The sequence below is a fragment of the Rhodococcus baikonurensis genome (assembly GCF_040489275.1).
GTDB lineage: Bacteria > Actinomycetota > Actinomycetes > Mycobacteriales > Mycobacteriaceae > Rhodococcus_F > Rhodococcus_F baikonurensis.
In genome coordinates, this window is record NZ_JBEUOQ010000006.1 from 322,747 (window position 1) to 380,417 (window position 57,671).

Below are 57,671 nucleotides of genomic sequence, written 5' to 3' on the forward strand. Positions count from 1 at the left end.
TGGACAACGGATTGCTGCGCACGCAGCGGCTGCAACTGCTTGTCGTGGGCGGCGAAGCGGCACCGCCCGCACTGTGGGACGCGATCATCGAATCCGGTGTTCCGGCTCGAAACCTGTACGGTCCCACCGAAACGACGGTCGATGCGATCGCGACCACGGTCGAAGGCGCCAGGCCGCGTATCGGGTACCCCCTTGCGGGTACCCGTGCGTACCTGCTCGACAGCGCGCTCGAGCCGGTCGCCGACGGTGAACGAGGTGAGCTCTATCTGGCCGGACCGCAATTGGCCAGGGGATACCTCGGCCGCGCCGGTGCAACCTCCGAGCGTTTCGTCGCCGATCCTTTCGGGGCTCCGGGAGATCTGATGTACCGCGCTGGGGACGTCGCGCGCTGGGTACCGGGGCGGGGCTACGACTTCATCGGTCGTAGCGACAAGCAGGTGAAGATCCGCGGACATCGTGTCGAGTTGAGCGAGGTCGAAGCTGTTCTCGGATCGGTGCCCGGAATCGGCGCGGCTGCCGCGCTGATCCGTACGGACGGAGGACGGCCCAGCCTGGTCGGCTACGTTGTCGCCGCTGTCGGCGCGACGCTTCCGCCGCAGGAAGAGCTACGCCGAGACCTCGCCGGTCGTGTACCGGACCATCTGGTTCCGGCCGCAATCGTCGTTCTCGACGAGCTACCCGTCACGGTGAACGGAAAGCTCGATCGTGCGGCACTACCCGCCCCGGCTACCGAGTCGGAAGGTCGCGCTGCGTCCACACCGCACGAAGAAATTCTCTGTGACGTGGTGGCCGAGGTGCTCGGCCGCGAACGCGTCGGCGTGGACGAGGACTTCTTCGGCCTCGGTGGTGACAGCATCACGGCAATCAGCGTCAGCAGTCGCCTGCGGGTGCGCGGACTGGTCGTGGCTCCCAAAGAGCTTCTTGCACAGCGAGATCTGGGAACCATCGCCGCTGCGGCGCGCAAGATTGCCGATGACGCCGACGTCGCAGCTACGGTCGCGGACGTGGCGACCGGCACGGTGATCGCTCCGCCGATCGTTCGGGCACTGATCGACAAGAATCCGACAGACGAGGCAATCGCGGGCTACGCGCAGTGGACTGCGGTGCGCATCGACGACGACCTCTCGCTGGATGACCTGCAGTCCGGCGTACAGACGGTCCTCGATCACCACGACGCTCTCCGTCTGCTCCTGCGGCGTGACAACGACAGCGGCACTGCTGAATTGATCGTCCGCGACGCGGGCGCGGTGCGTAGCGAAGGGCTCGTTCGCGAGGTGTCCGACAGCCCCGAACCGCTCCGGGTCAGAGAGCTCGCAGAGGCGGCGGCAGCGAGTCTCGATCCACGCGCCGGTGAACTCTTGCACGTTGTGCTGGTGAGGACTGAGGCCGGTCGGCCCGATCAATTGATCGTGGTGGCTCACCATTTGATCGTCGACGGTGTGTCCTGGCGAATTCTGCTTCCCGATCTCCACGAAGCCACCGATGCTGCACGCGAGCGCAGGTCCGCCCGGTTGGCTGCCGGCGGCACTTCGTGGCGTCGATACGCGGGGTTGCTCGCAGAATTCGGGACCTCGGGCAGCAGGGCATCAGAGCTGGAGCACTGGAAGTCCGCATCGGTGCAGGCGGACGACGAGCCGATCGGCAGCCGTCGCCTCGACCCGGACATCGACGTGACCGCAACAGCTTCCCGCACGACAACTGTTGCGCCCCCGGCCGTCACCGACGCGCTGTTGACCACGCTTCCGGCGGCGTATCGAGCCAAGGCCGACGAAGTGCTTCTTGCTGGTTTGATGCTTGCAGTGCGCTCGTGGCAGCACAGTCACGGCCTGACCGGGTTGCCCGCGCAGACCGTCACCGTCGAAGGCCACGGGCGCGACGCGCTCACCAGCGACACCGACTTCGCCGGAACCATCGGGTGGTTCACCAGCGAATTCCCGGTTCGGGTTCCCACCGAAGCACTGCTGACCGCCGACGATCTTTCCGACGCGCTCGGCGGCGGAGCAGCTGCCGGGCATCTGCTTCGGGCGGTGAAGGAGGCAAAACGCGCCGTGCCTGGAGGTGGCGTCGGCTACGGAGTTCTGCGGCACCTGGATCCCGAAACCGCACCTGATCTTTCCGCGTGCGCTACTCCCGAACTGCTGCTCAACTACCTCGGCCGCTTCCCGTCTCTGCCCGGAACCGGATGGCGATTGCCGGAACAGGATGCATTCGCGGTTATCGAACCGGCGACCAAGGCCATGTCGGAAGTGCTGGCGCTCAACGCATTCGTCCGCGAGGATGGCGAGACGACGCTGGCAGTCGAATGGACTGCGGCGGGTTCAGTGCTTGACGACGCGACGATCGTCGAGCTGCAAGAGCATTGGGAACGTGCGCTCGCTGCCCTGACCGCACATGCCGCACTCTTCGAGGGTGGTTTGACGCCTTCCGATTGCTCGGCGACGATCTTCGGCCAGGGCGCGGTGGTCGATCAGGCAGGGATCGACGAACTCGAAGCCGTCCACGGACCGCTTGCCGACGTACTTCCGTTGTCGCCGCTTCAAGAAGGTCTCCTGTTCCACGCGGTCCGCGACGGCGCGGCAGACGTCTACACGCTTACTGCACGCTTCGACCTTTCCGGCCCCTTGGACGAAGGAAAGCTGGCCGACGCGTTCGAGACGGTGATCGACAGGCACCCGAACTTGCGCGCCGCTTTCCACTACGAGCAGTTCGAACGTCCCGTTCAAGTCATTCCGCGCGGTGCAGGAGTCGAGTGGCGTTCGGTCGACCTGACCTCCGTTCCAGCTGCCACCGCATTCCGCTCTGCAGATCAGCTCGAGGACGAGGCCGCCGAGCATGTCTTCGACGTCAGTTCACCGCCACTGCTGCGCGCTCTACTGATCCGGCTGCCCGGTGGGGTGCACAGACTCGTTCTCAACGCGCATCATCTGCTCACCGACGGGTGGTCGACGCCGATCGTCCTGCGCGAGTTGATGAACGTCTACCACGACGGCGATGCGCACCTCCCGTCGCCGACTCCGTATCGCGACTACTTGGCGTGGATCGCCGGCCGGGATCAGGACTCTGCCCGTGCAGTGTGGAGCGAGCGTTTACGTGGGCTCGCCGCACCGACTCTCGTTGCCGACGTAGGAGCGCCGCGAAGTGTGCCCGTCGCGCTCGAAGTTCCACTCGCGGCCTCGGACGCCGCCGCGTTGATCGAACTCGGCCGTGCGCGAGCGCTGACGATCAACACGCTGGTCCAGGGCGCGTGGGCGGCAACGCTCGCCGAGACGACGGGACAATGGGACGTCGTGTTCGGGGCCACCGTGTCAGGTCGACCTGCCGAACTCGCCGGAGTGGAGGGGATGGTCGGGTTGTTCAGCAACACGATTCCGGCCCGCCTCGACATCGCCGCGAACGAGCCTTTGCTGGAACAGTTCGTGGGGCTGCAGAACGCGCAATTCGACATCGTGGACGTCGAGCACACCAGTTTGGCCGAGATCGAACGCATCGCCGGGATCGGTCAACTGTTCGACACGCTCCTGGTATTCGAGAACTTCCCGAACTCCGGTGCGGGACAGCCTGCGTCGCACACACTTCGTGTCGAGGGATTCACCAACCGCGGAGTCACGCACTATCCGATGACGTTGATGGCACCGCCGAGCACCGGTCTGGATCTGGTCCTCTACCACGATCCGGCGGTTGTCTCCGAAGCCGCCGCGCAGCGAATGGTCGCTCGGCTCGCCGAGATCCTGCGTGGTTTGTTGACCGAACCGGCAGCTCCCGCATCCGCGGTGCTGACGGTTGTCCGACAGACACGCCGCGTTGCCGATGCAACGGCCGCCACGAAGAGGGCCGACGAGCAACGTCAGGCGATCGACGCCGATCCCGCGGTCGTCGATGCGGTGTGTGCCTGTGTTGCAACGGTATTGGAGCTTTCCGACGTCGATCCAGGAGACAATTTCTTCACTCTCGGTGGTCACTCGCTCACTGCGATGAGGTTGGTGGGCAGTCTGCGGAAGCTGGGCATCCGCGTCGTCGTCTCGGATGTGTTCGACACCCCGACCCCCCTCGGTCTTGCCGCGGCCGCCCGCGTCGATCAGAAGAAGTTCTCGCCGGATTCGGTCGCTGTCGTTGATCGACCTACAGTGAACGCGGCGACGTTCCGCTCCCCGGCAGCGGCTGGAAATCCTGATCACGAGCGGTACTGGGTTCGCACGCTTGCGGGCCTGCCCCTCGAAACGGACCTTCCCTACGATCGCTCGCGCGGCGAAGAGTACCGCCCGCACACCTACGTTCGTCAGTTACGCGATGCTCGGTTCGGTGACGGATCAAGATTCGACGCGGTGCTGTTGGCCGCCGTGGCGGCGACGCTGAACGGCTTCGGCGGTGGTCGGGACCTTGCGGTCGGGCTGTCCTCGGACGAGACGGACACCCTGATTCGGATCGACCTGTCCGGCCGGCCGCACATTGCCGATGTCGTTCGACGAGTCGAAGACGCAGTGTCCGAGGCACGCGCGCATTCCGATGTCAGCCTCGACCGAATCGCCGATCTACTCGGACGTCCTACCAGCAGCCTCTTCGCTGCCCGCGTCGGTCACTCGCCCGGTAAGAGCGTCGACCTCGAGTTCGTCCAAACTGCAACAGAACTTCGATTGACGGTTGATGCCGGGCTGTTCGACGCCGCCACCGCAGACGCACTGCTCGACGGTGTGATCGCGGTTCTGAGCCACGAAAACAGCACCGTCGTCGCGGATCTCCGGCTGCCGGAGAGCAAGTCGGACCGTGACCCGGACCGACGCGCGACGTCGCCTGCCGGAATTTCGCAGTTGTTCGCCCGACAGGTCAGCCGTCACCCCGACGACGTCGCGGTAGTCTCCGGTGAGGTCGGAATTACCTACGGGGAACTGTCGGCGCGGGTCGACGAGTTGGCTCGCGAACTGCTCGCGGCCGGCGCAGGGCCTGAGAAGGTAGTCGCCGTCGCGCTCGATCGAGATGCGGATCTGGTGGCCGGACTGCTCGCGGTACTGCGCATCGGCGCGGCGTACCTGCCACTCGACGTCGACTACCCGACCGAGCGGCTCGAGTTCATGATCGAGGACGCGTCGCCGGTGTGTGTCCTGACCAGTATCGACAGCGCAGGTCAACTTCCGTCGACGGTCGCCACGAGCGTCTTCGTGGACGGTGAGTTCACCAACTCGGGCGTCGTGCTTCCTCCGGCGCCTGCGGCGGGTGATCACCTCGCCTACATGATCCACACCTCCGGTTCGACGGGTCGCCCCAAGGGCGTCATGGTCTCGACGGGCAACCTCGCGGCCTTCGCGGACACGGTAGTCGAGGATCGCTGGATCAGGCCGGGCGATCGCATCGTGGCGGTGACAACGGTGTCGTTCGACATCGCGGCACTCGAGTTGCTGTGCCCGCTCGCAGCGGGTGCCACGGTCGTCATCGCGGACCGCCGGACGGTTCGCGACCCGGATGCGTTGTTGGCGTTGATCATCGCGAGTGATGCGACTGTGATGCAGGCGACGCCGGCACTGTGGCGAGTGGTCACCGAACATGAGGATGCGCCCCGCCTCGCCGCGGTGCGCGCCTTGGTGGGAGGGGAAGCACTCCCACAGGATCTTGCCGACGATCTGGTGGCCAACGCTGCTTCGGTCCGGAATGTCTACGGACCCACCGAGGCCACGGTGTGGGCGACATCTTCGGTCATCACGACCGGTGACCCAGTCACGATCGGTCGACCCTGGACCGATGTGCACGTACGAATCCTCGACGACGACCTGCGTGAGGTTCCGGAAGGCGTTGCGGGCGAGCTGTACCTGGGCGGTGCGCAGGTGGTTCGCGGATACCTGAACCGCCCCGATCTGACCGTCGCTCGGTTCGTCGCCGATCCTTCTCTGCCGGGGGCACGCCTCTACCGCACCGGAGATCTGGTCCGACGCAGGCGAGGGGTTTTGCACTTCCTGCGCCGTGCGGACGATCAGGTGAAGGTCCGCGGTTTCCGCATCGAGCTCGGCGAGGTCGAAGGCGCACTCGGATCGGTAGCCGGTGTGTTCCGCGCGGCAGCCACCGTCCGCGTAGATGCGGCGGGTACCGGAAGTCTGCACGGATACGTGGTTCCCGAAGGTGCAACCGCGCTCGATTCGGTACTGGTGCGCAAGGAGATTGCGCGGCTCCTACCCGAACACATGGTGCCGCAGACCATCACGGTTCTCGAGGCACTACCGCTCACCCTCAACGGGAAGGTAGACCGCAAGGCATTGCCCGACACCGCGCCGGATCGTGTGCCGAGCCCTCTCGTAGCCGTCGATACGGATCGACGGGCACGGCTCGAGTCGCTGAGCCCGGGCTGGCAGGATGTGCTACCGCTCGGTCCCTTGCAGGAAGGCATGTACTTCCAGTCGGTTCTGGACGGTGCCGGCGGTACGGATGTTTATCACATGCAGCCGCGATTCGAGTTCTCCGCCGATGCCGCCGTCGACGTTCGCTCACTCCGCGCAGCGGGGGATGCGCTCTTGCGGCGCTATCCGAACTTGCGGGCCGGATTCACACACGCCGGGTTCGATGCTCCGGTGCAGTTCGTGCCCAGGGAAGCCGAAATGCCTTTCCGTGAGATCGATCTGAGCGCTGTCGCACCCGAGGACTTGGATATCGAGGTCCGCGCAGTCGACGAGGCCGAATTCGGCAGGCTGTTCGACTTGAGTGCGCCGCCACTCATTCGAATGGTGTTGGTCTGGTTGCCAGGTGGGGGAGCGCACCTCGTCTTCACTCAGCACCACCTGCTGACCGACGGTTGGTCGCAGACCTTGATGTACGCGGAGTTGTTGGCGCTCTACGAGTTTGCTCGCACTCACGGCACGGACCCGGTTGGACTCGACGGCGCGCTCGACAAGCCTGCGGACTTCCGTGATCACCTGCGATGGATCGCCGAATCGGATCGCACGGACGCCCTCTCGTCGTGGAAGGACTACCTCGCGGATCTCGAGCAGCCCACACTCGTGGGTGGTACGGGATCAGGTGGGCGGGCTCCGTTGCCGGTGTTCACCCGCGTTCAGCTCGAGCAGAGCGTCACCGAGGCAGTTCGCGAGCTGGCCAGACGTAGCGGCGTGACCCTGTCCACCGTCGTCTCTGCGGCGTGGGGCCTGGCCTTGCGTGCTGTGACGGGCCGAGACGACGTCGTCTTCGGATCCACGGTCTCGGGACGTTCGCCCGAGGTCGAGGGCGCCGACCGAATGGTGGGCCTGGCGCTCAACACCATTCCGGTGCGTGTCCGCGTACGGCCAGGTGAGGAGATCCCGGCGCTGCTCGGTCGCCTGTTCCGCGAGCAGGGTTCGCTGCTCGAGCATCACTTTCTGGGGCTCGGTGACGTACAGCGAAGCGCAGGGTTCGCCACGCTCTTCGACACGCTCTACGTTTTCCGCAACACCCCGCGCGACGAACAGGCACGTCGAGACACGTTCGGGCGCAGCGGAATCGTCGGGTTCGATGCGGTGGACGGCACTCACTATGCGCTCACGCTCGATGTGGACCCGGGTGTCGGGGATGCGGCGATGGCGCTCACACTCGAAAACCGCCCCGACCTGATTCCGCACGACGTGGCTGAGGACGTCCTGTCACGCACCATCACGATTCTCGAAGTGATGGCGACATCCGACACGGCTACGGTGGCGGACACGACGATTCCGCTTTCGAGCACTCCCGCGGAATTCGCTTCACAGCACGTCGTGATGCCGCGGCCGGACCAGGCGGGCGGCAGCGTGGACGCCTTGCTCCGCGAAAGGGCGGTGGCCACACCCGACGACACTGCACTGGTCTTCGGTGACGTCACGCTGAGCGCGGCCGAGATGAACTCTCGGGTGGACAGACTGGCGCGGCTACTCGCCTCGGTGCTGGGGCAGTCGGCGCCAGGCGGGGGTCCGACCCGTGTTGTGGCGCTCGCACTTCCGCGTACCGCCGATCACGTCGTAGCGATCTTCGCCGTCATGAGGACCGGAGCGGCATATCTTCCCTTGGATCTGGCTCACCCGCCGGCACGCCTGCGCGAACTGATCCTCGACAGCGATGCTGCGCTGGTGGTCACCACGACTCAGACGCGTGACCTCGTTGTTCCCGATGGACAGGCGTGTCTGGTCCTCGACGACCCGGACGTAACCGGGGTACTCGACGGGCAGGCTCCGGCACCAGTCGTCGACGAGGCCGCGGTATGCGGGCCGACTTCACCGGATCAGCCTGCCTACGTCATCTACACCTCGGGCAGTACCGGAAAACCCAAGGGCGTCGTCGTTGGTCATCGCGGGTTGACGACGATGTATCACAATCACAAGGCCGAGATCTTCACTCCGACGGAGAACAGCGCTGGTGGTCGACGTTTGCGCATCGCGCACACAGTCTCGTTCTCGTTCGACATGTCGTGGGAAGAACTGTTCTGGTTGCTCGCCGGGCATGAAGTTCACGTGATCGACGAGCAGGCGCGACTGGACCCCGTGTCTCTGGTGAAGCACTACCGCGAAGTCGGGATCGACGTCGTGAACGTAACCCCCTCGTATGCACGGGAACTGATGGCCGCCGGTCTCCTCGACGGTGAGCGGACGCCTGTGTTGGTGATGCTCGGCGGAGAAGCTGTGCCTGCCGAACTGTGGTCGCGACTGCGCGATCAGGACGGTGTCGACGGGTACGACCTTTACGGACCGACCGAGTTCACGATCAATGCGATGGGATCCCCGGTTCAGGGGAGCGAGACACCGTGCTTGGGTCGTCCGATTCTGAACGCGTCTGCGCGGGTACTCGATTCGGGGCTGCGGGAGGTTCCGATCGGAGCGGCGGGCGAGTTGTACATGTCCGGTGACGGAACGGCGATGGGTTACCTCCACCGGACCGCCCTGACCTCCGCTGTGTTCGTTGCAGACCCCTACTCCGTCGGCAGGCGCATGTACCGCACGGGTGATGTCGTACTGCGTCGCCGCGACGGTGAACTCGAATACCTGGGCCGCGCGGACCATCAGGTCAAGATCCGAGGCATTCGAATCGAATTGGGTGAAGTGGAATCCGCGTTGGCGTCGTTGCCGGGAGTGTTGCGAGCGGCAGCGTCAGTCCGAAGCGAAGGCGGCGCGCCGCCGCGACTGGTCGGTTACGTCATCGAAGAACCCGGCGCCGATGCAACCGATCTGCGAGCCGAATTGAGGGAGCGCGTACCGGCACACCTGGTTCCATCGGACATCGTCGTCGTGGATTCCATACCGCTGACGCCCAACGGAAAACTGGACCGGGGTGCGTTGCCGGCGCCCCCTGCCCGAGCGGCGGCCAGAGCACCGCGAACCGAGATGGAAAGGCGCCTGTGCCAGGTCTTTGCGCGGGTACTCGGCGTTGATGCGGTGGATCCCGAAGAGAGTTTCTTCGATCTCGGCGGCGACTCGCTTCGAGCGATGCGGCTCGTGGGGGAGATGGAGCACGACCTGTCGTTGAGCGTCGGTGTAGGAACGCTGATGACCCGTCCGACAGTTGCCGAGCTCGCAGCACACCTTGACGAGCCGGCGTCCGACATCGATCTGAGTCGCGATCACCTGCTGATGCTTCGGGCCGAAGGCAGCGGTGAACCACTGTTCTGCGTGCATCCGGCGGGTGGATTCGCTTGGCCCTTCGCACCTTTGACCGGCGTCCTCGAGGCCGACCGTCCACTGTTCGGCCTCCAATTGCCCACAGTTGCCGGGAAACCACTCGAACCGACGAACGTGGACCAATTGGCAGCGATGTACGTCGACACGATTCGCGGCGTGCAACCGAGCGGGCCGTACCACCTGCTCGGCTACTCGTTCGGTGGCAACGTCGTTGCCGCGATGGCGGCTCAGCTGGTCGATATCGGCGAGACGGTGGAGTTCGTCGGTCTGATCGATACTCATCCACTGGGAGATCGTGACGATCGCGGTCGCGACGATGCAGACGACCGAGATCTGGCCGCCGCCCTGCCACCCGAGATCCTCACTCAGGCACCGGGACTGGTCGAGGCTGTTCTGGCGGGTTTTGATGCCACTCGTTTGCTCGTGGCCCGCTCGACGGACACAACCTACGACGGACCGGTTACTCTGATCACCGCCGACGCCGAGGCGTCCGGACAGCTGCTGGCTGATCGCTGGCGCGGAGTCCGCGGGGACCGGGACATGGCAGTACACCATCTGCCGTACGACCACGCCGGATTGGTGACCCCAGCCGGGTGGGCGGCGATTGCCCCGCTGCTCGACAGCCATCTGTCGAAACGCACGGCCACATAGTTCGAAAACCACACAGTTGAAACACAATGGGAGCTCAATGATGAAGTCCACACCGCCCCTCGCGATACGGAGTTGGCGACGTTTCGTCGCCATCGCAGGGTTGCTGATCGTCGCACTCGTGGCGATGATCGGTTGCAGCAGCGATTCGAACGACGAACCGACCAAGGCTGCAGAGCCCACGACGCGCGTGATCGAGACCGAAAAGGGCTCGGTCACCGTGCCCGCGTCGGCGGAGCGCATCGTGGTTCTGAGTGGCGGTCTCGCCGGATACCTGTACGCCCTGGACGCACCGGTGGTTGCCACCGATACCCGCGTCCTCGGTGTCACGAACCTCGACGGTGGATTCCCGCCGGCATGGTCGGACGCCGCAAAGGCGCAGGGCACCAAGGAATTGCCGGCCGGCGAGCAGCTCAATATCGAGGCCGTCGCGGCGGCTGAACCCGACCTGATCATCGGCGGTGGCCAGGGCATCACCTCGGTTCAGGCCGAGGAACTCTACGACCAGCTGACCGCTATCGCACCCACCGTGTTGGTCCCCAAGACGGTTGCCAACTGGGACAAGCAGCTCGAAATCGTCGCCGACGCCGCGGGCCGTTCCGACCAGGTTCCGGCACTGTTGAGCGCATACGAGGACAAGGTCAAAGAGGTCAAGGGCAAGATCAAGGTTCCCGAGGGCAACGTCGTCTACTTCCTCTCGGTCTCGAGCAACAAGCCGTACCTCGTTCCGCCGACGGCCGCGCTGCCCGCGATGCTCGCCGAGCTCGGTTTCAAGGCCGACGACGTCATGGCCAAGGCCGGCAACCCGCAGCTCTTCGGCTCGGGTGACTCGTTCGAGGTCAGCCCGGAGCTGCTCTCGCAGGTCGCCGATGCGCCTGTCGCCTTTGTCCTTCCGGTGTCCGGTCGCCCGATGGCCGAGCTTGCCACCGATCCGCTCTACTCGCAGTTGCCGTCGTTCAAGGCCGGCACGACGTTCGAGCTCCCCGCCAGCAGCTACCGTCCTGACTACGACGGCGCAATGGCTACGCTCGACCTGATCGGCCAGACCTTCGCATGACTCGATTCGGTGGGCTGGTGATCGATGTTTCACCGCTGCAGACCAGCCGTCCATTCCGGTATGCCTTCTCGGCGCGATTGATCTCGCTGCTCGGGATCGGACTGCTCGTCGTAGCCGTTCCCGCGCAGACATACCAGCTCACCGGGTCGACCTTGCAGGTTGCCGGAGTGTCCACGGCGATGGCCATCGCCATGTTCTTCGGCAGCCTGTTCGGCGGCGTGCTCGCTGATCGCTACGACCGGCGACGCACCATCCAGTTGGCCCGCAGTGCTGCGGGCCTCGGCTTCGTCATTCTCGGCTGCAATGCGCTCTTGCCACACCCGTCGATGTGGGTCATCTACGTCGCGGCAGCTGTCGACGGCTTGGCCGGCGGTGTCAGCAGCTCGGCCCTGATGGCTTTGATGCCGACACTGTTGCCGCGCAACAAGATGGCAGCGGCCGGCGCATTGGTAGCTCTGACCACCGACATCGGGACGATGATCTCGCCGGCAATCGCCGGCGTGATCATCGCCTCTGGTGGCATCCCCGCGACATACTTTGTCGCTGCGGTGGCCACCGCAGCAACGGTCACGTTGTTCCAAGCCATCGGACCTTCGCCTGCACCGGGAACGAATCACGAAAGCCCGATGCGCGCGCTGGTGACCGGCGTGAAATTCGCCGGCACGCACACAGTCATTCGCGGCATTTTGATCAGCGGACTGTTGGTCATGTTCGTCAGCGGCCCGATGGTGTTGCTGCCGGCATTCGTCGACCAGGTTCTCGGCGGTGGACCCACCATGCTCGGTCTGCTCTACGGCGCACCGGCCGTCGGCGCCGTGATCGGTTCGCTCACCAGCGGTTGGACAGGACGAGTCCACCGCAACGGCGCCGCGATGTTGATCTCTGTTGCGCTGATGCCTCTCGGCCTGGTGGTACTGGGTGCGTCGGGAGCAGCACTCGTCGCTTTCCTCGGTCTCGCCGGATTCGGCCTCGGACGCGCCCTCAACGACATTCTGAGATTTGCCGTCCTGCAACAGAACACGCCGGACGAACTGCGCGGCCGCATCTCCAGTCTGTGGATGGTGCAGGCTGTCACGGGTACGGCGATCGGGTCGATGGCAGCCGGGTTCCTCGGGCAGTGGCTCGAGCCTGGTGCTGCGCTGCTGGCCTTGGGTCTCGCCGGTCTGACATTGGGCCTGGTGCTCCTGGCAACGTTGGGTTCGGTGCGTCGGGTAACTTCGGAGACAGCCGAAGTCGATCACTCCGACATCACCGTGCCGGTGGGGAATGCTCCGCCGGAAAAGGAAGGTAGTTCATGAACCGAGGAGACCACCTCGCGACCATCGCCGAAGTTCTGGCGGGAACCACCGGCGCAAAAGTGCCGTACCCCATCGGCATTCGCGAACTCGAAGTCGTTCGCAGCGAAATGGTCGGATCCGGACTGCTGCGTCTGACTTTGGGAGGACCTGAGTTGGCGGGCTTCGAATCGCACGCTCCCGACGAGCATGTCCGCCTCGTCTACCCGGATGCCGACGGGTCTCTGAGACTGCCCGAACTAGACGGATTCAGCCTGAAGTGGCCTCGTCCTCTGCCGATTTCGCGTGAGTACACCGTCCGTCGATACGACGCCGAGGCGGGGGAGTTGGACCTCGACTTCGCACTCCACGACGGTGGGTACGCCTCTGATTGGGCTCAGGCGGCCACCATCGGCACTCGGGTGCACGTGGCAGGTCCGCCCGGTGGCGTCGTGGTTCCGTGGACGTACGACCGCTATCTGCTTGCCGGTGACATCACCGCCCTTCCTGCCATTGCTCGTTGGCTCGAGATGATGCCCGCTGCTGCTGCCGGGTGGGTGTTCGTCGAGATCACCGATCCTTCACAGGAAATCGAACTCACCGTTCCGGAAGGCGTCGAGGTGCGATGGCTGTACCGTGGCGACGTGCCGGCCGGTCACTCCGATCTACTCGAGCAGGCCGTCCGAACGGTGACGGTGCCCGAGGGCGAGCGCGTCTACGCCTGGATCTCCGGTGAGGCCACCAGCCTCAAGCCGATTCGCAGATTCGTGCGCGACGAACTCGGATTGAGTTCGGGCGACCACCTGATCACCGGCTACTGGAAGCGCGGAGTCGCGGACTTCGACGAGGACGACGACGACCACTGAACATCGGCTGCCCCAGTCCCAGCCCTCGGCATCGTCACCGCGACAACGAGTCCGACAATCGCAACGATTGCCGCTACCCCGAAGGCCGTGGCGAATGCCGAGTGTCGGGGAAGGCCGCCGGATGAAGTCGCGCTCGCGATGATCCCGGCGGCAATTTGGGTTCCGACGGCAGAACCCAGCGATCTGGCGATGGTGACTATCGCCGTCGTGACACCTACGCGGTCTGCCGGTGCGCTGTCGGCGGAGATGACGAACACTGCCGTCGACGCGGCCGCAACGCCGGTACCCGCCAGGATCAGCACCACAACGATCTGCCACATCGTGGTTGCAAAGACTCCGACGGCGCCACTCAGGCCGAGGAGGGCAACTCCCGCTACCGCAATGGCTTTCGTGCCGACCCGTTGTGCGAGCTTTCCGGAGATCACCGACGCGATCACCGCTGCGCCGTAGCCGATGCACAGCAGGATTCCGATGGCACTTGTCGATGCACCGCGGCCGAATCCGCTCTCCGCGGGCGCGGCGAGTTGCTGCGGAAGTAGATAGACAACAGCGCCGTAGGTGAACCCGAAAACCACGCCGACGACCACTGCGCTCCACATCGAACGATGCCGCATCATCGTCAGGTCCACCATCGGTTCGTTGGTTCGGCCCTGATACCTGGCCCAGATCGTGAACACCGTAGCGGCAGCGAGAACCAGCAGCATCGACGTCGGTGCGCCCCAACCGTTGCTCGACGCGCTCGCAAGCCACGCGGTCAGCGTCAACAATCCCAGGGCCAATCCACCCGCTCCGGGCCAATCGAGCCGGCCGCCGACCTTCGACATGCGATCTCGTGGTGTGCTCACGGCAAAAGCAATTGCGCCGAGTACGACGAACGCGGTCGGAACTGCATACATCGCGGTGCGGGAGACGTTTTCGGCGACGGGCCCGGCCAGCACGACTCCCAGAGCGCCGCCCGCCACGACGACGGCACCGAGCAATCCGGTGGCCGTCTTCAGTTGTTCCGAGGACAAAGTGCGTCGTAGGACCACGAAGCTCACGGGCAACAACCCGAGCCCGAATCCCTGGAGAAACTGACCGAGGACGAACAGCGGGAAGATCGTTGCGAGAGCGGACACGCTGCCGCCGAGCACGACGATGGTCGTGATCGCGAGCAATGTGGGACGGGCGCCGTACACGTCGGCTATTCGCCCGGCCATCGGCGTGACGAGAACGGTGCTCAATGTCAGAGCGACGGAGGCGAGCGCTCCGACGTCGGCCGTCACTCCGAAGTCTCGCTGTATCAGGGGGAGTGCGGGGACGATGATGCTTTCGAGAGCGGCGACTGCAGCGATCAGAAGTGTCAGGCTGGCAATTGTTGCAACCGGTCGCTGCTGATGTCCGGAGATGCTCTCAGTGGTCATCGTGCTCTCTTTCGATCGGGGAGTGAGGAGCTTCTCGACGCGACGATGCGTCACCCCGCCAGGAGTCCGGAAGGGTTGTGGCACTGCGTATATCGGTTGGCGCAGTAGCGAGTCTTGATATTTCGTTACGCGTACCGTTATTGTGGAGGAATGTAATCGGATTCGTCAGACAAAGCAAGAGTTGGAGGGGCGGAAATAGTGCCAAGTATCGCCAGACAGCAACGGGCAGACTTTCGCTGCAGCCGTCGGTCAATGTCAGGTGATGTGACGGTTGGGCCTATTTCTCGTCGAACATGACGCTGATCACCAAAAGGATTCTGCGAGCAGGGAGTTCATCTGCCGGACACATTCAAGGTCCCCGTTTGAATGCCGGGTTTGTTAGCTTTCTGCCTGTGACGCGACGTCACGGAAAGTTCACGAATCACGGAGGATCATCATGGGTTCTATTTCAACGATCATCGGAATCTTCGAGCTCTACAAGCTTCTCGAGCCGCTGCTGAGCTCGCTGAGCTGATTCAAGTGTTATTCCGCTGTCGAGCCGGGGCGCCGAGGGACTCGGCTCGGCAGCGGATCTCGAGGATCCGGCGCGATCAGGACCCGTGGAACGGATGTCGGCACCGGCAGAATTCCATCGCTCCGGTGTAGTGGTCCATCACCAGGATTTCTGCGCACCGAGCGGGTTGGGGTGCGAACCTGAGGCAGCGCTCGATCCAGCCGCGCTCGAGCGAAGGGGCCGGGTGCGCGCAGTTCCCGCATCGGCCGGGACGTTCGGCGACACGTACGGAACCGTGGTGCTCCGGGGGCATGCCAAACATCTTGGTGGTGCGATGATTCCAGGGCAACGGTTCGGCTCGAGCGGAAGCTATGTCACGAAAGCGCCGGCGGCGATATGCGAGGACCGAACGCGTTGAGGCTGCGCTACCTGGCTACCTGGCTCCCTGATAAGCCGATTGCCCAGACTGAGTTTTTTGGTGCAAGCTGCGGCTACTGCGCTGACGCCCAGAAATTCTCGGACTATCTGGGCAACGATCATGTGGTGGTAACTGCGAACAGAATCCGATCCGGCTCGCGTTGCATACGGGTGATCGCGACGCGGCCCCCGATCCAAGCACCCAGTGCACCAATCGCAACAGCGACAGGGATGGCGAAATAGTTCACCGGGTTCGGTAGCAGCGCCCCGAGTAGAACGCCGGGCGCCGTTGTCGCGGCGAAGATGACGATGGCGAGGATGATCAGTCCGAAGGACGAGCCGTTGAAGGACCCGCGGGTGTTGAAGGAGAACGTCTTCTTCATCTCCGGAACCGGGTAGGGCGCTTTGGCGGATATCGCCACTACCAATCCTGCACCGACTCCCATCATCGAAATGCCGACGGCGATCGGCACGGCCAGTCGGTCGGTCCCGAGGTCCCCGAAGATCCGTACAGCAGCTGTTGCGACGACCACGAAGGGTGTCATCACGATTGCCCACGCGATTTGTCGGCCCCGGACGTCAGCGGCAGCGGCTTCGGGGATCATCACCAGATGCCAGATCGATGCGCCGTCGAATCCGTACAGATTCGATCCGGCTGCCATTGCCAGGTAGATCAGGAACCAGGCACCCCATGCGGCGGAGAAGGGGATCGATGACGAGATCAGCGGTCCGAAGCCGGAGACCAAGGTCATGATGGCAACGGAGAGCAGTTGTGTTCGTCGGCGCATGTCGCCGTGCCAGAGCGAAAGCTCGCGAGAGATGACGGTGCCCAGTCGGGATGCGCGCCAACCGGTTCGAATGTCGCGGCCCTGGTTCTTCAATTGCACGGAAGTGGCGCCCGCTGATTCTGCGACCTTCCCGTTGAAGTAGCGAACGACCAGGCGTTGCCATGACCACAGCAGTGCGAGATCGACCAGCACCAGGGCGAGGACTGCTCCCGCGGCGAGGAGCCAGGCGCCTCCTGCTGCTGCGTCGACACTGGTGATTCCCCACGCGAACGGGATCGAATGCGCGACCGTGAGCGGCCACGTGACGTCGCCGTCCACGACCGTGCCGAGGCGACTCTGCAGCGGAAATTGCAGCAGATACAGCCCGCCGAAGAACGTGCTGAATGCCAACAGTCCCAGTTCGCGGCTGCGACGACTCCGCAGGAGCTGCGACATCGCCAGCATCGCGACCCGTGAGGTGCCGACAATCAGCAGGACCGTTGTGGGCCACGCAACGATCGCCAGAGGCAACGCGGCAGCATGGTGGGTTGCTGCATAGATCGGTATCGCTGCGGCAGCCAACGCGGTGATCGGGACGGTCATACCGACCAGCGACGTCGAGAACAGTGCTCTGGCGAGTCGGACGGGTTCCAGGGGGAGTAGTTGGAAATGTCTGGGGTGAAGATTGTCATCTGACAGACCAGACATGATCGGCATCAAGATCCACATCACGCCGATAGCCGACAGTGCGAGACTGGTTGTGCCGCTGACGAGTTCGGAAGAGCTCGCGCTCGTCCCCGAGGCTTGCAGGCACAGCAGAGCTGCCCCCAGAACGCCGAAGAGTGCTGCCACGACTTTGATGACGGCTCTGCCGCCGGTGAATTGACGTTTGTAGAGGGTCACGCGCATGCGGAGAACAGTGCGCCACAGTGAGGTTGGGGCGCTGCGCGTCGTCGGCAAGCTCGTAATGCTCATGCGCGCATCCATGACAGTCCGTCGGGATTGGGACTGCGGCTGCCGACAAGGCGAACGAATGCCTCGTCGATTGTGTTGCCTGCGCGCACCTCGTCGACCGTTCCTGAAGCCACGACGCGACCGTCTGCGATGACTCCGATGTGAGTACACAGTTGTTCGACAAGGGCCATCACGTGACTGGAAAGAATGACCGAGCCCCCTGAGTGGACGAACGAGAGCAGAATGCTCCGAATTCCGGCCGAAGAAATGGGGTCGACAGCTTCGAACGGCTCATCCAGCACCAGTAAGCGAGGGCCGTGCAACAGCGCCGAGGCCAACCCGATCTTCTTCGTCATGCCCGCTGAATAGTCGGCGATGACCGTTCCACCTGCATCGGCAAGATCGAGCGCGGCCAACAGTTCGTCGCGTCGTGATGCAATGACGTCCTCGGGCATGCCGCGCAGACGCCCGAAATAGGTGAGCAGTTCGTGACCGGAGAACTGGGCGGGCAGCGCCAAACCGTCGGGTAGAACGCCGAGCAGACTCTTCGCTGCCACTGGGTCGTTCCACACGTCGTAGCCGTACACCAGGCTGCGGCCGTAGTGCGGGCGAAGCAATCCGACTGCCATCGACAGTGTGGTCGTTTTTCCCGCACCGTTCGGCCCCACCAGGCCGAACAACGAACCTGGGGGCACCGCGAGGGAAAGGTCGTTCACAGCAACTTTCGCGCCGAACGCCATGCAGAGGTGTTCCACCTGTAAGGCCATCGGTCCGGGAGGCAACTGTCCTGTCGCGTGCAGAGGGTGCATCGATCGAGGGTAACTGTCCCGAGTGCTCTGTACGGAGACCTTGCGGAGTCATGCAGGCTGCGTGCACCGAATGTCATTTGTAGGGGGCGGGTTGCGGCATGAATCGTTGGTTGGCAAGCGGAGCGGATGGCAGGAGTCGAACCTGCGTGGACGGTTTTGCAGACCGCTGCCTTGCCGCTCGGCCACACCCGCATTGATCCAATTATGTTCGTAGTGAACAACAATCGCCATGATTGTGATCAGAGTGAGTTGATCGCTGTGTGCCAGGCCCTTGGTATAGCAGTGAACTGCCGGGCTAGGAGCGCGAGAACACCGCGACCAGGAATTCGGAATTGTCCTTGAACGGGCGAAGATCCCACGTGGAGAGCAGCAGATCAACCTCGAGACCACTCGTGGTCGCGTCGGCGAGAAACTCGGGGAACTCGTAGCCACGTCCGGCCCCGAATCCGATGACCACTCGGCCGCTCGGAGCGAGATGACGAGCAAATCCTGCCAACACTGCCTGCCTGGTGGACGGGGCGAGAAATGCCATCACATTGCCTGCCGACACGATGACGTCGAAATCCGCCTCGACCCCGCGGGCGGGTAGATCGAGCTCGGCGAGGTCGCCGACAAGCCACGTCGGGCCCGGGTGGTCCTCCTCCGCGGCAGCAATGAGAACCGGGTCGACGTCTACTCCGACAACCACATGGCCGACGTCGTGCAGATAACCGCCGAGTCGGCCCGGCCCGCACCCGGCATCGAGAACCCGGCCACTGCGTCCGAGCATCGCGTCGATCAAACGTGCTTCCCCGACAATGTCCTTGCCGTCCGCTCTCATCGAACGGAATCGCTCCACATACCGTGTGGAATGCGTCGAGTCGGCTGCAGTGATCTCTTCCCACTGGCTGGGGACGCGCTCGTTCGGGGCCTGTGCAGTCATTCTTCGAGGGTACCGACAGCTCACCGGGTGCCGACTACCGTCCCGTCTGCGGCGTATCCGACGAGGGTTGGACGCGGGAAGGTGAGCGACAATGGAATCCACCCGTAGAAGCGGTCTTCGGCAAGAATTGTGGGATAGATATTGCCATCAGCGGTGTGAAGTTCGGCCCGAACGGCGCCCCCCGCGCCTGCGTCGTAGGTCGCTTCGTGCGGACCGGCAACCATCATGCCTGAACCGCCGCCGAATGAATCTGCGCCGTACAAGTCGTCGTTCGATCTGCAGCCGTGTCCGAGGCTGGTGAATTTCGACGGTCCAATCTTGTCGACGTCGGCTGACGCCTCGAAAACCGGGGCGACGCACCTCCATCCGTCCTCGCCGTGGGCAACGAAGACGCTGAACAGGGATCCGTCAGGTCCGGGAATGGACCCGACCCGCTCGGCGGTGGACGGATCTATTCCGCCGTTGGTTCCCGGCATCGTCTGCCAACCGGCGTACATGTCGGTAAACGGTTTCGGCATCATCGCCGTGGCAGCGGCGCAGCCCACCACCACTGCTGCGCAGATCGCCGCGACGAGAACGAGGGCACCGACTCGGCGGCGTGGAGTTTTGGTTGCTCCAATGTTGTTTTCGGTAGCCATGATTCGGGTGCGTGCGGCATCCTGGACCTTCTCGGGCCAGAATTCTGTGGTAACCGCATCGGTCGGCCGCAGCATCGCGAGCGTGGTCAGAAGATCTTTGCTCATGGGGTACTCCCGTGTTCGGCGGCAGCGCAAGGTCGAGTGACGTCGATCGGGATCGCGGTGACGGATTCTGGTGTCAAACCGCTGCTCAATCGACGCCGAGCGCGAAAGAGACGAACGTGCATGGCTGGCACCGAACACCCGGCGACCCGCGCTGCTTCGGTGGCGGTCAATCCGTCCCAGGCAGTCAGGAGTAGAGCTTCACGCTCGATGACGGTGAGTGTTGCCAGTGCTTCGAGAAGTTCCGTGCGGTCGTTGACAGTGACGTCGGCGCCCGGCGTCGATGCCGCAAGCTGCTCGATTCGTCGCATCTTCTCGGTGAGTGCATCATTGCGTCGAACGCTTCGACGGCTGTTGTTCACGGTGTTTCGAGCTACCACCAACAGCCAGGGCAGAGCCTGCTCGGGCACTTCGTCCAAGCGTCGCCAGGCAACGAGGAACGTCTCGGAGACAACTTCCTGTGCGCTGTGATGATCGACGTGGCGGCAGGTATACGCGAACACCCGACCGGCGTAGTCGTCCCACAGGGCGGTGAAACGCTCTTCGTCGCTCGGTGGCGGCCTGTCCTCGGCTTTCGGCGTCATGTGAAGAGATGTCCGGCTGGTCGCTGATCCTTACAGCGTGGGCGTCAGTAGACGGTTTGCCGTGCTACTCCGTCCGAGGATTCCGACTGTCAGAAGCAACAACGCCAGGATGTACAGCGTCATGATCCAGATGCCGGCAGCGGCAGGCTGCCATTTGTTCGCCTGACCGAGCAGGATGAGGGCGTCAGAGGCGAGGAACAGTGCGCCGCCGATACCGGTGATCGTGTTGTACGCCAGTGCGGTAGATGCGGTTCCCACCAGGATTGCGGCGTACACGGGGACGGCAATTCGAAGTGCCGGTTCGAGCCCGGTCCAGGCATACGACACAAGAGCGATCCCGGCGACGGTGTAGGAGCACAGAAACCATGGCCGCCTTCGCATCTCCCGAAAAGCGCCGTGCGAGAGAAAGAATCGGATGAAACAGAGGTGACCGATCGCGAAGGCTGCCATCCCGATGACGAATGTGGAGTCCCAGATCAGGAACAGGTCTCCGAAAGCGCAGGCAATCAAGGCAGCAGCAACAATTCTCGGTCCACGATGACCGACAACCCAGGCAGCCAGAATCGGCGCGAGCATGACCTTGGTGATCCCGTCCCAGGGCTCAGCATCAGCGGCATTCAGGATCAGATGAATAATCGCTACCGCGGAAAACCCTACGAACCAGGGCGACCGGATGATGCTGGTCAGTCCGGCAGAACGATCGGATTCACGCATCGCCTCAGTGTACGAAGTCCGCTGCACGCTCGGCGAGGTCGAGCGCCGGCTGGGGGAGTATGCCGAGGATGAGCGTGACACCGGCGCCGAGGCCGATCACACTGCTGGTCAGCGCACTCGGCACCACGACGGTCGGAGCGTCCGCGGCCGATTCGGTGAAGAACATCAACACGATCACTCGCACGTAGAAGTACGCGGCGATTGCGCTGCACAGGACGCCGACGATCACCAGAGGTGCGGCGCCACCCTCGGCAGCCGCGCTGAACACCGCGAACTTTCCGATGAACCCACTGGTCAACGGAATCCCGGCGAAAGCCAACAGGAACAGCGCAAACACAACCCCGACCAGTGGTGAGCGCCGGCCCAATCCGGCCCAGCGCGTCAGCGTCGCGACCTCACCGTCTGCGTCCCGAACCAGACTCACGACGGCGAACGCGCCCACTGTGCTGAATCCGTAAGCCAGAAGATAGAACATCGCCGACGCGAGGCCGGCGTCCGAATCCGCAACCACTGCGGTCAGAATGAATCCGGTGTGTGCGATGGCCGAATACGCCAGCATCCGCTTCATATCGGTCTGCGTCACGGCGACGATCGATCCGACAACCATCGTGAGAATCGCGACCGCCCACATCAGCGGACGCCAGTTCACGTATTCGTTGGGCAGGGCCACGTAGAAGACACGAAGGATGGCGCCGAATGCGGCGATCTTGGTCGCCGTCGCCATGAAACTGGTGATCGGCGTCGGCGCCCCTTGATAGACGTCGGGAATCCACGAATGGAACGGCACTGCACCGACTTTGAACAGCAATCCCACCGCCACGAGTGCTGTCCCGAGCCACAGGAAGGCATCGGTCCCCGACCCGATGCGTGCTGCGTCGGCGATACCGGAGAGAGTGACCGTCCCGGCATAGCCGTACAGCAACGCGATTCCGAAAACGAAGAACGCCGACGAAAATGCCCCGAGCAGAAAGTACTTGAGTGCAGCTTCCTGGGAGAGTAGGCGACGTCGACGTGCCAGCCCGCACAGGAGGTAGAGAGGCAGTGAGAACACCTCGAGCGCAACGAACATCGTCAGCAGATCGTTCGACGCGGGAAAAAGGAGCATGCCGCCGACCGCGAAGAGGGTGAGCGGAAAGACTTCGGTCTGGGCGATACCGACCTTGACTGCTTCTTGTTCCGCAACGCTTCCCGGGACGCTCGACGCTTGAGGAGTGAAACTGCCGAGCGCGTCGTGTTGCGCGATCACCTCGGCGGTGTTGCCCGATCCACGTTCGGCGATCAGCAGTACTGCGGGGATCGACACGAGAAGGATGGTCGCCTGCAGGAAGAGCGTCGGACCGTCGACCGCTACCGAACCCATCATCGCCGTCGACCGCGTACCGGCCAGCAGAAGCACTGCCACGAATGCGGCCGCCAAACCTGCGACACCGAGGACGAGTTGCACGGGGTATCGAATACGCCTGGGCGCGAACGCTTCGATGAGTACCCCGAGCACCGCCACACCGAACACGATCAACATCGGCGAGAGCAGGCTGTATTCGATACTGGGTGACGCCGTACCGGCTGAACCGAGAACGGTCACGTCGGTGAAGGAACTCATTTGCGGGCACCTCCTTCGTGGTCGGCGACAAGCGGTGTCGGCGCCTCGTCGACGACCGTGTGGCTCACTGCAGGAGTGATGACGTCCAAGGCAGGCTTGGGGTAGATGCCGAGAAGCAGCAGGAGAGCGATCAGAGGGGCGACCACCACGAGCTCACGTCGCGCGAGGTCGCGGATCGTTCCCTGCCCTTCCTTCACTGGTCCGCCCATCATTCGCTGATAGAGCCAGAGTATGTAGATCGCGGACAGCACGAGCGCAGCAGTCGCCGCGATGGCAGCGACGTGATAGCGCGAGTACGTTCCGACGAGCACCAGGAATTCACTGATGAACGGAGCCAGACCCGGCAGCGACAGCGTTGCCAGGCCCGCAACGAGGAAGGTCCAGGCCAGGACGGGTGCGACTTTCTGAACGCCGCCGTAGGCTGCGATCGATCGCGTACCCCGCTGTGAGACCAGGAATCCCGCGATCAAGAACAGTGCCGCCGTCGAGACACCGTGGTTGACCATGTACAGCGCGGAACCGGCCTGGCTCTGGCTGGTCATCGCGAAGATACCGAGAATGATGAAGCCGAAGTGTGAAATCGACGTGTAGGCGATCAGGCGCATGACGTCTGTCTGCGCGATAGCCAGTATCGCGCCGTAGACGATACCGATCACAGCTAGCGTGATGATCCACGGTGCAAAAGTCGACGACGACTCCGGGAACAGTTGCAGGCAGTAGCGAATCATCGCGAACGTGCCCACCTTGTCCACGACCGCCATCATCAACACCGCTGTCGACGGAGTCGATTCCACCGCGGAGTCCGGCAACCAACTGTGTAGCGGCCAGAGCGGTGCTTTCACCGCGAACGCGAACATGAATCCGAGGAACAATGCGTTGAGCACCCCGGGTCCCACACCGAGTTCACCGCTGTTTGCCGCTGAGGCGATCGCCCGGAAATCGAAAGTGCCGCTGGTGAAGGGACTCTCGTCGCGGGTGGTGACCACGTACAGGCCGATGACCGCAGCGAGCATGACCAGGCCGCCGAGGAGGTTGTAGAGCAGAAACTTCACCGCAGCGCGAGATCTACCCACTCCACCGAACCCGCCGATGAGGAAATACATCGGTATCAGCATCGCCTCGAAAAAGATGTAGAACAGGAGAATGTCCAAGGCGCTGAACGAAATCATCACCATGGACTCGACAACAAGGATCAGAGCGAAATAGGTGTGCGGCATCCGTTTGGGTGATGCCGGGTCTGCAGGGACGTCGTTCCAGCCGGCGATCAGAAGCAGTGGGACCAGCACGGCGGTCAGGAGAACCAGAACGAGGGCGATGCCGTCGAGTCCGAGTGTGTAGGTCGTACCGAATGCCGGTATCCAGCTGTGACTTTCGACGAACTGAAACTGCTCGCCGCCGCGGTCGAACGCAACTACGAGCCCGGCGGCGACCACCAGAACCACCACGGAGACAGAGAACGCGAGAGACTTCGCAAATTGGTACGACCGTGCCGGCAGAGCGAGGACAACACCAGCTCCGATGAGCGGAAGCAGCCAGAGCACCGTCAAGGCGGGGAAGCCGGCATTGGTCACAGAGTCGCTCACCGCTGCTTCGATCACCACAGTTTCGATCACCACAGTGTCACCGCCATCATTGTCGCGACCACGAGTGTTGCTCCGACAAACATCACCAGCGCGTACGAACGAACGAACCCGGTCTGCAACCTCCGCGTGAGCGCGGACAACCCGGTGACGACCACCGCAAAGCTGCCTACGACGCCGCCGATTCCCTTGGTGTCGACCACTTCCAACGACTTGGTGAGTTGTTGTCCCGGCTTCATGAACACCGTCTCGTTGAAGGCGTCACCGTACAGATCGTGGCGAGCTGCAACGGTCAACGGTGAAACCGGAGTCGGTGCCACCAGTGGAATCTCCCGGGTGGCGTACTCGCGATAAGCAATCGCGATGCCGGCGGCAACTGCGAGCAGCGCCAGTGCGGTGATCGACCATGCGGGTATCGGCGGTTCGACGTGATGGGAGCCGACAACCGGTTCGAGCCAGTTCTGCAAGCTGGACCCGATGGTCAGGAGCAGGCCGGCGCCGACGGACCCCACCGCCAAGATGATCATCGGTGACGTCATCACCGCCGGAGATTCGTGAGGTTTCTGGTTCTCCCAGCGGGCCTTTCCGAAGAAGGTCATCAGCATCACGCGGGTCATGTAGAAGGCAGTGAGCGCCGCACCCAAGAGCGTGACGATGCCCAGCACCACACCCTTGACACCGCCCTCGCCGATTGCAACCTCGATGATCTTGTCCTTGGAGAAGAACCCGGCAAACGGCGGAACACCGATGATGGCAAGGTAACCGAGCCCGAACGTGACAAAAGTCAGTGGCATGAACGCTCGGAGTCCGCCGTAGCGCCGCATGTCGGTTTCGTCGTTCATCGCGTGCATCACGGAGCCTGCGCCGAGGAACAGGCCTGCCTTGAAGAATCCGTGGGTGATCAGATGAAGGATTGCGAAGGCGTATCCGGCTGGTCCGAGTCCCGCGGCCAGGACCATGTAACCGATCTGACTCATGGTCGACGCCGCGAGGGCCTTCTTGATGTCGTCCTTCGCGCAGCCGATGACTGCACCGAACAAGAGCGTCACCGCACCGACGATGACAACCACGAGCTGAGCGTCGGGTGCGAGATCGAAGATCGGATTGGAGCGCACGATCAGGTACACACCGGCAGTGACCATCGTGGCAGCATGAATAAGGGCCGATACGGGGGTGGGGCCCTCCATTGCGTCGCCGAGCCACGACTGCAGCGGCACCTGGGCGGACTTCGCGCACGCAGCGAGGAGGAGCATGAGACCGATCGCCGTCAGGACACCTTCGCTTGCGCCGGACGCGTCGGCGAAGACGTTGCTGAACTCGAGCGAGCCGAAGGTGCTGAACATCAACATCATTGCGATCATCAATCCGATGTCGCCCACCCGATTGACGACAAAAGCCTTTTTGGCCGCCGTCGCCGCCGACGGCTTGTGCTGCCAGAATCCGATGAGCAGGTATGACGCCAAACCGACGCCTTCCCAGCCGACGTAGAGTCCGAGGAAGTTGTCGGCGAGCACGAGGAGCAGCATCGCAGCGAGGAAAAGATTGAGGTACGCGAAGAACTTACGACGCTCGGGGTCGTGCGCCATGTAGCCGACCGAGTAGATGTGGATCAGTGAACCTACACCGGTGATGAGCAGAACGAAACACATCGACAGTTGGTCCAGCTGCAGTCCGAACTCGACCTGAAGACTGTCGACCGGGACCCAATTGAACAGGTGCTCGGTGACGGTGCGGTCGGCGGTGTCGCGGCCGAGCATGGCGATGAAAAACACCACTGCGACGACAAACGACGCGAGAGCCATGACGCAGGCGAGTAGGTGACCCCACGCGTTCGTGCGACGACCGGCCAGCAAAAGGACAGCGGCGCCGCACAGCGGCAGAGCGGGGAGCAACCAGATGGCGGACGTGATTCCTCCTGACATGTCAGTACTTCAGCAGGTCTGCGTCGTCGACGGATACAGAACGCCGAGATCGGAAGATGATCATGATGATTGCCAGACCGACGACTACTTCGGCCGCAGCGACCACCATCGTGAAGAAGGCGAAGATCTGGCCGTCCAGATTGCCGTGCATGCGCGCGAAGGTCACGAACGCCAGGTTGGCGGCGTTGAGCATCAATTCGATACACATGAACACCACGATGGCGTTGCGGCGCAAGAGGACTCCCGCGGCCCCGATGGTGAACAACAGGACGGACAGATACAGGTAGTTCTCGGGATTCATCGCTGAGACTCCTCACCGGTACTCGGATCCGGGGATCGCGGAGTGAGCGCGCTGCTGACAGAGAGGGTCGAGAACGATCCGTCCGGCAACAAGGCCGGCATGTCCACCGCGTTGTGACGTGCGTACACACCGGGACTCGGGAGTGGAGTGGCGGAGCCCTTTTCGGGATTGCTCTCATCACTGCCCAGGTACGTGAACCGTTGCTGCGAGAGTTCGCGTTGGCTGAGCGTGGCTCCGATCTTCTCCCGGTGCGCGAGCATCATGGCGCCCAGTGTCGCCGTGATCAGTAGAGCTCCGGTCAGTTCGAAGGCCCAGACGTAGCGGATGAAGATGAGATCGGCGAGAGCGTCGATGTTGCCCTGGTCGAGTCCGGTGAAACCGGTGAAGCCCGAGATCGACGCATTTCCGAGTCCGCCGATGAGTAGCAACCCGAAGCCGACGCCGATCACGATCGCGCTGACTCGTTGTCCCCGTAGTGTTTCGACCAAGGAATCCGAAGAATCGACGCCCACGAGCATCAGGACGAATAAGAACAACATCATCACCGCGCCGGTGTAGACGACGATCTGGACGACACCCAGGAACAGCGCGCCCTGCACGATGTAGAACACGGCCAGGATGATCATCGTCATCGCAAGGAAGAGCGCAGAGTAGACGGCCTTGGGGGCGGCGACGACACCCAAAGCGCTGATCACCGCAAGGGTTCCGAGGATCCAGAATTGCACCGCCTCGCCGGTGGAGGTCGATGTCATCGTTCCCTCCGCCAGGATCGTGGTCGTGACCGCCCCGATCATTTCTCGGTCTCCGGGTTCGGCTCTTGCTCGGGTGCCGCTCGTTCGGGTGCTGCTGCGATGTCGCCGCGGTAGTAGTCGTCCTGAGTTGTGCCGGGACGCAGCCCGTGTGGAGGCGCTGCCATGTCTGGTTTCAGGGGCGCGAGCAGTTGGTCTTTCTCGTAGATCAGTCCAGCTCGGTTGTCGTCGGCCATTTCGTATTCGTTGGTCATCGTGAGGGCCCGAGTGGGGCAGGCCTCGACGCAGAGGCCGCAACCGATGCACCGCAGGTAGTTGATCTGATACACCTGCCCGTAGCGCTCACCGGGGGAGAACCGTTCTTCTTCGGTGTTGTCCGCGCCCTCGACATAGATCGCATCGGCGGGGCAGGCCCAGGCACACAGCTCGCAACCGATGCACTTCTCGAGTCCGTCCGCATACCGGTTGAGTTGATGGCGACCGTGGTATCCGGGCGCGGTGGGGCGCTTCTCCTCCGGATAGAACTCGGTCTCGGGTTTCTTGAACATGGTCGAGAGCGTCACTCCGAAACCCGCGATAGGTCCGAGGAAATCAGGCATGGGAGTCCTCCGATGTGTCGGAAACATCTGTGCGCCGCGGCGGTGGCACCTTCTGACCCGGCAGTTTTCGGGCCGGCAGTGATTGACCTGGGAGCGGTGGAACCGGGAAGCCACCCGACAGACCATCGAAAGGCAGGAGCTCCGAATCGGGCACCGACGAGGCAGTTCGGCGTCGGCCGCGGTAAGTCCCGGCCAACACCGCCAAAAGTCCAGCTCCGAGAACCAGTGCGACGCAGAGGAGTACGAGCCACGTGTTGTAGCCCTCGTTGCGGAACGCACGAACGGTCGCGATCACCATCACCCACACCAAGGCTGCGGGGATCAGAATCTTCCAGCCGAGATTCATGAACTGGTCGTAGCGCAACCGCGGAAGGGTGCTGCGCAACCAGATGAAGACGAAGAGGAAGCCCCACACTTTGGCGACGAACCACAGCACGGGCCACCAACCGGAATTTGCGTCGTCCCACAGGTTGAACGGGAACGGTGCGTGCCACCCGCCCAGAAACAGCGTCGTGGCCAGAGCGGACACCGTCACCATGTTCACGTACTCGGCCAGCATGAACATCGCGAATTTGAGTGAGGAGTACTCGGTGTGGAACCCGCCAACCAGCTCACCTTCGGCCTCGGGAAGGTCGAAAGGGGCTCGATTGGTTTCGCCGACCATCGCTGTCACGTAGATCAGGAATGAGGGCAGCAGAAGAAAGATGTACCAGGCACCCTGTTGGGCGCTGACGATGCCGGACGTGGACATCGTTCCGGCGTAGAGGAAGACGGCGGCAAAGGACAACCCCATCGCCACCTCGTAGGAGATGACCTGCGCGGTCGATCGAAGTGCGCCCAGTAGTGGATACGTCGATCCCGAAGACCAGCCGGCAAGCACGATGCCGTACACACCGATCGAGGTCACGGCCAGGATGTAGAGAACGCCGACCGGCAGATCGGTCAGTTGCAGAGGTGACCGGGTTCCGAAGATCGACACCTGCGGACCGAACGGAATGACGGCAAACGCCATGAACGCCGGGACGACCGCGATCACGGGAGCGAGCAGATAAATCGGCTTGTCGGCGCCGGTCGGCGTGATGCCTTCCTTGAGGGCGAGCTTGATTCCGTCAGCGAGACTCTGGAGCATTCCGCGGGGGCCGACGCGGTTCGGTCCGACACGCATCTGCATGCGCGCCATCACTTTTCGTTCCGCGTAAATCGCCACCAGCGGGGTGAGTACGAGGAACACGAAGATGGCGAGCGCCTTGCCGATCACCAACCACCATGGGTCGTGCCCGAACGCCGACAGGTCGACCGGAGCGGCGACGCTCTCGTACTCGTGGGCGGTCATTGCGTTCCCGCCTTCGCGATCTTCACGACAGATCCCGCGGTGGCGCAGAGTGTTTCGTAGACGGTGCTACCCGGTGAATTGAGCGGCAACCAGACAGTTCGAGGTGGTAGTTCGGTGATCTCCAACGGCAAAGTGACGGTGCCGGAGTCAGTCGACACGGCAACCTGATCACCGTTATCGGCTTCGATCTCGGCGGCGGTCTCGGCCGACAAACGCACGAGGGGGGATCGAGCAGTACCGGCCAGGTTGGGTTCGCCGTCCTGCAAACGACCATTGTCGAGCAACATCCGCCAACTCGACAACACCGCTTCGCCTTGCGCCGGTGACGGCACGGTTGCTGCCGGTACCTGGGGTGGGGTGGGGCGCGATCCGGACCATGCTCCGAGGCGGTGTATCTCCGCGCGCGCGGAAGCTGCGTCGGGCAGGCCAAGATCGATACCCATCTCGGCTGCGATCGCGTGGAGAACGCGCTGATCGGGCATTACGCCTGTGGTTCTCAATGCGGTGTCGAACACACGCTCGCGGCCTTCCCAGTCGAGGAAGGTTCCGGGCTTCTCGGCGACCGGTGCCACCGGGAAGACGACATCGGCGAGTTCGGTGACTTCGCTGTGACGGATTTCCAAGCTCACTACGAATCCGGTGGCTTCGATCGCGGCGCGTGCCTTCGCCGGGTTCGGTAGGTCACTCAACTCGACGCCGCCGATCAGTAGCGCAGCAGTCGTCGGCCCCGAATTCAGGAGGCTCGTGGTATCGCGACCGTCGGACGTCGGGATGGGCGCCTCCCACACCGATTCCACCTCTCGACGTGCCATCGCGTCCGCAACGAGGCGTCCACCGGGAAGCAGTCCCGGTAGGGCGCCGGCCTCGACGGCGCCGCGATCACCAGCGCGGCGTGGGACCCAAGCAAGAGAAGCTCCCGTCGCTTCGGCGAGACGGACCGCGGCCGAGAAGCCGCCCGCCACCTCACCGAGTCGTTCGCCCAACAGGATCACCGCACCGGGCCGTCGGAGAAGCTGACCCTCCGCACTTTCCAGGCGGGCCAACGAATCCATCAGAGCTGCTTCACTTCCGGGAACGGTCCGAAGCAAAGTGCCGCCCATCTTCTGCAGGCCCCGAGTAGCGAATGGCGCGCAGGAGAGCACGGTTGTCTTGCCGAAACGAGCGGCTTTGCGTAGCCGCAGAAAGATGATCGGTGACTCCTCCTCGGGCTCGAGAGCTACCAGCAATGCAGTCGGGGCAGATTCGAGATCCCGGTACGTCACCGACTCTTCGAGCGTGCGGCCCGCGACGTGAGCTGAGAGGAAACCGCTCTCTTCGGCCGAATGAGAACGGATTCGGAAGTCGATGTTGTTGGTAGTGAGAGCAACTCGCGAGAACTTGCTGTAGGCGTAGGCGTCCTCCCGGGTCGAGCGCCCACCGACGAGTACGCCTGCGTCACCGCGGGCCTGCGCGAAGGATCGCGCAACGAGGTCGAGTGCCATGGGCCACGACGCCGGAATCAATTCGCCGTCAGCGTTGCGGATGAGGGGAGTGGTGATCCGGTCACCTTGGGTCGTGTACGTGAAAGCGAAACGGCCCTTGTCGCAGTTCCACTCCTCGTTGACGTCGGGGTCGTCCCCGGCGAGTCGACGAAGAACCTTGCCGCGACGGTGGTCGGTGCGCTGGGCGCATCCGTCGGCACAGTGTTCACACACGCTGGGGCTGGACACCAGATCGAACGGTCGCGCCCGGAATCGGTATGCCGTACTGGTGAGCGCACCGACCGGGCAAACCTGGATGGTGTTGCCCGAGAAGTAGGACTCGAAGGGCTCGTTGGCGTAGATCCCGACCTGTTGAAGCGCGCCGCGCTCGAGGAGCTCGATGAACGGGTCGCCGGCGATCTGACTCGAGAATCGCGTGCATCTGGCGCACAGGACACAACGCTCGCGGTCGAGGAGGATCTCGGACGAGAGGGGGATGGGCTTGGGGTAGGTTCTTTTCTCCTCGCCGAACCGGGATTCGGTGCGACCGGTCGACATCGCCTGGTTCTGGAGCGGACACTCGCCGCCCTTGTCGCACACGGGGCAGTCCAGAGGGTGGTTGATGAGCAGGAGTTCCATCACCCCGCGTTGGGCCTTCTCGGCCACAGGCGACGTGAGCTGTGTGGTGACCACCATTCCGTCCGCAACCGGTGTCGTGCAGGACGCCACCGGCTTGCGTTGACCTTCGACTTCCACGATGCACTGACGGCAAGCACCGACCGGATCCAGAAGGGGGTGATCGCAGAACCGCGGAATCTGGGTGCCGATCATTTCCGCAGCGCGAATGATCAACGTGCCCTTGGGTACCTGGAGTTCGCGGCCGTCGACGGTGAGAGTGACGAGATCGGTCGGCGGTGCCGCATCGGCTCCGGTGGTGGCATTCGTGGTGGCGTCGGCTGCAGTCATGAGACGAACGCTCCTGTCGCGAGTACGGACCGGCGAGGATCGAACGGGCATCCGTTGCCGTCGAAATGCGCTACGTATTCCTCACGGAAGTACTTCAGGGAGGACATGATCGGGCTGGTCGCTCCGTCACCCAACGCACAGAAGGACTTTCCGAGGATCGTGTCGGAGATGTCGAGAAGTTTGGTGAGATCGGCTTCGGTTCCTGTTCCACCTTCGAGTCGCCGCAGGATCTGCACCAGCCAGTACGTACCTTCGCGGCACGGCGTGCACTTGCCGCAGGATTCGTGGGCGTAGAACTCGGTCCATCGCAACACTGCGCGCACGATGCAGGTTGTGTCGTCGAATATCTGCAGTGCCTTGGTGCCCAGCATCGATCCCGCGGCGCCGACGCCCTCGTAGTCGAGTGGTACATCGAGATGTTCCTCGGTGAAGATCGGCGTCGACGATCCGCCGGGAGTCCAGAATTTAAGTGTGTGTCCAGCGCGAACCCCGCCTGCGTATTCGAGCAACTCGCGCAGAGTGATCCCGAGTTCAGCCTCGTACTGGCCGGGCGTGGTGACATGACCCGAGAGCGAATACAGCGTGAATCCCGGTGACTTCTCAGATCCCATCGACCGGAACCACTCCGGGCCGCCCAGGACGATCGACGGAACACTCGCGATGGACTCGACGTTGTTGACCACGGTCGGGCAGGCATAGAGACCGGCGACAGCGGGGAACGGCGGCCGCAGTCGAGGCTGACCGCGTCGTCCCTCCAACGAATCGAGGAGGGCCGTCTCTTCCCCACAGATATAGGCGCCGGCTCCGGCATGGACGACGAGATCCAGATCGAAACCCGAACCGAGAACGTTGCGGCCCAGATATCCGGCCGCGTAAGCCTCGGCGACGGCGGTCTGCAGGCGTCGCAGAACCGGGACAACCTCGCCTCTGACGTAGATGAACGCCTTCGCTGCTCGAATTGCGTACGCCGCGATGATGACGCCCTCCACCAACGTATGGGGAGCCGCCATCATCAAGGGCATGTCCTTGCATGTGCCCGGCTCGGACTCGTCGGCGTTGACGACGAGGTAATGCGGCTTTCCGTCTCCGGGCTTGTCTGCAGAGGTCTGCGGGATGAAGCTCCACTTGAGGCCTGTCGGGAACCCGGCGCCGCCGCGCCCCCGAAGGCCCGCGTCCTTGACCGTCTCGATCACGGCATCGGGGGGCGTGGCCAGCGCTTTGCGCAGCGCCTGGTAGCCGTCGCGGCGAAGGTAGCTGTCGAGGGTCCATGAATTCGGTTGATCCCAATAGCGACTCAGGACGGGGGCGAGTGTCATGTCACTTCCCTTCGCCGGGAGTGTCGGCCGCGGAGGCCGAGCCGGGTGGGTTGTCGTCGTGAGATCGGCTGATACGTAGTCCGGCAAGAGTTGCCCCGCCGATGGTTTGTGCTTCGGCTGCTTCGATTCTCGTATCCGGGAAACCGGCCAAGGTGCGCGCGGTCTGTCGGAACGAACACAGTGTGGCACCGCGACTGGGAGTCACGCGTTCTCCGGCGCGGAGCGCATCGACAAGTGAGCGCGCCGATTCCGGAGTCTGGTTGTCGAAGAACTCCCAGTTGATCATCACGACGGGGGCGTAGTCGCACGCCGCATTGCACTCGATGTGTTCGAGGGTGATCTTGCCGTCGGACGTCGAGATGGAGTGTCCGCCTTCGTCTCTGGAGCCTGTCGAGCCCAGGTGCTCTTCGAGTGCCGCGAGGATGTCGTCTCCGCCCATGATCGCGCACAGCGTGTTGGTGCAGACTCCGACCAGATACTCACCCGTCGGCCCCCGGCGATACATGGAGTAGAAAGTGGAAACGGCGGCGACCTCGGCGCCCGTCAAACCCAGCTTGGCACTGCAGAAATCGATCCCGGCCGGGGTGATGTAACCGTCCTCGGACTGGACGAGATGAAGGAGTGGCAGGAGAGCGGATCGGCTGGTGGTCGCGGCGGCGTCAGGCTCACGATAACGAGCGACGAGGGTTTCGGCGTCGGCGTCGAGTCGGGCGAGGACGTCGGGTGGATAGCTCGATCGTGCGCCAGGACGTACCAGTTGCGTGGGCTCCTCCGGGCGCGGCCCGAGTTCGATGAACACCCGTGACGAGCCGTTCGGGCCGGTCATCGGTCCACTCCGCCCATGACGGGATCGATACTGGCAACCGAGGCGATCACGTCGGACACCATGCCTCCCTCACACATCGCCGCCACCGCTTGAAGGTTGGTGAATGACGGATCCCGGAAATGGACGCGGTACGGCCGGGTTCCCCCGTCGCTGACCATGTGCACCCCCAGCTCTCCACGTGGAGACTCGACGGCGACGTACACCTGACCGGGCGGCACGCGGATACCCTCGGTGACCAGTTTGAAATGGTGAATGAGACCTTCCATGGAGGATTCCATGATCTTGGCGATGTGCTTCTGCGAGTTGCCGAGGCCATCCGGTCCGACGGCGAGGTCGGCAGGCCAGGCGATCTTTCTGTCTTCCACCATGACCGGCCCGGGTTGGAGCTTGTCGAGGCACTGCTCGACGATCTTGAGGGACTCCTTCATCTCCTCGACGCGGATGACGTATCTTCCGTAGCAATCCGATCCGTCGTGCGTCACGACGTCGAACTCGTAGTTCTCGTAGCCGCAGTAGGGCTGCGCTCGACGCTGATCGTGGGGGAGACCCGTGGCGCGAAGGACCGGTCCTGTCACCCCGAGCGCCATACAGCCGGTCAGATCGAGATATCCGATTCCCTGGGTGCGGGCCTTCCAGATGGAGTTGTCGCTGAGCATCAGTTCGACGTCACGCAACCGCTTCGGTAGGACTTTCAACAGGTGTCGAATCTTCGCGACCGACCCGTCGGGTAGATCTTGAGCGAGACCGCCCGGCCTGATGTAGGCGTGATTCATCCGCAGTCCGGTGATCGTCTCGAACACGTCCAGAATCAATTCGCGTTCGCGGAATCCGAACAGCATCGCCGTCACGGCGCCCAGTTCCATCCCGCCGGTCGCCAGGGCGACAAGATGTGACGAGATCCGATTGAGTTCCATCATCATCACGCGAATGACGGTGGCTCGCTCGGGAATGTCGTCGGTGATGTCGAGAAGTTTCTCGACCCCGAGGCAGTACGCGGTTTCGTTGAAGAACGGTGACAGGTAGTCCATTCGAGTAACGAAAGTGACGCCCTGCGTCCAGTTCCGGAATTCGAGATTCTTCTCGATTCCGGTGTGCAGGTATCCGATTCCACATCGAGCTTCCACGACCGTCTCACCCTCGATTTCGAGAATGAGGCGCAAGACCCCGTGAGTGGACGGATGCTGCGGACCCATGTTGACCACGATCCGTTCGGCCTCGCCGGTTCGCTGGCGGGCGGCCGCGGTGACTATGTCGTCCCAGTCCTGTCCCGATGCTGTGACGACGGTTTCCGTCGCGGCACCGGAGTTGGTTCCTGTCGTCTCGTTCATCAGTTGTACGACCTACGCTCGTCGGGAGGCGGAGTCTGGGCGCCCTTGTACTCGACCGGGATACCGCCGAGCGGATAATCCTTCCTCTGTGGGTGCCCCTTCCAGTCGTCTGGCATCTCGATTCGGGTCAGGGCCGGATGACCGTCGAAGACGATCCCGAAGAAGTCGTACGTCTCGCGTTCATGCCAGTCATTGGTCGGGTAGATCCCGACGATCGACGGAATATGCGGATCGGAATCCGGCACAGATACTTCCAGCCTGATTCGGCGGTTGTGCGTGATAGAGGCAAGTGGATACACGGCGTGCAGTTCACGACCGGTGTCCTGCGGGTAATGCACTCCGTCGACACCCAGGCAGAGCTCGAAGCGAAGATCCGGTTCGTCGCGCAGTCTGCGCGCAACCTGCGGCAGGTGGGAGCGTTCGACGTGCAGCGTCATCTCGTCTCGAAAGATCACTACTCGCTCGACTGCATCGGTGAAAGTGCCACCCGCGCTGCTCAATGCCGCGTCCAAGGAATCCGCGACTGCATCGAAATATCCGCCGAAAGGTCGAGAAGCCTTGTCCTCCAGAGAGATCGGAGGGGCGAGCCTGCTGTAGCCCGAGGTGTCGCCAGTTCCGCGGACCCCGAACATCCCTCTCGCGCCGGTGTTACCCGAGGTCATCGCAGAAGCCCCTTCATATCGATGGTGGGGGTGGATGCCAGTGCGGCGCGCTCGGCTGCCGCGCGTGCCTCTTCGCGGTTCACGCCGAGGGGCATCTCCTGGATCTTTCGGTGCAGTTCGATGATCGCGTTCAGGAGCATCTCCGGCCGCGGCGGACAGCCGGGCAGGTAGATGTCGACCGGCACGATGTGGTCGACGCCCTGAACCACTGCATAGTTGTTGAACATTCCGCCGGACGACGCGCACACACCCATGGCCAGAACCCATTTCGGCTCGGCCATCTGGTCGTAGACCTGACGAAGTACCGGGCCCATCTTTTGACTGACCCGCCCGGCCACGATCAGAAGATCTGCCTGTCGCGGCGACGCGCGGAAGGCCTCCATGCCGAACCGCGCCAGGTCGAAGCGGCCGGATGTGGTTGCCATCATCTCGATGGCGCAGCACGCGAGCCCGAAGGTGGCAGGCCACAGTGAACCTTTGCGGACATAACCTGCAAGGCCCTCGACCGTGGTCAGTAGAAATCCGCTGGGGAGCTTTTCTTCGAGACCCATATCCGACTCTTTTCAGTCGTAACAGCTTCGGTGTGACCGGTTTTGTCTGACTTCTTTGTGTTGATCGTCTACTAGTCCAGCTAGTCCCAACCGAGACCGCCTCGTCGCCATTCGTATGCGTATGCGACCGAAACGTTGACTATGAAAAGGCCCATGGCCGCCAGACCGAACAAGCCGAGCGAATCGAAATGCACGGCCCACGGATAGAGGAAGACGATCTCGATGTCGAAAATGATGAACAGCATCGCCGTCAGATAGAACTTGACGGGAAACCGTCCGCCACCAGCGGTGCGGGGTGCCGGTTCGATTCCGCATTCGTACGCTTCGAGCTTTGCCCTGTTGTACCGCTTCGGGCCGACCACGGACGCGAGAACAACCGACACCACGGCGAAGGCCATCGCGATGACCCCGAGAACGAGAATGGGGATGTAAGCGTTCATGTCACCCGAACTCCTCTCCGCTGTGCGGATGTCCGCCTAGCCCGAAGGTGCCGTTAACCCGAAGGTGCCGTTCGAATTCGATCCTGCCAGCAATTCACCACTTATGTGACCTGCGACACCTACACTAGGGGAGGCCTCCGACATTGGGTTGATTTTCGAGGTGCCGAGTTTCGCTCGCGAAAGCCCGAAGTAGTCGGCGCCGCAACGAATCACCGCTGCAACGGGTGCTCACCGGCTCAGTTGCCGACGCAGAAGCGCGATGACGGCGGAAGAGAGTTCAATCGGATCTATCGGCTGCGGCACTGAGGCTTCCGCTCTGGACCACGACGCCAGCCACGCGTCGTCGGGTCGACCGGTCAGTACGAGGACAGGTGGACAGTCGACGATCTCGTCCTTGAGTTGTTTCGCGACTCCCATGCCGCCCGCCGGACTGGCCTCACCGTCGAGGATGGCGAGATCGATTCCGCCGGCATCAAGCTTGTCGACGACGATCGGCGCCGTCGCGACCTCGACGTAGTCGATGGTGGGCATCGAAGGATGTGGGCGCTCTCCGAGAGCGAGCCGAACTTGCTCGCGCGTGTGTGCGTCGTCGCTGTAGACGAGGATGCGCACGGGTGCCATGGAGTTGGGCTCTGCGGTCTCGGCGGACACGCGGCCGACGTTACTCCGGGCGGTCACCGGCTACCGGCGAATGTTCGACATCGGCAAGAACTTCCGAGAAATCGCAGCTCGGCTTCACAGCGAACGGCCCCTACCCGGCGATGAACGCCGAAGTAAGGGCCGCCTGAATTTCGTGTGTGCTCAGAAGTTTTCGACGAACTTCGTCAGACCCTTGCTTGCCGTTTCCAGGGCCGTCTTCTGCGCTTTCTTCACCAGGAAACCGGGCAGCGGAATCTTGGGATCGATGGTCAGTTCGAAGGTGACCTTGGTTCCACTGTCGGTGGGCGTCAAGACGTACGAGCCGTCCTGCTGGTTCTGCTGGCCGCTCTCGACAAGGGTCCAGGTCACCTTCTCGTCGCCCTCGAAGGTGTAGTCGACTACCTGCTCGTCGTTGATTCCGAGAATGGACACGGCCATGCGAACGCGATGCGGGCGTCCGTCGTCGTGGGTGCTCTCGATGGTGATCTTCTTGTGCGCAGACGACCACTCCGGCAGTCGATCGACCGCGGCGACGGCCTGCATCACCGTCGCCGGATCGGCCTTGATCTCGAATTCCTTGACGCCCGAAACGGCCATGAACGTGCTCCTTCTCGCCTTGCGGCAACGGTTCGTGATTACTGCAGTTGCGCAATTAGATCATTCGGCGATCGGGGTGGCGTCGAACTAGTCCATGCCGTTCTTGCGCATCTGGTCCCGCAACGCGCCCTGAACGGCTTGTGAAACCCACGAGTTGAGGGAAACTCCGTTCTGGTTGGCTGCCTCCTCGGCGCGGGCTTTGATCTGCTCCATCATCCTCAACGTCACTCGGCTGATATCTCCGCTGACGTCGTCGAACGAGTAAGGGGAGTCCTTCTTCTCGTCGCCTGCTTTCTCGTCTGCGCCCTCGCCGTCGATCGGATTCGTCGGGCGGACGACGTCGGTCACGATCTCGTTGCCGTCGAGATTGACTCTGACCTCGCGGCCGTCGAGTTTGGTCCCGATCTCCTTGGCCAACTCCGTCGCCGCGGCCAACAAGACCAGGCGGACCGAGGGTTCGATGGCGGCGGACAACGACGCCGCAATCCGGCGCGTGTGGTCGTCGCCGAGTTCGGCTGCGGTGACGAGGTCATTCTGCAGCTTTGCGGTGTACTCCGAAATGTCCATGACACCAGACTGACGTCAAAAGTGACGTCAGTCAAGGACGTGGTGACGTCACTCGATCTCGGAGGTGGGCGACCGCTATAGAGTTGCCCAGCACCTGAGGCGAACAGCGCCCAGGTTTTGTGCTTGTCGGTTTGTGCTTGCGAGGAGTGGGTTGTGCCGAACACGGTGTCGCTGAAAGTGCAGTTGGTGGCGAAGTCCGAGTTCTTCCCGCCCGAGGACATTCCGTGGGAGACGGACGCGGATGGCGGCGAAGCACTCGTCGAGTTCTCCGGCCGGGCCTGCTACCAGAGTTGGTCCAAACCGAATCCGCGAACGGCAACGAACGCCGGATATTTACGGCATCTGCTCGAGGTCGGGCACGTCTCGGTGCTCGAGCATGCAACCGTGAGCTTCTACATCACCGGTATCTCGCGCTCGTGCACTCACGAATTGATTCGTCACCGGCACTTCTCGTACTCGCAACTCTCGCAGCGATTCGTCCGCGAGAATGATGCGAACGTCGTTGTGCCTCCCGCCGTCGAAGGTGATCCCGAGCTCGAAGCACTGTTTCTGTCTGCCACCGACGAGAGCCGTCGAGCGTACGGCGAGCTGCTGACCGCCCTCGAGGGGAAATTGCAATCAGTGCCCGGTGCCCCGATGCGGGGGAAGCAAGCCAGGCAAGCCGCGCGCTCGGTGCTGCCCAACGCAACCGAGACGCGCTTGGTCGTGACGGGGAACTATCGGGCATGGCGGCACTTCGTCGAGATGCGCGCCACCGAACATGCCGACGTCGAGATCCGGCGAGTCGCGGTCGAGTGCCTACGTCAGCTTCGCGACGTCGCGCCAAATGTGTTCGGGGACTACGAGATTCTCCGCGGAAGCGACGGATCGGAAATCGCCGTCAGCGCATTTGCGGCCGAGTCGTGACTCGTGTGCAGAAGTAAGAGCTGAACCGGGTAACCTTCTGACCATGACCTACGGTGATTCCGCTTCTCTTGTCGAGCGTCCGTTCGGCACCATTTCCGTTGCGATGGTGACCCCGTTCACTGCCGACGGGAAGTTGGACGTCGACGCGGGAGTGCGCCTCGCAGCCCATCTCGTCGACAACGGCTGCGACGGCCTCGTTCTTGCCGGTACCACCGGTGAGTCTCCCACCACCACCGAGTCCGAGAAGCTCGATCTGCTCCGCGCTGTGATCGACGCCGTCGGCAACCGCGCCAAGATCGTTGCAGGCGCCGGCAGTAACGACACCGCGCACAGCGTCGAACTCGCTCGGGATGCGGCCCGCGCCGGCGCGCACGGTCTGCTCGTCGTCACCCCGTACTACTCGCGTCCGCCCCAAGCCGGACTCTTTGCGCACTTCACTGCCGTCGCCAACGCGACCGACCTGCCCGTCATGTTGTACGACATTCCGCCCCGCTCCGTCGTTCCCATCGAGACCGAGACGATCCGCCGACTCGCCGAGCACCCGCGAATCAAGGCCGTCAAGGATGCCAAGGGAGACCTCAACGCCGGCGCAGAGTTGATCGGCACCACCGAGCTTCAGTTCTTCTCCGGTGACGACCCCCTGAACCTGCCGTGGCTCGCTGTCGGTGCTACCGGCTTCGTCAGTGTCATCGGCCACCTTGTTCCGGGTCGCCTCCGAGACCTTCACACCGCGTTCGTGTCCGGCGACATCGCCCGCGCACGCGAGATAAACCTCAGTTTGATCCCTGTGATTCGTTCCGTTGCCCGCCTCGGCGGTGTCAGCGCTTCGAAGGCGGGTCTGCGACTCATCGGAATCGATGTCGGAGAACCACGCCTTCCGCAGGTTGCACCCACTAAAGAGCAGATCGACGGTCTTGCCGCCGATCTGCATGCGGCAGGAGTTTTGTAAATGACCCGTCCCCCCCGACGTCGTAGTGCCAGTCGTCAAGCCGGTCCGCCTTCGCCTCCGGCTCCCGAAACGGCCGCGAAGGCCGCGCCGGTAGAGGCACCAGCTGCGCCGGCGGCAGAAGCGGCCCCCGCCGCAGCCGCCCCGCCCAAGAAGGCCGCAGCAAGCAAGTCTGCACCAGCCAAGTCCGCAGCCTCCAAATCTGCTGCGCCGAAGAAGTCGGCCGAAGACAGGTCGCCCCGCAAATCTTCCGGCGGTAACCGTCCGGCAGCGTCGAAGACGGGCAACGGACGCGGAAACAAGCGCCCCGAGAACCGTCCGGCCGTCGATCCGACGGGTCGCCTCGGAACACCCCCGAAGGCACCGGCATCGGGTCTGCGCATCGTCGCTCTGGGTGGCATCGGCGAAATCGGTCGCAACATGACCGTGTTCGAGCACCGCGGCAAGCTGCTGATCGTCGACTGCGGTGTGCTGTTCCCCGAGGACCAGCAGCCCGGCGTCGACCTGATCCTCCCGGACTTCCGCTACATCGAAGACCGTATGGACGACGTCGAAGCCGTCATCTTGACTCACGGACACGAGGACCACATCGGTGCTCTGCCGTTCTTGCTGCGCCTGCGTGCGGACATTCCGGTCATCGGCGCGAAGTTCACTCTCGCCCTGGTTGCCGCCAAGTGCCGCGAGCATCGCCTGCGTCCGAACCTCGTCGAGGTCGTCGAGGGAAACACGACCACCCACGGCCCGTTCGACTGCGAGTACTTCGCGGTCAACCACTCGATTCCCGACGCTCTCGCGATCGCGATTCGCACCGACGCCGGCGTTGTCCTGCACACCGGTGACATCAAGCTCGATCAGCTGCCTCTCGACGGCCGCCTGACCGACCTCGCCGGATTCTCCCGCCTGGGCGACGAGGGCGTCGACCTGTTCCTCGTCGACTCGACCAACGCCGAGGTTCCGGGATTCGTCACCCCCGAGCGCGAAATCGGGGGAGTGCTCGACAACGTCATCGGCAAGGCGAAGCAGCGTGTCATCGTGGCGTCGTTCGCCAGCCACGTGCACCGCATCCAGCAGGTCGTCGACGTTGCTGCTCGGTACAACCGCCGCATCGTCTTCGTCGGCCGCTCGATGGTCCGCAACATGCAGATCGCACAGGATCTCGGCTACCTCACGGTGCCCGACGGCCTGGTCGTCGACATCGACACCGCCGCCACCCTTCCCGACGATCGCCTCGTTCTCATCTCCACGGGTTCGCAGGGTGAGCCGTTGGCAGCGCTCTCGCGGATGGCTCGCGGCGAACATCGCCAGATCAACATCCGCGCCAACGACCTGGTCGTTCTCGCGTCGTCGCTGATCCCGGGCAACGAGAACTCCGTTTTCGCCGTGGTCAACGGTCTGGCCAAGCGCGGCGCCACCGTCGTGACTCAGCAGAGCGCCAAGGTTCACGTCTCGGGCCACGCGTCCGCCGGTGAGCTGCTGTACCTCTACAACGCGGTTCGGCCCACCAACGCCATGCCTGTTCACGGCGAATGGCGTCACCTGCGTGCGAACGCAGCGCTCGCCAAGGCAACCGGCGTTCCGGAAGAGCGCATCGTGCTGGCCGAGGACGGCGTGGTGGTCGACATGGTCGACGGCCTCGCCGAGATCGTCGGACGCGTACCGGTCGGACACGTCTACGTCGACGGTCTCTCCGTCGGTGACGTCGGTGAGCCGACGCTGTCCGATCGCCTCGTGCTCGGTGAGGGCGGCTTCATCGCCATCACCATCGTCATCAACGAGTCGACGGGCCGCGCGGTCAGTACTCCCGAGGTGTCCGGTCGCGGGTTCTCCGACGATCCGACGGCACTCAAGGACGCCGCGGATCTCGTGGAATCGGACCTGGCACGCTTGGCGAGCGAAGGCGTCATCGACGCTCATCGCATCGCTCAGTCCGTGCGCCGCGTCGTCGGACGTTGGGTCGCGGACAAGTACCGTCGCCGTCCGATGATCATCCCGACGGTCATCGCGGTTCCGTAGATTCGGCACAGCAGGTCGCTTACGCTCGAACCCGATCCGGTTCGAGTACTTTGGCGAAGGTGACCTTCGCTCATGACGAACGACTCGCCCTGGTGGACAGCATGGTCGAATTCGGCCCCGATGCTCCGACACTGTGTGGGGAGTGGACCAATCGCGACCTGGCAGCACACTTGATCGTCCGGGAGCGGCGTCTCGACGCCGCTCCCGGAATCATGTTGAGCCCTCTTGCCGGACACACCGAGAGCGTGCGAAAGTCCGCAGCGGCGCGTCCGTGGGAGGAAATCCTCGACGACGTTCGGAGTGGGCCGCCGCGATGGTCGCCTATGTACTGGCTCGACGCGCAGGTGAACACCACGGAGATGTTCGTCCACCACGAAGATGTACGACGCGCACACCTGAACTGGGCGCCGCGTCCGTTGTCGGAGGGTCGGCAGGCTCAGCTGTGGAAGTACGCACGACAGGTCGGCAAGATGGGCTACCGCAAGGCCGCTGTCGAGGTAATTTTCGAACTTCCCTCCGGCGAGAGTGCGGTCGTCCACAAATCCGGCTCTCGCAGTGTTGTTCTACAAGGTGAACCCGCCGAGTTGTTGCTGCATGCTTTCGGTCGCAACGAAGTGCAGATCGAAGCCAAAGGTGAACTGGCCGACGTTCAATCTGTGATGGCGCTCGATCGCAGTTTCTGATTGCCTTTTTCAACCTGAGTGGAGCTCCGCAGACGGGTTGTGAAGATCACGTTTCGCACTCGCGACCAGTGTTGCTGGTGTTGCGGATGGTCCAGATGGGGTCGCACAGACTAGCCTGAACTCCATGGCAGGTAAGTCGAGCGCCCGGGGATCCAGTACAAGCACGTCCACGTCCGGGGCATCGACCAGGTCGTCAGCCTCTACTCCGAGCGCCCGAGCGACCGCAAAACCTCGTACGTCGCGCACCACACGGACCGTGTCGACTCCTCGCAACGTCACGACTTCGGCCAGGGCTGGTGGGCGTCCGGCCTCGGGCAAGGGCTCCAAGCCAGCGCCGAAGAAGGCGTCCGGTACGTCGTCGGCCGCGCGTCGCCCGGTATCGAAAACGTCTCAGCGGGCCAGTCCGTTGGCGGCTGTCGGGAAGGGAATCGGAGCCGGGTGGTCCCTGGCTGCCCGCGGCGTCGGCGCCACCACACGCACCGTCAGTAAGGTCGGCGAGATCGAAGCCGGCCACCGCCGCGACGGAATAGCGCTCGGTCTGATCGCATTCAGCGTCGTCATCGCCGGCGGCGTCTGGTTCAAGGCCGGTGGCCCGATCGGCGGCGGCATCGACACCCTCGTGCGCGCGATCTTCGGCGCGGCCTCGGCCGTGCTCCCCATCGTCGGCGTCGGCCTTGCGATTCTGCTGATGCGCACCGAACCTAAACCTGAGATCCGGCCCCGACTGATCATGGGATCGTTGCTGGTCGGTCTGCCGGCGCTCGGCCTCTGGCACATCATCTCGGGTTCACCGACAGACTCCACCGGTCGCTCCAACGGCGCAGGGTTCGTCGGGTACGTCGTGGGCGGCCCGCTCACCAACGGGCTCACCGTCTGGCTGTCCGCGCCGCTGCTGGTCATCGCTGCCGGATTCGGAATCCTCCTTCTGACCGGAACCACTCTGCGTGAGGTGCCGAGCAAGTTCCAGTCCTTCTTCGGTGCCTCGTATCGCTCGGACGAATACGGCGACTACGGATCCGAATTCGACGAGGACGGCGAGCACCACTACGGCGAATCTGCTTACGATCCTTCACTGTTCGATGCCGACGGCTATCCGGTCGACACCTACGCCGAGCCACCGCTCAAGCCCGCCAAGCGGACCAGCCGACGCGCACCGATCGACAACTACCCGACGGACGAGTTCGAATCCGGCGACAAGAAGACCGAAGTACTCGGTCTGTGGAACGCCGACGAAACCGCGGTACCCGACGAGCCCGTCGTGGCTGCGGCGGCGCCCGTCGTGGAGACTCCGGCGCCGCGCCCCAAGGTGCCGGCCCGTTCGGTCCCCATCGCCAAACCGGTGCCGAAACCCGAACCCGAGCCGGAGGAGAAGGAACACTTCGTCACCGATCGGGTCACCGACGGCGACTACAACCTCCCACCGACGACGTTGCTGATCGAGGGCGACCCGCCCAAGCTCCGCAGTTCTGCGAACGACGCGATGATCGAGGCGATCAGCGAGGTCCTCGAACAGTTCAAGATCGATGCCGCCGTTACCGGATTCACCCGCGGCCCGACAGTGACGCGTTACGAGGTCGAACTCGGCCCAGGCGTGAAGGTCGAGAAAATCACCGCGCTCGCTCGCAACATCGCTTATGCGGTGGCAACCGACAACGTTCGTCTCCTCGCCCCCATTCCGGGTAAGTCCGCGGTGGGCATCGAGGTACCGAACTCCGACCGCGAAATGGTTCGCCTCGCCGACGTGCTGAACGCGCCGAGCACCCGACGCGATCACCACCCACTGGTGATCGGTCTGGGCAAGGACATCGAAGGCGACTTCGTCAGTGCCAACCTCGCGAAGATGCCCCACCTTCTGGTGGCAGGTTCGACCGGCTCGGGTAAGTCGAGCTTCGTGAACTCGATGCTCGTCTCGTTGCTCACCCGAGCAACGCCGGAAGAAGTACGGATGATCCTCATCGACCCGAAAATGGTCGAGCTCACGCCGTACGAAGGTATCCCGCACCTGATCACGCCGATCATCACTCAGCCGAAGAAGGCAGCGGCAGCGCTGGCTTGGTTGGTAGAGGAGATGGAACAGCGCTACCAGGACATGCAGGCCAACCGGGTGCGTCATATCGACGACTTCAACTCCAAGGTCAAGTCCGGCGAAATCACCGCCCCGCTGGGCAGCGAGCGCGTCTACCGTCCGTACCCCTACATCCTGGCAATCGTGGACGAGCTCGCAGACCTCATGATGACCGCGCCGCGCGACGTCGAAGAAGCAATCGTCCGCATCACCCAGAAAGCCCGTGCTGCCGGTATCCACTTGGTGCTGGCAACACAGCGCCCGTCCGTCGACGTCGTCACCGGCCTGATCAAGACCAACGTGCCTTCGCGTCTGGCGTTCGCGACGTCTTCACTGACGGACTCGCGAGTCATCCTCGATCAGCCCGGCGCCGAGAAGCTCATCGGTATGGGTGACGGCCTCTTCCTGCCCATGGGTGCGGGTAAGCCGACCCGTATGCAGGGCGCGTTCATCACCGACGAAGAAATCTCGGCGGTTGTCGACTTCGCGAAGAACCAGGCGGAACCCGAGTACACCGAAGGTGTCACCGCGCAGAAGGCCGGGGAGAAGAAAGACGTCGATCCTGACATCGGGGACGACATGGACGTCCTCCTGCAGGCCGTGGAATTGGTGATCACCAGCCAGTTCGGCTCGACGTCGATGCTGCAGCGCAAACTGCGCGTCGGGTTCGCCAAGGCCGGCCGACTCATGGACCTCATGGAAAACCGCGGCGTCGTCGGACCCAGCGAGGGCTCGAAGGCTCGCGAGGTACTCATGAAGCCCGAGGAACTCGACGGTCTGCTGTGGTCGATTCGCGGCGGCGACCCGGACGAGGCACCCGCAGACGAGTAGGGACACCTCGGCGGACAAACCGTCGACAGACGACCGGAGGAACCCGTGCATGTGACGCCGTTGGCTTGGGGAATCACGATCGTGGTGATCCTCGGTCTGTTCGTCTTCGACTTCTTCGCCCACGTCCGCACTCCGCACGCGCCGACGTTCCGGGAGTCGGCATTCTGGTCGACGGTCTACATCTCGATCGCCGTCGTCTTCGGTCTCGTCGTGATGTGGATCTGGGGCACCACGTACGGCGGTGAGTACTTCGCCGGCTACGTCACGGAAAAGGCGCTCTCGGTCGACAATCTGTTCGTCTTCGTGATCATCATGTCGACCTTCGCGGTACCACGAGAGTTCCAGCAGAAAGTCCTGCTGATCGGTATCGTCCTCGCGTTGGTGATGCGCGGAATCTTCATCGGTGTCGGTGCCGCCGCCATCAACGCGTACAGCTGGGTGTTCTACCTCTTCGGTGCGTTCCTGATCTACACCGCGTACACCCTGATCCGCGATCACGGGCATGAGAAGGAGGCAGAGGAGAAGCGCGACAGTCGCATTATCTCGCTCGTGAAACGGGTGCTGCCGACAACCGAGGAATACGACGGGGACAAACTGATCACCCGGATCGACGGCAAGCGCGTCGTGACGCCGTTGTTGTTGGCGCTCATTGCAATCGGGTTTGCCGACGTGCTCTTCGCGCTCGATTCGATTCCGGCGATCTACGGTCTGACCCAGGAACCCTATCTGGTGTTCACCGCCAACGCCTTCGCGCTGATGGGCCTACGGCAGCTGTACTTCCTGATCGGCGGATTGCTCGAACGGCTGGTCTATCTCTCGTACGGGCTCTCGATAATCCTGGCGTTCATCGGCGTGAAATTGGTACTGCACGCGTTGCACGAGAACACTCTCTCGTTCGTCAACGGAGGTGAACACGTCTCCGTGCCGGAAATCTCCACGGCACTCTCACTCGGAGTGATCATCGGAGTACTGGCGGTGACGACGGTCGCGAGCCTGTTGAAGACTCGCGACCGGGCGGGGGAGTAAGCCGGGGCCGAGGCTCTCAGGCGCTGAACTGACCCAATACCGGGACCCACTCGGTGATGCGGACGTTCTCGATCAAATCGGCGATCGCGAACGGATCGTGGGTGAAGAGGAGCGAAACGGTGTCGGCGTCGGCGGCGTCGACGATGATCAGCGCGCCGTTTCCATCTGCAAACGGGCCGGATGACAGAACGATCGAGCGGGAGACCAGATCCGCGAGCCACGCGCGGTGATCGCCACGGACTTCGTCGCGCTGAGGGTTCTTCTCGGGAGCGTAGGTGTATTCGACGAGAAACAACGACATCGTGACCGCTTTCGGGGACTGGTGATCGAGACAGGTGTGTGTGAAGAGCAGGGTGTGAGAAGAGTCTGAACGGTTCAGAGAGTCAGGAGCATGCGAGTGTTGCCGAGTGTGTTGGGTTTCACATAGCTCAGGTCGAGGAACTCGGCGACACCGGCGTCGTACGAACGACACATCTCGGCGTAGACCTCGGCGGTGACGGGAGTGCCGTCGATCTCCGCGAATCCGTGACGGTGGAAGAACTCGGTCTCGAACGTCAGAACGAACAACCGTTCCAACTCCAATTCCTTGGCGACCTCGATGAGTTTGTCGACGACATGGAAACCTGCACCCTGCCCCTTGGCTGTCGGATCGACTGCGACGGTGCGGATCTCACCCAGGTCTGCCCACAACACATGCAAAGCGCCGCAGGCGATTACCTGATTACCGCGCTCGGCGACCCAGAACTCCTGGACGGCCTCGTACAGCGTCACGAGGTTCTTCTCGAGCAGGATCTTGCCGGCGTAGATGTCGATGAGGCGCTTGATTTCGGGGATGTCCGACGTTCGCGCGCGACGCACGATCAACTGGCTCTCGGTATAGGTCGGCGCGGTCGAAGTCATGTGGTGCACATTAGTCAATGCCCCTACCGATATTCTAAGTCGCGTGCCTGTCCGCCCCACGCAATTCCCGCGCCGCTCGGCTGTATCCCGGGTTCGGCTCACCGCTCGTGCGGTGATCCGATGAGTACCCCGCGCGATCAGACCGACGCCCATCGCGCTGCCGTCGGCCCGTCCGACGGCACACCTGTCGCGGACAACCCGGTTCCATTGCTGAACATCGCGAACATTCTCACGATGGTTCGAATGGTTCTCGTTCCCGTGTTTCTCGTTGTTCTCTTCGTCGACGGCGGACACTCGACGTGGTGGCGTCTCGGGGCGATGGGCGTGTTCATCGTGGCCGCGATCACGGATCGGATCGACGGCCAATTGGCTCGGAAATACGGTCTGGTCACGGATTTCGGGAAACTCATGGACCCGATCGCGGACAAGGCGCTGATCGGAGCCGCGCTCATCGGGCTCTCGGTTCTGGGTGATTTGTCATGGTGGGTGACCGGAGTGATCATCGCCCGAGAACTCGGAATCACGCTGCTGCGGTTCGCGGTTCTGCGGCACGCGGTCATCCCGGCGGGCAAGGGCGGCAAGCTCAAGACCCTCGTGCAGGCCGTCGCGATCGGCTTCTACCTGTGCCCACTGCCGAGCAGTTGGGACATCGTCAGCGGGTTGCTGATGGCTGCTGCCGTCGTGCTGACGGTGGCGACGGGAATCGAATACATCGTGCAGGCGATCAGGCTTCGCGCCGGAGTTCGCGCAGTCGAGTCATGACCGATCCGCTGCTCGGACTCGGAGTGGCCGAACTGGTCGAGGTCCTCGGTGCCGCGGGGCAGACTGTCGCCGCCGCCGAATCTCTGACGGCCGGATTGTTCACTGCAGCGGTTGCGTCGGTGCCGGGATCGAGCGCTGTGCTGCGCGGAGGGCTGGTCGTGTACGCGACCGACCTGAAGGCGACGCTGGCTGGCGTGGACCCCGATCGCCTGGCAACAGACGGCCCCGTGTCCGCGAGCACCGCGGTGGCTTTGGCGCTCGGTGCCCGCTCGAGGTGCGGCGCCGACTGGGGTGTCGGTCTGACGGGGGTCGCCGGTCCGAGTGAGCAGGACGGACACCCGGTCGGAACGGTGTTTCTCGGTATCGCCGGCCCGGACGGAACCGAATGCGTACCGCTCGCGCTCGGCGGCGAACGGTGGGAGATTCGAACAACCGCAGTCGCGACTGCCGTGTCGCGGTTACGTGATCGTGTCGCAGAGCGCGCGGCACGATAGGCTCGGGAACCAATCGGATGTGTTCGGACGTTGACGATTGTGAAGACGTACGACCATGCACGATGAGGTCACGGATGAAGGAGGAGCGAGATGGCGCTGCTATTGCGTGAGGCAATCGGTGACAGTCTCCGGCGTACGCGCGTTTCGCAGAGCCGCACGCTACGTGAGGTGTCGAACAGCGCGCGTGTGAGCTTGGGCTATCTGTCCGAAGTGGAACGTGGACGTAAGGAAGCATCGAGCGAACTGTTGGCAGCGATCTGTGATGCGCTCGCAGTCCCACTGTCCGACGTGCTGGTCGACGTGAGCGAGACCCTGGCCACGAAGAAGAGCGCTCCGGTAGCGAGTCGACAGGTCACCGAACCTGCCGTGTCGGCATCCGGTTCTGTCTCGGCTTCCGGTTCGCCGACTATCGCACGCGATACCCGCGTCGTGATTCCGGCACCGAACGCTCGAAGGTTGGCGGCGGCGTAGCCACTACCGGCCGTAACCGATAGATTTTGTACGTAACCGCCGGTTTCCAGCAGGTGGGGTCAGAGCAGATAGGGCGCAGCCCTTGTTTCGGTGCGCGACGGTCGCGCTCCGGGTCGCGTTCGGCGCGGCGCATCAGATGGAGGCAGGATCAAACCAATGGCTAATCCTTTCGTCAAGGGCTGGAAGTACCTGATGGCGCTCTTCAATTCGAAGATCGATGAGAAGGCAGATCCAAAGGTTCAGATTCAGCAGGCGATCGAGGACGCACAGCGCCAGCATCAGGCGTTGTCCCAGCAGGCTGCGTCGGTGATCGGTAATCAGCGTCAACTCGAGATGAAGCTCAGCCGTCAGCTCGACGAGGTCGAGAAGCTCAACGCCAACGCGCGCCAGGCCGTCAACCTCGCCGATCAGGCCGCTGCTGCCGGCGACAACGACAAGGCGATCCAGTACACCAACGCTGCCGAGGCTTTCGCGGCTCAGTTGGTGACGGCCGAGCAGGGCGTCGAGGATCTGAAGGCACTGCACGACCAGTCCTTGCAGGCGGCCGCTCAGGCCAAGAAGGCCGTCGAGCAGAACGCGATGACTCTGCAGGCAAAGGTTGCCGAGCGCACCAAGCTGCTCAGCCAGCTCGAGCAGGCCAAGATGCAGGAGCGCGTGAGCGAGTCGCTTCGTTCCATGGACAGCACGCTGTCGGCTCCGGGCAACACACCCAGCCTCGATGCTGTGCGCGACAAGATCGAACGTCGCTACGCCGACGCACTCGGCTCTGCCGAGCTCGCTCAGAACTCCGTTCAAGGCCGCATGATGGAGGTCCAGCAGGCTTCGGTCCAGATGGCAGGGCACAGTCGCCTCGAACAGATTCGTGCATCCATGAAGGGCGAGGCACTGCCGTCCGGCGGCGCAGCGGCCACTCCTGCGACTCCGTCCGTCGAGAAGCAGCCCCCGGCTGCCGGTCAGACCGGGCAGTAGCCGAATCCTCGATGTCGGCAGTGATGCTCTGATGTTTTCTTCACGAGACGGTCGATCTGGGCGTGAGCCCCGGTCGGCCGTTCCCGTTTCCGTATCCGGCGCTTTCGGAGCATTGGGACGCACCGCGGACACATTGCGCGAGGTCGGTCTGTCTGCGGCGGATGCAGCTCGGCGGTGGCAGGACCCGCGCGCCAAATTCGAACGCAAACGTGCCCGAGCGCGTCGACGAGCGCAGCGTTGGGGTTTCATGTCAGGCGGATCCGTGGTCGGCACTGCCGGCCTCGCAGTAGCGTCCGCTCCAGAGTGGTCGGTGGTCGTGGCAGGCGGGGGAGCGGCACTGTTCGCGGTTCCCGCCGTCATCGCGGTCGGCCGTTACCGTTCGATGAGTTCCGGCCCACCGCCGTCCGCGCCGATTCGCCGGCGGTTGCCACCGTCGTCGTCTCGCGCGTTCATCCCGATGTCTCGCCTGATCGGCGCCGAGACTTCGCTGTTCGAGATCTTGAGTGTGCTCAGGCGTGCCGACACCATCGACCCCGGCGAGTTGGACGAAATCACCGTCACCGCTGATTCGGCATTGAGAGCGATGTTCGCGGTGTCCTCGGACGTGGTCGCGATGGAACGCGCGGTTGCCGCGACGCCCAAGGTGACCGAACCTCTCGATCCCACTATCGACAGCGCCGTACGTGAATTGCAGTCGGGGTTGGATCAGTACGAGGATCTGGTGACCTCGGCCGCAGCCTTGACCGCGCCCCACAGCCCGTCGGCACTGGTGGGGTTCAATCGAGAACTCTCGGCGTTGCACGCAGCCGCCGAGCGACTCTCGGCGCTTGCCGACGCCATCGGTGAGGTGGACGACATCACCCGCAAGTACAACTGACAGCTCTCGGTCTGATCGGCGCTCAGTCGTCGGCGCCGCGGGCTGCCAACGCCTCACCCATCGCATCCGCGGTCATCAGCGTGCCGACGATGACCGGCACGGCGAAAGAACGTAGCGAGAAGCCGAGTCCACGCGCCTTGCGTGCCTCGGACACCTGCGTGATGACCTCGAACATGAGCGGGATGCACCGGATCGTCATTGCAAGGAGCAGGGCGATCCGTTCGGGATTGATGCCGAAGCGTCGCAAGGGCGTCAGGAATCTGGTGATCGCGTCGAGCATCTCGGAGATCCGTGTGGTCAGACCCATGATCGCCGCGAAGGCGATCGAAATGATCAGAACGCCGCAAACGACGGCCGCTCGCTGCCATCCCGCGACCACCAGCTGGAATGCCCCGATGAAGAGCAACATCCACAGTGCCGGACGCAGTTGCCGGAGTGCCGTCATCGGAGGAATGCGCGCAATCACGTACAGCGCAACAACGACGATCGCAGGAGCTGCCAGCTGCCAGGGCTCACGCACGAAGATCGAGACTGCGAGGATCGCCGCGATCAAGGCGACGAGCTTGATCCCCGTCGGCATCCGGTGCAGCAGTGACGTGCCCGGGCGGTAGACGCCGAGGGTGGTCACGAGACCAACGACCGGTAGTGATCGATGGAGTCGGCGGGGGATCCGTCCGCGACGACGCGCCCTTGGTCGACAACCAACACCCGTTCGAAGGATTCGAGGAGATCGAGTTGGTGGGTCACGACGATCAGTTGCTGATCGAGAGACTCGAATACCGAGCTGATCAGCCGAGAGTTGCGAAGGTCGAGGAGCGTGGTGGGTTCGTCGGCGACCAGTACGGTCGGTTCCGTCACCATGACGGCCGCGAGCGCGAGAAGCTGTTTCTGCCCGCCCGAAAGCTGGTGGGTGGGATGGTCGGCGTGCCCGGCGAGGCCGTAGCGTTCGAGCACCGAGGCCACCTTTGCGGCGCGCTCGGTTTTGCCCGATCCGCTACGGCGGAGCGAGAATTCGATGTCCTCGGCAACCGTCGGCATCACGATCTGGTGGTTGGGATCGGTGAAGACGAATCCGACCTGCCGGCGTACGTCGCGGCCCTTCTTCGCCGTGTCCAAGCCGTTGACGTGGACGTGTCCTTCCGTCGGAACGACCAGTCCGTTGATCATGCGAGCGAGGGTCGACTTGCCGCTTCCGTTCGCACCCACGATCCCGATTCGCTGCTCGCTCAGACGCAGATCTATCTGCTGCAGGACCGTTCGTTCACCGAAGCGGTGTCCGACGTTCTCGAAGACGATCTCACTCATCGGAGATTAGTTCGCCACCACGGTCTTGTTCGACGAGATCACCGAGTCACGCAGTAGTGCCGGGTATGCCCGATGAACCTGGGACGCGACCAACGCAGTGACGACCGCTTTTGCGGCGTCGAGCGGGATGAAGGCGGCGTTGGCAGACCAGGCGGCGACGAAGCTCATGTGTCCGCGGACCATCATTCCGACGATGCCGAACGCGTAGAGAACGACGACTCCGCCGAGAAGGTTGATGCCGATGCCTGCGATGATCCGGTACTTGGGCAGCATCTTGGCAGTCAGCCATCCGATGACGAACGCCGTCGGGATCCAACCGATGAGGAATCCGGCCGTCGGGCTCGAGAGAGACACGAGTGCGGTGCGACCGCCGGCAAGGACGGGCAATCCGACCAATCCCAGGGCGATGACCGTCAAGACTGCGAGAACACCCTTGCGTGGTCCGAGCAGAGCGCCGGCCATCATGACGCCCATGGACTGAAGCGTGATGGGTACACCGGAGATACCGATGTTGATCGACCCGGGAAGGCCCAGCGCGATGATGAGTGCGGCGAAGACGGCTACATGCGCGAGATCGCGAGCGGGGAAACGGGTCGTAGACACTGCGGACGTGCTCCTTCGGCGTACGGGATGGAACTTCGCGAGTTTACGCCAGGAGCAAGCTCCGATGGGTTGGACACCTGACCTGCGTGAGGGCCGGTCTCGGGGTGAACCCTGATCTTTACCTGAACTTGCCGCTGAGCTGCTGCTTTGTCACGCCAGACCTGTCAGGCTGGTTCTACGGACGACGCAGCACCTGTCCGATTCGACTGATTATTCAACGGCACGTTGGAGGTAAGCATGTTTTGGAAGATCGTTTTGGCCGTCGTACTGGTGTGGGTCGCACTTGCGGTGGTCGGTGCGCTGATCAAGGGGCTTTTCTGGGTCCTGGTGGTCGGCGCTGTCGGTTTCGGAATCTACTTCCTGGTGAAGGCGATGTCGGGAAGTGACGACAATTCCCACGCTTCGCGGTTCTGACGGGCAAGATCTGCCCTATGGAAAACTTCCCCGAGGACTGGCAGCGCGCGATTGTCATCGTGGCGCATCCCGACGACATCGAATACGGCGCAGCCGCAGCAGTGGCGCAATGGACCGATCGCGGTAAAGACGTGCGATACGTCCTGGCCACGCGCGGCGAGGCTGGAATCGCCGGTCTGTCGCCCGAGGAGTCCGGCCCGGTCCGCGAGGAAGAAGAGCGTCGCTCGGCCGCGATCGTCGGTGTCAGTGAGGTGGAGTTCCTCGGTCTACCCGACGGTCGTCTCGTGGAAGGCTTGGAGTTGCGCTCGACTCTCGCCGCGGCAATTCGTCGCCACCGCCCGGAATTGGTGGTGACGATGAACTTCTCCCACACCTGGGGACCTGGCTACCTCAACAGCGCGGATCACCGAGCACTCGGGATCAGCGTCCTGGACGCGACCGCTGATGCGGCGAACGAATGGATCTTTCCGTCATTGACGGCTCAGGGACTGGCGCCGTGGTCCGGTGTGCGGTGGGTTGCGGTCAACACGATGACTCCCACACACTGCGTCGACGTGACGTCGACGGTCGATCGCGCCGTGGATTCGCTCGCGGAACATGCGCGATATCTGGCGGCGTTGAGTTCCACACCGATCCGGGAACAGGCGCGCGCACAGATCGACATGGTCAGCGGACCGAAGCCCGGTTTCGACGCCGAGCGCGCAGTTGGTTTCGAGTTGTACTATTTCTGATGATCTCTGAGCGAGAGAACTCGCAAGTCCCGACGGGATTACCGGTGACTTGTCCGGTATTGTGTTACATACGATGGTAATCCGTAACGCAGATGACTCACTTGCCCCTCGCAAGGCAGATGGTCAGCGCATCCCCAGCCGCGAGATCGACGACGTGATTCTCGACGCAGCAAGGTCGTGTGTCCTCGATTTCGGAATGCAACGAACCACACTTGCGGAGATCTCCCGTCGAGCCGGCGTGAGCCGACCGACGGTCTACCGGCGATGGCCGGACACACGAGCCGTCGTCGCGGATCTGCTGACCCGGGAGATTCGATCAGTGCTGCCAGAGGTGGCGTTCACCGGGTCTGCGGGCACATTGCTCGTGGAAGCTATCGGTGACGTCGTCGGCCAGATTCGCGATCATCCTCTCTTCGTGAAGATTCGCCACGCCGATCAAGAGTTGCTCACCACCTACATCGTGGACCGACTCGGCGCGAGCCAGAAGTCGATTCTCGAACTGATCACTTCCGTCGTGGCTGCCGGTCAACAAGACGGTTCGATTCGCGAGGGAAGCGTCAACGAGATTGCGGCGATGGTTCTACTGATGGCTCAGTCCGTCGTCATCTCCGCACCGACTCTCGAGCCGGAACTTTCGGCCGACGCGTCGGTCGAGCAACTTCGACATGCGGTCGCTGCGTATCTGGCACCTGCAAAGAATTCGGGAGAATAGCTGTGGACCTTCGGGATTCGGCAGGCGGCGATTCAGCTCTCAACGCACAGCGGCGTACTCGTGAACTCGAGCAGTTCGCGAACGGCGATTCGGTTGACGTCCTGGTTATCGGCGGCGGAATCACCGGTGTCGGTGTCGCTCTCGACGCCGTGACTCGGGGGCTCAGTGTTGCGCTGGTCGAAAAGCACGACCTCGCATTCGGCACCAGCCGCTGGAGTTCGAAACTGGCACACGGCGGCCTTCGGTACCTCGCCTCCGGCAATGTCGGTATAGCGCGTGAAAGTGCGGTCGAGCGCGGCATTCTCATGACGCGCACCGCGCCGCATCTCGTTCGCGCCATGCCTCAACTCGTACCGCTGTTGCCCGACACATCGTTTTTCGGGAAGGCCCTGGTGCGTACCGGTTTCCTGGCCGGTGACGCTCTGCGCATGTCGGCGCGAACCCCAGCGTCGGTTCTACCCCGATCACGGACGGTCAGCGCTGCTCGAGCGCGCGAATTAGCTCCCGCGGTCAAGCGGGAGAACTTACGTGGCGCCTTGACCGCGTTCGACGGGCAGCTCATCGACGACGCCCGCCTCGTCGTCGGCATCGCCCGAACCGCAGCGTCATACGGCGCGCGAATCCTGACCCGCGTCGGTGCATACGACGTATCCGGAACGTCGGCCACCTTGCGCGACGAGTTGACCGGGTCCGAGTTCTTGATGCGTGCCCGCGTCGTGGTCAATGCGACCGGTGTCTGGGCTGATCAGGTCGACTCCAGCATCACCCTGCGCCCCAGCCGCGGGACGCACCTGGTGCTCGATGCCGCGCGATTGGGGAACCCCACGGCAGCACTGACCGTGCCGATTCCCGGCGAGACCAACCGCTTCGTCTTCGCCCTGCCCGCGCAGCTCGGCCGGATCTACCTCGGGTTGACCGACGAAGCAGCGCCGGGACCGGTGCCAGACGTGCCGACGGCGTCCGAGGACGAGATCGACTTCCTTCTCGACACCGTGAACACGGCGTTGGAAGTTCCTCTGACCCGTGAGGACGTCCTGGGGACCTTTGCGGGTCTGCGTCCGTTGCTGGACACCGGTGAAGGTTCGACGGCGGACCTCTCTCGCAATCACGCTGTAGTCCGTTCGGACTCGGGCTTGGTCACGGTAGTGGGCGGAAAACTCACGACGTACCGCAAGATGGCCGAAGACGCTGTCGACGCCGCGGTCGAGGTCGGGTCGCTGAGTGCGGGTGCGTGTCGGACACGCGCGTTGCCGCTGGTAGGCGCTGCATCACCGGCGGAATTGAAAAAGATCAAGGCACCCGCGTCATTGGTGGCGCGATACGGCACCGAGGCTGAGGTCGTGGCCGCGGCGAGCAGCGATCGACTCCGGTCGGTTGCGGACTTGGAGATCTGCGGTGCAGAGTTCGATTTCGCGGTATCGCATGAAGGCGCCCTCGATGTCGACGACGTCCTTGATCGCAGGACGAGGATCGGATTGGTGGCTTCGGATCGCGAACGCGCACTGGGTGCGGCGGAACAGGCCTTTCACTCGGTGTGACACTCTGATCCGGTGCGTGTAGCCGTTGTTGCCGGGCCGGACCCGGGTCATGCTTTTCCCGCAATAGCGTTGTCGCTGGCGTTGATCCAGGCCGGCGACGAACCGATCCTGTACACGGGGACCCGGTGGGTCGAGGCAGCGCGAGCTGCCGGCGTGGAAGCCGAGCCGCTCAAGGGCTTGGCTCCGCGGCCGGGAGACGACGATCTTGATGCAGGCGCTCGGATTCATTCGCGCGCCGCCTATATTTCCACCGAACTGCTTCCCGACCTGAAATCCGTCTCCCCGGATCTCGTCGTCTCCGACATCCTCACTGCCGGAGGCGGATTGGCCGCCGAACGACTCGGCATCCCCTGGGTGGAACTCTCGCCTCACCCGCTGTACTCACCCTCGCGCGGTCTGCCGCCGATCGGCAGCGGGCTCGCGCCAGGCGTCGGAATTCGTGGTCGACTCCGCGATACCCTGATGCGCGCAGCGACCGGACGTTCGATCAAGCAAGGGTTGGCCCAGCGCTCCCACGCTCGCGTCGGTGTCGGGTTGCCCGCTCTCGATCCCGGTCCGCAAGCCCGGCTGATCGCAACACTTCCGGCACTGGAAGTGCCTCGCCCCGACTGGCCGGTGCACGCACACGTCGTCGGACCGCTTCTCTGGGAGCCGACCGAGGTCATTCTGGATCCACCGCCAGGTGACGAGCCGCTGGTCATGGTGGCGCCGTCCACGGCGCACACCGGGGCAGTGGGAATGTTCGGGG

General features: G+C 63.3%; 50 protein-coding genes and 1 tRNA gene (2 of these 51 only partly in view). 21 read left to right on the forward strand and 30 right to left on the reverse strand.

Annotated elements, in window-relative coordinates:
- The 4 genes in view from ABWI03_RS17045 to ABWI03_RS17060 are tightly spaced (at most 40 nt apart) and all read left to right on the forward strand, a layout consistent with a single transcriptional unit that may run on beyond the window.
- Positions 1-10,244: the 3' portion of a non-ribosomal peptide synthetase gene (locus ABWI03_RS17045; RefSeq protein ID WP_298779949.1), read on the forward strand. 2,200 nt of this gene lie to the left of the window's left edge; only the last 10,244 of its 12,444 coding nucleotides appear in the window; its start codon lies off the left edge, out of view; it ends in the stop codon at positions 10,242-10,244.
- Positions 10,245-10,284: 40 nt separating this feature from the next.
- A complete protein-coding gene (locus tag ABWI03_RS17050) occupies positions 10,285-11,298 on the forward strand; it encodes a Fe2+-enterobactin ABC transporter substrate-binding protein (protein ID WP_095970745.1) in 1,014 nt (337 codons plus the stop codon).
- The gene (entS, locus tag ABWI03_RS17055) at positions 11,295-12,596 is read left to right on the forward strand and encodes an enterobactin transporter EntS (protein ID WP_298779945.1); all 1,302 of its coding nucleotides are present in this window, start codon (positions 11,295-11,297) and stop codon (positions 12,594-12,596) included. The genes ABWI03_RS17050 and entS overlap by 4 nt, the downstream gene beginning before the upstream one ends.
- The gene (locus ABWI03_RS17060; RefSeq protein WP_298779942.1) at positions 12,593-13,438 is read left to right on the forward strand and encodes a siderophore-interacting protein; all 846 of its coding nucleotides are present in this window, start codon (positions 12,593-12,595) and stop codon (positions 13,436-13,438) included. The genes entS and ABWI03_RS17060 overlap by 4 nt, the downstream gene beginning before the upstream one ends.
- Here the strand turns inward: ABWI03_RS17060 and ABWI03_RS17065 are convergent.
- Entirely contained in the window at positions 13,387-14,841 is a 1,455-nt protein-coding gene (locus ABWI03_RS17065; protein ID WP_298779938.1) for an MFS transporter, read from the reverse strand. The two genes, ABWI03_RS17060 and ABWI03_RS17065, sit on opposite strands and share 52 nt — an antisense overlap.
- A gap of 608 nt (positions 14,842-15,449) precedes the next feature.
- On the opposite strand from ABWI03_RS17065, the gene ABWI03_RS17070 reads away from it, so the two are divergent.
- On the forward strand, positions 15,450-15,752 hold the full coding sequence (locus tag ABWI03_RS17070; RefSeq protein WP_185564378.1) for a hypothetical protein: 303 nt from the start codon (positions 15,450-15,452) through the stop codon (positions 15,750-15,752).
- 118 nt (positions 15,753-15,870) lie between these two features.
- On the opposite strand, the gene ABWI03_RS17075 is transcribed toward ABWI03_RS17070, so the two are convergent.
- The 24 genes from ABWI03_RS17075 to ABWI03_RS17190 all read right to left on the reverse strand — a co-directional run bounded on the left by ABWI03_RS17075 (position 15,871) and on the right by ABWI03_RS17190 (position 38,677).
- The gene (locus ABWI03_RS17075) at positions 15,871-17,493 is read right to left on the reverse strand and encodes an ABC transporter permease (RefSeq protein WP_253252876.1); all 1,623 of its coding nucleotides are present in this window, start codon (positions 17,491-17,493) and stop codon (positions 15,871-15,873) included.
- Positions 17,490-18,281, reverse strand: a complete 792-nt coding sequence (locus tag ABWI03_RS17080; protein ID WP_298779929.1) for an ABC transporter ATP-binding protein — start codon at positions 18,279-18,281, stop codon at positions 17,490-17,492. The genes ABWI03_RS17075 and ABWI03_RS17080 overlap by 4 nt, the downstream gene beginning before the upstream one ends.
- Before the next feature lie 121 nt (positions 18,282-18,402).
- Positions 18,403-18,473 (reverse strand) — tRNA-Cys (locus tag ABWI03_RS17085).
- Positions 18,474-18,576: 103 nt separating this feature from the next.
- On the reverse strand, positions 18,577-19,203 hold the full coding sequence (locus tag ABWI03_RS17090) for a class I SAM-dependent methyltransferase (protein ID WP_095970601.1): 627 nt from the start codon (positions 19,201-19,203) through the stop codon (positions 18,577-18,579).
- Positions 19,204-19,223: 20 nt separating this feature from the next.
- Positions 19,224-19,946: a hypothetical protein gene (locus ABWI03_RS17095; protein ID WP_298779925.1), complete on the reverse strand. Its 723-nt coding sequence runs from the start codon at positions 19,944-19,946 to the stop codon at positions 19,224-19,226.
- Positions 19,943-20,527, reverse strand: coding sequence for an RNA polymerase sigma factor (locus ABWI03_RS17100; protein WP_298779922.1), 585 nt, complete (start codon positions 20,525-20,527; stop codon positions 19,943-19,945). The genes ABWI03_RS17095 and ABWI03_RS17100 overlap by 4 nt, the downstream gene beginning before the upstream one ends.
- Positions 20,528-20,557: 30 nt before the next feature.
- The gene (locus tag ABWI03_RS17105) at positions 20,558-21,241 is read right to left on the reverse strand and encodes a lysoplasmalogenase (RefSeq protein WP_095970598.1); all 684 of its coding nucleotides are present in this window, start codon (positions 21,239-21,241) and stop codon (positions 20,558-20,560) included.
- A gap of 4 nt (positions 21,242-21,245) precedes the next feature.
- Positions 21,246-22,841: an NADH-quinone oxidoreductase subunit NuoN gene (gene nuoN, locus ABWI03_RS17110; protein WP_166809577.1), complete on the reverse strand. Its 1,596-nt coding sequence runs from the start codon at positions 22,839-22,841 to the stop codon at positions 21,246-21,248.
- Complete coding sequence (locus ABWI03_RS17115) at positions 22,838-24,442, reverse strand: NADH-quinone oxidoreductase subunit M (protein WP_298780527.1); 1,605 nt, start codon at positions 24,440-24,442, stop codon at positions 22,838-22,840. The genes nuoN and ABWI03_RS17115 overlap by 4 nt, the downstream gene beginning before the upstream one ends.
- A gap of 8 nt (positions 24,443-24,450) precedes the next feature.
- Positions 24,451-26,343 (reverse strand): NADH-quinone oxidoreductase subunit L, encoded by a 1,893-nt coding sequence (gene nuoL, locus ABWI03_RS17120; protein ID WP_298779917.1) that lies wholly within the window; start codon positions 26,341-26,343, stop codon positions 24,451-24,453.
- A gap of 1 nt (position 26,344) precedes the next feature.
- Entirely contained in the window at positions 26,345-26,644 is a 300-nt protein-coding gene (nuoK, locus tag ABWI03_RS17125) for an NADH-quinone oxidoreductase subunit NuoK (RefSeq protein WP_003942238.1), read from the reverse strand.
- Positions 26,641-27,438, reverse strand: a complete 798-nt coding sequence (locus tag ABWI03_RS17130) for an NADH-quinone oxidoreductase subunit J (protein ID WP_298779913.1) — start codon at positions 27,436-27,438, stop codon at positions 26,641-26,643. The genes nuoK and ABWI03_RS17130 overlap by 4 nt, the downstream gene beginning before the upstream one ends.
- The gene (gene nuoI, locus ABWI03_RS17135) at positions 27,435-27,992 is read right to left on the reverse strand and encodes an NADH-quinone oxidoreductase subunit NuoI (RefSeq protein ID WP_296553590.1); all 558 of its coding nucleotides are present in this window, start codon (positions 27,990-27,992) and stop codon (positions 27,435-27,437) included. Before nuoI ends, ABWI03_RS17130 begins: the two co-directional genes overlap by 4 nt.
- The gene (gene nuoH / locus ABWI03_RS17140; RefSeq protein ID WP_298779907.1) at positions 27,985-29,325 is read right to left on the reverse strand and encodes an NADH-quinone oxidoreductase subunit NuoH; all 1,341 of its coding nucleotides are present in this window, start codon (positions 29,323-29,325) and stop codon (positions 27,985-27,987) included. The genes nuoI and nuoH overlap by 8 nt, the downstream gene beginning before the upstream one ends.
- On the reverse strand, positions 29,322-31,751 hold the full coding sequence (locus ABWI03_RS17145) for an NADH-quinone oxidoreductase subunit G (protein WP_298779904.1): 2,430 nt from the start codon (positions 31,749-31,751) through the stop codon (positions 29,322-29,324). Before ABWI03_RS17145 ends, nuoH begins: the two co-directional genes overlap by 4 nt.
- The gene (gene nuoF, locus ABWI03_RS17150) at positions 31,748-33,067 is read right to left on the reverse strand and encodes an NADH-quinone oxidoreductase subunit NuoF (protein ID WP_298779901.1); all 1,320 of its coding nucleotides are present in this window, start codon (positions 33,065-33,067) and stop codon (positions 31,748-31,750) included. Before nuoF ends, ABWI03_RS17145 begins: the two co-directional genes overlap by 4 nt.
- 1 nt (position 33,068) lies before the next feature.
- Complete coding sequence (gene nuoE, locus ABWI03_RS17155; RefSeq protein WP_200315122.1) at positions 33,069-33,893, reverse strand: NADH-quinone oxidoreductase subunit NuoE; 825 nt, start codon at positions 33,891-33,893, stop codon at positions 33,069-33,071.
- Positions 33,890-35,221, reverse strand: coding sequence for an NADH dehydrogenase (quinone) subunit D (gene nuoD / locus ABWI03_RS17160; RefSeq protein WP_095970589.1), 1,332 nt, complete (start codon positions 35,219-35,221; stop codon positions 33,890-33,892). The genes nuoE and nuoD overlap by 4 nt, the downstream gene beginning before the upstream one ends.
- Positions 35,221-35,883, reverse strand: coding sequence for an NADH-quinone oxidoreductase subunit C (locus ABWI03_RS17165; RefSeq protein ID WP_095970588.1), 663 nt, complete (start codon positions 35,881-35,883; stop codon positions 35,221-35,223). The genes nuoD and ABWI03_RS17165 overlap by 1 nt, the downstream gene beginning before the upstream one ends.
- Positions 35,880-36,434, reverse strand: coding sequence for a NuoB/complex I 20 kDa subunit family protein (locus ABWI03_RS17170; RefSeq protein WP_095970587.1), 555 nt, complete (start codon positions 36,432-36,434; stop codon positions 35,880-35,882). Before ABWI03_RS17170 ends, ABWI03_RS17165 begins: the two co-directional genes overlap by 4 nt.
- 80 nt (positions 36,435-36,514) lie before the next feature.
- On the reverse strand, positions 36,515-36,874 hold the full coding sequence (locus ABWI03_RS17175) for an NADH-quinone oxidoreductase subunit A (RefSeq protein WP_003942165.1): 360 nt from the start codon (positions 36,872-36,874) through the stop codon (positions 36,515-36,517).
- Between the two features lie 228 nt (positions 36,875-37,102).
- On the reverse strand, positions 37,103-37,495 hold the full coding sequence (locus tag ABWI03_RS17180) for an Rv3143 family two-component system response regulator (RefSeq protein ID WP_166809796.1): 393 nt from the start codon (positions 37,493-37,495) through the stop codon (positions 37,103-37,105).
- Between the two features lie 180 nt (positions 37,496-37,675).
- Complete coding sequence (locus tag ABWI03_RS17185; protein WP_095970586.1) at positions 37,676-38,110, reverse strand: SRPBCC family protein; 435 nt, start codon at positions 38,108-38,110, stop codon at positions 37,676-37,678.
- 87 nt (positions 38,111-38,197) lie between these two features.
- Positions 38,198-38,677: a toxin-antitoxin system HicB family antitoxin gene (locus ABWI03_RS17190; protein ID WP_095970585.1), complete on the reverse strand. Its 480-nt coding sequence runs from the start codon at positions 38,675-38,677 to the stop codon at positions 38,198-38,200.
- A gap of 153 nt (positions 38,678-38,830) precedes the next feature.
- On the opposite strand from ABWI03_RS17190, the gene thyX reads away from it, so the two are divergent.
- From thyX to ABWI03_RS17220, 6 genes are all read left to right on the forward strand, one after another.
- On the forward strand, positions 38,831-39,583 hold the full coding sequence (gene thyX / locus ABWI03_RS17195; protein WP_095970584.1) for an FAD-dependent thymidylate synthase: 753 nt from the start codon (positions 38,831-38,833) through the stop codon (positions 39,581-39,583).
- A 43-nt stretch (positions 39,584-39,626) separates the two neighbouring features.
- Positions 39,627-40,532, forward strand: coding sequence for a 4-hydroxy-tetrahydrodipicolinate synthase (dapA, locus tag ABWI03_RS17200; RefSeq protein WP_003942142.1), 906 nt, complete (start codon positions 39,627-39,629; stop codon positions 40,530-40,532).
- Positions 40,533-42,542 (forward strand): ribonuclease J, encoded by a 2,010-nt coding sequence (locus tag ABWI03_RS17205; protein ID WP_095970583.1) that lies wholly within the window; start codon positions 40,533-40,535, stop codon positions 42,540-42,542.
- Between the two features lie 59 nt (positions 42,543-42,601).
- The gene (locus ABWI03_RS17210) at positions 42,602-43,225 is read left to right on the forward strand and encodes a TIGR03085 family metal-binding protein (protein ID WP_095970582.1); all 624 of its coding nucleotides are present in this window, start codon (positions 42,602-42,604) and stop codon (positions 43,223-43,225) included.
- A 124-nt stretch (positions 43,226-43,349) separates the two neighbouring features.
- On the forward strand, positions 43,350-46,121 hold the full coding sequence (locus ABWI03_RS17215) for a DNA translocase FtsK (protein ID WP_298779869.1): 2,772 nt from the start codon (positions 43,350-43,352) through the stop codon (positions 46,119-46,121).
- Between the two features lie 45 nt (positions 46,122-46,166).
- Positions 46,167-47,147 (forward strand): TerC family protein, encoded by a 981-nt coding sequence (locus tag ABWI03_RS17220; protein ID WP_069146046.1) that lies wholly within the window; start codon positions 46,167-46,169, stop codon positions 47,145-47,147.
- Positions 47,148-47,163: 16 nt separating this feature from the next.
- On the opposite strand, the gene ABWI03_RS17225 is transcribed toward ABWI03_RS17220, so the two are convergent.
- Positions 47,164-47,448, reverse strand: a complete 285-nt coding sequence (locus ABWI03_RS17225) for a YciI family protein (RefSeq protein ID WP_095970580.1) — start codon at positions 47,446-47,448, stop codon at positions 47,164-47,166.
- Between the two features lie 74 nt (positions 47,449-47,522).
- Complete coding sequence (locus ABWI03_RS17230) at positions 47,523-48,047, reverse strand: amino-acid N-acetyltransferase (protein WP_095970579.1); 525 nt, start codon at positions 48,045-48,047, stop codon at positions 47,523-47,525.
- Between the two features lie 120 nt (positions 48,048-48,167).
- Here ABWI03_RS17230 and pgsA point away from each other — a divergent pair, with 120 nt between their 5' ends.
- The 5 genes from pgsA (at position 48,168) to pspM (ending at position 51,620) form a co-directional block, all read left to right on the forward strand.
- The gene (pgsA, locus tag ABWI03_RS17235) at positions 48,168-48,809 is read left to right on the forward strand and encodes a CDP-diacylglycerol--glycerol-3-phosphate 3-phosphatidyltransferase (RefSeq protein ID WP_003942125.1); all 642 of its coding nucleotides are present in this window, start codon (positions 48,168-48,170) and stop codon (positions 48,807-48,809) included.
- Entirely contained in the window at positions 48,806-49,303 is a 498-nt protein-coding gene (locus tag ABWI03_RS17240; RefSeq protein WP_283376321.1) for a CinA family protein, read from the forward strand. The genes pgsA and ABWI03_RS17240 overlap by 4 nt, the downstream gene beginning before the upstream one ends.
- Before the next feature lie 90 nt (positions 49,304-49,393).
- Complete coding sequence (locus ABWI03_RS17245; RefSeq protein WP_095970577.1) at positions 49,394-49,774, forward strand: helix-turn-helix domain-containing protein; 381 nt, start codon at positions 49,394-49,396, stop codon at positions 49,772-49,774.
- Positions 49,775-49,930: 156 nt separating this feature from the next.
- On the forward strand, positions 49,931-50,743 hold the full coding sequence (pspA, locus tag ABWI03_RS17250) for a phage shock protein PspA (protein ID WP_003942098.1): 813 nt from the start codon (positions 49,931-49,933) through the stop codon (positions 50,741-50,743).
- A gap of 31 nt (positions 50,744-50,774) precedes the next feature.
- Positions 50,775-51,620 carry a phage shock envelope stress response protein PspM gene (pspM, locus tag ABWI03_RS17255; protein ID WP_235172102.1) on the forward strand — a complete coding sequence of 282 codons (846 nt, stop codon included), beginning with the start codon at positions 50,775-50,777 and terminating at the stop codon, positions 51,618-51,620.
- A 22-nt stretch (positions 51,621-51,642) separates the two neighbouring features.
- Here the strand turns inward: pspM and ABWI03_RS17260 are convergent, their stop codons facing one another.
- From ABWI03_RS17260 to ABWI03_RS17270, 3 genes are read right to left on the reverse strand one after another with little or no spacing between them, the layout of a single operon-like run.
- A complete protein-coding gene (locus ABWI03_RS17260) occupies positions 51,643-52,248 on the reverse strand; it encodes an energy-coupling factor transporter transmembrane component T family protein (protein ID WP_283376322.1) in 606 nt (201 codons plus the stop codon).
- Positions 52,245-52,925 carry an energy-coupling factor ABC transporter ATP-binding protein gene (locus ABWI03_RS17265; protein WP_166809568.1) on the reverse strand — a complete coding sequence of 227 codons (681 nt, stop codon included), beginning with the start codon at positions 52,923-52,925 and terminating at the stop codon, positions 52,245-52,247. The genes ABWI03_RS17260 and ABWI03_RS17265 overlap by 4 nt, the downstream gene beginning before the upstream one ends.
- 6 nt (positions 52,926-52,931) lie before the next feature.
- Positions 52,932-53,528, reverse strand: a complete 597-nt coding sequence (locus ABWI03_RS17270) for a biotin transporter BioY (RefSeq protein ID WP_007735162.1) — start codon at positions 53,526-53,528, stop codon at positions 52,932-52,934.
- A gap of 225 nt (positions 53,529-53,753) precedes the next feature.
- Here ABWI03_RS17270 and ABWI03_RS17275 point away from each other — a divergent pair, with 225 nt between their 5' ends.
- The 5 genes from ABWI03_RS17275 to ABWI03_RS17295 form a co-directional block, all read left to right on the forward strand.
- Complete coding sequence (locus tag ABWI03_RS17275) at positions 53,754-53,942, forward strand: hypothetical protein (RefSeq protein WP_419183465.1); 189 nt, start codon at positions 53,754-53,756, stop codon at positions 53,940-53,942.
- 17 nt (positions 53,943-53,959) lie between these two features.
- The gene (locus ABWI03_RS17280) at positions 53,960-54,673 is read left to right on the forward strand and encodes a PIG-L deacetylase family protein (RefSeq protein ID WP_019748191.1); all 714 of its coding nucleotides are present in this window, start codon (positions 53,960-53,962) and stop codon (positions 54,671-54,673) included.
- Between the two features lie 73 nt (positions 54,674-54,746).
- Positions 54,747-55,385 (forward strand): TetR/AcrR family transcriptional regulator, encoded by a 639-nt coding sequence (locus tag ABWI03_RS17285; protein ID WP_095970573.1) that lies wholly within the window; start codon positions 54,747-54,749, stop codon positions 55,383-55,385.
- A 2-nt stretch (positions 55,386-55,387) separates the two neighbouring features.
- Entirely contained in the window at positions 55,388-56,923 is a 1,536-nt protein-coding gene (locus tag ABWI03_RS17290) for a glycerol-3-phosphate dehydrogenase/oxidase (protein ID WP_283376323.1), read from the forward strand.
- Positions 56,924-56,935: 12 nt separating this feature from the next.
- Positions 56,936-57,671, forward strand: the 5' portion of a protein-coding gene (locus ABWI03_RS17295) for a glycosyltransferase (RefSeq protein WP_298779853.1). It continues 428 nt past the right edge of the window; the window shows 736 of its 1,164 coding nt (coding positions 1-736); its start codon is at positions 56,936-56,938; its stop codon lies off the right edge, out of view.

What these genes read in the sequence shown, in the direction of transcription:
- ABWI03_RS17050 (WP_095970745.1), top strand. Translation starts at nt 10,285, where the DNA reads ATGAAGTCCACACCGCCCCTCGCGATACGGAGTTGGCGACGTTTCGTC.
- entS (WP_298779945.1), top strand. Translation starts at nt 11,295, where the DNA reads ATGACTCGATTCGGTGGGCTGGTGATCGATGTTTCACCGCTGCAGACC.
- ABWI03_RS17060 (WP_298779942.1), top strand. Translation starts at nt 12,593, where the DNA reads ATGAACCGAGGAGACCACCTCGCGACCATCGCCGAAGTTCTGGCGGGA.
- ABWI03_RS17065 (WP_298779938.1), bottom strand. Translation starts at nt 14,841, where the DNA reads ATGACCACTGAGAGCATCTCCGGACATCAGCAGCGACCGGTTGCAACA.
- ABWI03_RS17070 (WP_185564378.1), top strand. Translation starts at nt 15,450, where the DNA reads ATGTCGGCACCGGCAGAATTCCATCGCTCCGGTGTAGTGGTCCATCAC.
- ABWI03_RS17075 (WP_253252876.1), bottom strand. Translation starts at nt 17,493, where the DNA reads ATGAGCATTACGAGCTTGCCGACGACGCGCAGCGCCCCAACCTCACTG.
- ABWI03_RS17080 (WP_298779929.1), bottom strand. Translation starts at nt 18,281, where the DNA reads ATGCACCCTCTGCACGCGACAGGACAGTTGCCTCCCGGACCGATGGCC.
- ABWI03_RS17090 (WP_095970601.1), bottom strand. Translation starts at nt 19,203, where the DNA reads ATGACTGCACAGGCCCCGAACGAGCGCGTCCCCAGCCAGTGGGAAGAG.
- ABWI03_RS17095 (WP_298779925.1), bottom strand. Translation starts at nt 19,946, where the DNA reads ATGAGCAAAGATCTTCTGACCACGCTCGCGATGCTGCGGCCGACCGAT.
- ABWI03_RS17100 (WP_298779922.1), bottom strand. Translation starts at nt 20,527, where the DNA reads ATGACGCCGAAAGCCGAGGACAGGCCGCCACCGAGCGACGAAGAGCGT.
- ABWI03_RS17105 (WP_095970598.1), bottom strand. Translation starts at nt 21,241, where the DNA reads ATGCGTGAATCCGATCGTTCTGCCGGACTGACCAGCATCATCCGGTCG.
- nuoN (WP_166809577.1), bottom strand. Translation starts at nt 22,841, where the DNA reads ATGAGTTCCTTCACCGACGTGACCGTTCTCGGTTCAGCCGGTACGGCG.
- nuoL (WP_298779917.1), bottom strand. Translation starts at nt 26,343, where the DNA reads ATGTCAGGAGGAATCACGTCCGCCATCTGGTTGCTCCCCGCTCTGCCG.
- nuoK (WP_003942238.1), bottom strand. Translation starts at nt 26,644, where the DNA reads ATGAATCCCGAGAACTACCTGTATCTGTCCGTCCTGTTGTTCACCATC.
- ABWI03_RS17130 (WP_298779913.1), bottom strand. Translation starts at nt 27,438, where the DNA reads ATGATCGGGGCGGTCACGACCACGATCCTGGCGGAGGGAACGATGACA.
- nuoI (WP_296553590.1), bottom strand. Translation starts at nt 27,992, where the DNA reads ATGCCTGATTTCCTCGGACCTATCGCGGGTTTCGGAGTGACGCTCTCG.
- nuoH (WP_298779907.1), bottom strand. Translation starts at nt 29,325, where the DNA reads ATGACCGCCCACGAGTACGAGAGCGTCGCCGCTCCGGTCGACCTGTCG.
- ABWI03_RS17145 (WP_298779904.1), bottom strand. Translation starts at nt 31,751, where the DNA reads ATGACTGCAGCCGACGCCACCACGAATGCCACCACCGGAGCCGATGCG.
- nuoF (WP_298779901.1), bottom strand. Translation starts at nt 33,067, where the DNA reads ATGACACTCGCCCCCGTCCTGAGTCGCTATTGGGATCAACCGAATTCA.
- nuoE (WP_200315122.1), bottom strand. Translation starts at nt 33,893, where the DNA reads ATGACCGGCCCGAACGGCTCGTCACGGGTGTTCATCGAACTCGGGCCG.
- nuoD (WP_095970589.1), bottom strand. Translation starts at nt 35,221, where the DNA reads ATGAACGAGACGACAGGAACCAACTCCGGTGCCGCGACGGAAACCGTC.
- ABWI03_RS17165 (WP_095970588.1), bottom strand. Translation starts at nt 35,883, where the DNA reads ATGACCTCGGGTAACACCGGCGCGAGAGGGATGTTCGGGGTCCGCGGA.
- ABWI03_RS17170 (WP_095970587.1), bottom strand. Translation starts at nt 36,434, where the DNA reads ATGGGTCTCGAAGAAAAGCTCCCCAGCGGATTTCTACTGACCACGGTC.
- ABWI03_RS17175 (WP_003942165.1), bottom strand. Translation starts at nt 36,874, where the DNA reads ATGAACGCTTACATCCCCATTCTCGTTCTCGGGGTCATCGCGATGGCC.
- ABWI03_RS17180 (WP_166809796.1), bottom strand. Translation starts at nt 37,495, where the DNA reads ATGGCACCCGTGCGCATCCTCGTCTACAGCGACGACGCACACACGCGC.
- ABWI03_RS17185 (WP_095970586.1), bottom strand. Translation starts at nt 38,110, where the DNA reads ATGGCCGTTTCGGGCGTCAAGGAATTCGAGATCAAGGCCGATCCGGCG.
- ABWI03_RS17190 (WP_095970585.1), bottom strand. Translation starts at nt 38,677, where the DNA reads ATGGACATTTCGGAGTACACCGCAAAGCTGCAGAATGACCTCGTCACC.
- dapA (WP_003942142.1), top strand. Translation starts at nt 39,627, where the DNA reads ATGACCTACGGTGATTCCGCTTCTCTTGTCGAGCGTCCGTTCGGCACC.
- ABWI03_RS17205 (WP_095970583.1), top strand. Translation starts at nt 40,533, where the DNA reads ATGACCCGTCCCCCCCGACGTCGTAGTGCCAGTCGTCAAGCCGGTCCG.
- ABWI03_RS17215 (WP_298779869.1), top strand. Translation starts at nt 43,350, where the DNA reads ATGGCAGGTAAGTCGAGCGCCCGGGGATCCAGTACAAGCACGTCCACG.
- ABWI03_RS17225 (WP_095970580.1), bottom strand. Translation starts at nt 47,448, where the DNA reads ATGTCGTTGTTTCTCGTCGAATACACCTACGCTCCCGAGAAGAACCCT.
- ABWI03_RS17230 (WP_095970579.1), bottom strand. Translation starts at nt 48,047, where the DNA reads ATGACTTCGACCGCGCCGACCTATACCGAGAGCCAGTTGATCGTGCGT.
- pgsA (WP_003942125.1), top strand. Translation starts at nt 48,168, where the DNA reads ATGAGTACCCCGCGCGATCAGACCGACGCCCATCGCGCTGCCGTCGGC.
- ABWI03_RS17240 (WP_283376321.1), top strand. Translation starts at nt 48,806, where the DNA reads ATGACCGATCCGCTGCTCGGACTCGGAGTGGCCGAACTGGTCGAGGTC.
- ABWI03_RS17245 (WP_095970577.1), top strand. Translation starts at nt 49,394, where the DNA reads ATGGCGCTGCTATTGCGTGAGGCAATCGGTGACAGTCTCCGGCGTACG.
- pspA (WP_003942098.1), top strand. Translation starts at nt 49,931, where the DNA reads ATGGCTAATCCTTTCGTCAAGGGCTGGAAGTACCTGATGGCGCTCTTC.
- pspM (WP_235172102.1), top strand. Translation starts at nt 50,775, where the DNA reads ATGTTTTCTTCACGAGACGGTCGATCTGGGCGTGAGCCCCGGTCGGCC.
- ABWI03_RS17265 (WP_166809568.1), bottom strand. Translation starts at nt 52,925, where the DNA reads ATGAGTGAGATCGTCTTCGAGAACGTCGGACACCGCTTCGGTGAACGA.
- ABWI03_RS17280 (WP_019748191.1), top strand. Translation starts at nt 53,960, where the DNA reads ATGGAAAACTTCCCCGAGGACTGGCAGCGCGCGATTGTCATCGTGGCG.
- ABWI03_RS17285 (WP_095970573.1), top strand. Translation starts at nt 54,747, where the DNA reads ATGGTAATCCGTAACGCAGATGACTCACTTGCCCCTCGCAAGGCAGAT.